General features: G+C 69.5%; 46 protein-coding genes, 2 tRNA genes and 1 other RNA gene. 18 read left to right on the top strand and 31 right to left on the bottom strand.

Translation table 11 applies throughout. The annotated features are described in order from the left end of the window. Positions 1–8: 8 nt before the first annotated feature. The gene (locus VGF64_10575; protein HEY1635192.1) at positions 9–1589 is read right to left on the bottom strand and encodes a peptidoglycan DD-metalloendopeptidase family protein; all 1581 of its coding nucleotides are present in this window, start codon (positions 1587–1589) and stop codon (positions 9–11) included. A 445-nt stretch (positions 1590–2034) separates the two neighbouring features. Then, the gene (locus VGF64_10570) at positions 2035–2697 is read right to left on the bottom strand and encodes a Type 1 glutamine amidotransferase-like domain-containing protein (protein ID HEY1635191.1); all 663 of its coding nucleotides are present in this window, start codon (positions 2695–2697) and stop codon (positions 2035–2037) included. Between the two features lie 62 nt (positions 2698–2759). Here VGF64_10570 and VGF64_10565 point away from each other — a divergent pair, with 62 nt between their 5' ends. Beyond that, the gene (locus VGF64_10565; GenBank protein HEY1635190.1) at positions 2760–3617 is read left to right on the top strand and encodes a 3-hydroxybutyryl-CoA dehydrogenase; all 858 of its coding nucleotides are present in this window, start codon (positions 2760–2762) and stop codon (positions 3615–3617) included. A gap of 22 nt (positions 3618–3639) precedes the next feature. Then, complete coding sequence (locus tag VGF64_10560; GenBank protein HEY1635189.1) at positions 3640–5619, top strand: protein meaA; 1980 nt, start codon at positions 3640–3642, stop codon at positions 5617–5619. Positions 5620–5713: 94 nt separating this feature from the next. On the opposite strand, the gene VGF64_10555 is transcribed toward VGF64_10560, so the two are convergent. From VGF64_10555 to VGF64_10545, 3 genes are read right to left on the bottom strand one after another with little or no spacing between them, the layout of a single operon-like run. Further along, positions 5714–6769: a metallophosphoesterase gene (locus tag VGF64_10555; protein HEY1635188.1), complete on the bottom strand. Its 1056-nt coding sequence runs from the start codon at positions 6767–6769 to the stop codon at positions 5714–5716. After that, positions 6766–6963, bottom strand: a complete 198-nt coding sequence (locus VGF64_10550; GenBank protein HEY1635187.1) for a hypothetical protein — start codon at positions 6961–6963, stop codon at positions 6766–6768. The genes VGF64_10555 and VGF64_10550 overlap by 4 nt, the downstream gene beginning before the upstream one ends. Positions 6964–6968: 5 nt before the next feature. After that, positions 6969–8528 carry an acyl-CoA carboxylase subunit beta gene (locus tag VGF64_10545; protein HEY1635186.1) on the bottom strand — a complete coding sequence of 520 codons (1560 nt, stop codon included), beginning with the start codon at positions 8526–8528 and terminating at the stop codon, positions 6969–6971. 31 nt (positions 8529–8559) lie between these two features. Here VGF64_10545 and aat point away from each other — a divergent pair, with 31 nt between their 5' ends. Further along, complete coding sequence (gene aat, locus VGF64_10540; protein HEY1635185.1) at positions 8560–9291, top strand: leucyl/phenylalanyl-tRNA--protein transferase; 732 nt, start codon at positions 8560–8562, stop codon at positions 9289–9291. A 1-nt stretch (position 9292) separates the two neighbouring features. On the opposite strand, the gene VGF64_10535 is transcribed toward aat, so the two are convergent. From VGF64_10535 to ccrA, 3 genes are read right to left on the bottom strand one after another with little or no spacing between them, the layout of a single operon-like run. Then, entirely contained in the window at positions 9293–10183 is an 891-nt protein-coding gene (locus tag VGF64_10535) for a 5'-3' exonuclease H3TH domain-containing protein (protein ID HEY1635184.1), read from the bottom strand. A 25-nt stretch (positions 10184–10208) separates the two neighbouring features. Continuing rightward, positions 10209–10634, bottom strand: coding sequence for a methylmalonyl-CoA epimerase (mce, locus tag VGF64_10530; protein ID HEY1635183.1), 426 nt, complete (start codon positions 10632–10634; stop codon positions 10209–10211). Next, positions 10631–11971 carry a crotonyl-CoA carboxylase/reductase gene (ccrA, locus tag VGF64_10525; protein ID HEY1635182.1) on the bottom strand — a complete coding sequence of 447 codons (1341 nt, stop codon included), beginning with the start codon at positions 11969–11971 and terminating at the stop codon, positions 10631–10633. Before ccrA ends, mce begins: the two co-directional genes overlap by 4 nt. A gap of 71 nt (positions 11972–12042) precedes the next feature. On the opposite strand from ccrA, the gene VGF64_10520 reads away from it, so the two are divergent. Continuing rightward, positions 12043–13230 carry an acetyl-CoA C-acetyltransferase gene (locus VGF64_10520; GenBank protein HEY1635181.1) on the top strand — a complete coding sequence of 396 codons (1188 nt, stop codon included), beginning with the start codon at positions 12043–12045 and terminating at the stop codon, positions 13228–13230. 25 nt (positions 13231–13255) lie between these two features. Here VGF64_10520 and recR read toward each other — a convergent pair whose 3' ends face one another. The 3 genes from recR to ffs form a co-directional block, all read right to left on the bottom strand. Beyond that, positions 13256–13855, bottom strand: a complete 600-nt coding sequence (gene recR / locus VGF64_10515) for a recombination mediator RecR (GenBank protein HEY1635180.1) — start codon at positions 13853–13855, stop codon at positions 13256–13258. 52 nt (positions 13856–13907) lie between these two features. Continuing rightward, positions 13908–15710 carry a DNA polymerase III subunit gamma/tau gene (gene dnaX / locus VGF64_10510; GenBank protein HEY1635179.1) on the bottom strand — a complete coding sequence of 601 codons (1803 nt, stop codon included), beginning with the start codon at positions 15708–15710 and terminating at the stop codon, positions 13908–13910. A 97-nt stretch (positions 15711–15807) separates the two neighbouring features. Further along, an RNA gene (ffs, locus tag VGF64_10505) (signal recognition particle sRNA small type) lies at positions 15808–15906 on the bottom strand. Positions 15907–15952: 46 nt separating this feature from the next. Between ffs and VGF64_10500 the strand changes: the two genes are divergently transcribed. The 3 genes from VGF64_10500 (at position 15953) to VGF64_10490 (ending at position 16856) form a co-directional block, all read left to right on the top strand. After that, positions 15953–16037, top strand: a tRNA-Ser gene (locus VGF64_10500). A 201-nt stretch (positions 16038–16238) separates the two neighbouring features. Then, entirely contained in the window at positions 16239–16760 is a 522-nt protein-coding gene (locus VGF64_10495; GenBank protein HEY1635178.1) for a nucleoside deaminase, read from the top strand. A gap of 10 nt (positions 16761–16770) precedes the next feature. Next, a tRNA-Ser gene (locus VGF64_10490) sits at positions 16771–16856 on the top strand. A 91-nt stretch (positions 16857–16947) separates the two neighbouring features. Here the strand turns inward: VGF64_10490 and VGF64_10485 are convergent. The 3 genes from VGF64_10485 to VGF64_10475 form a co-directional block, all read right to left on the bottom strand. After that, positions 16948–18030, bottom strand: coding sequence for a hypothetical protein (locus VGF64_10485; protein ID HEY1635177.1), 1083 nt, complete (start codon positions 18028–18030; stop codon positions 16948–16950). 6 nt (positions 18031–18036) lie between these two features. Further along, the gene (locus tag VGF64_10480; GenBank protein ID HEY1635176.1) at positions 18037–18960 is read right to left on the bottom strand and encodes a polyphosphate kinase 2 family protein; all 924 of its coding nucleotides are present in this window, start codon (positions 18958–18960) and stop codon (positions 18037–18039) included. Between the two features lie 164 nt (positions 18961–19124). Then, positions 19125–19373, bottom strand: coding sequence for a hypothetical protein (locus tag VGF64_10475; protein ID HEY1635175.1), 249 nt, complete (start codon positions 19371–19373; stop codon positions 19125–19127). 223 nt (positions 19374–19596) lie between these two features. On the opposite strand from VGF64_10475, the gene VGF64_10470 reads away from it, so the two are divergent. After that, positions 19597–20106, top strand: a complete 510-nt coding sequence (locus tag VGF64_10470; protein ID HEY1635174.1) for a GNAT family N-acetyltransferase — start codon at positions 19597–19599, stop codon at positions 20104–20106. Between the two features lie 19 nt (positions 20107–20125). On the opposite strand, the gene VGF64_10465 is transcribed toward VGF64_10470, so the two are convergent. Then, entirely contained in the window at positions 20126–20977 is an 852-nt protein-coding gene (locus VGF64_10465) for a helix-turn-helix transcriptional regulator (protein ID HEY1635173.1), read from the bottom strand. Positions 20978–21106: 129 nt separating this feature from the next. Next, entirely contained in the window at positions 21107–22729 is a 1623-nt protein-coding gene (locus VGF64_10460) for a serine/threonine-protein kinase (GenBank protein ID HEY1635172.1), read from the bottom strand. A gap of 156 nt (positions 22730–22885) precedes the next feature. Between VGF64_10460 and VGF64_10455 the strand changes: the two genes are divergently transcribed. Continuing rightward, on the top strand, positions 22886–23581 hold the full coding sequence (locus tag VGF64_10455; protein ID HEY1635171.1) for a histidine phosphatase family protein: 696 nt from the start codon (positions 22886–22888) through the stop codon (positions 23579–23581). A gap of 8 nt (positions 23582–23589) precedes the next feature. On the opposite strand, the gene VGF64_10450 is transcribed toward VGF64_10455, so the two are convergent. The 5 genes from VGF64_10450 to VGF64_10430 form a co-directional block, all read right to left on the bottom strand. Continuing rightward, the gene (locus VGF64_10450; GenBank protein HEY1635170.1) at positions 23590–25146 is read right to left on the bottom strand and encodes a nitrate/nitrite transporter; all 1557 of its coding nucleotides are present in this window, start codon (positions 25144–25146) and stop codon (positions 23590–23592) included. A gap of 130 nt (positions 25147–25276) precedes the next feature. After that, entirely contained in the window at positions 25277–25651 is a 375-nt protein-coding gene (locus tag VGF64_10445) for a plastocyanin/azurin family copper-binding protein (GenBank protein ID HEY1635169.1), read from the bottom strand. Between the two features lie 52 nt (positions 25652–25703). Continuing rightward, on the bottom strand, positions 25704–26624 hold the full coding sequence (locus VGF64_10440; GenBank protein ID HEY1635168.1) for an MBL fold metallo-hydrolase: 921 nt from the start codon (positions 26622–26624) through the stop codon (positions 25704–25706). Between the two features lie 63 nt (positions 26625–26687). Beyond that, positions 26688–28484 carry a glycoside hydrolase family 15 protein gene (locus VGF64_10435; GenBank protein HEY1635167.1) on the bottom strand — a complete coding sequence of 599 codons (1797 nt, stop codon included), beginning with the start codon at positions 28482–28484 and terminating at the stop codon, positions 26688–26690. A 62-nt stretch (positions 28485–28546) separates the two neighbouring features. Beyond that, positions 28547–29716: a MarP family serine protease gene (locus VGF64_10430; GenBank protein ID HEY1635166.1), complete on the bottom strand. Its 1170-nt coding sequence runs from the start codon at positions 29714–29716 to the stop codon at positions 28547–28549. Between the two features lie 220 nt (positions 29717–29936). Here VGF64_10430 and VGF64_10425 point away from each other — a divergent pair, with 220 nt between their 5' ends. After that, on the top strand, positions 29937–30284 hold the full coding sequence (locus tag VGF64_10425) for a metallopeptidase family protein (GenBank protein ID HEY1635165.1): 348 nt from the start codon (positions 29937–29939) through the stop codon (positions 30282–30284). A gap of 24 nt (positions 30285–30308) precedes the next feature. Here VGF64_10425 and msrA read toward each other — a convergent pair whose 3' ends face one another. Together msrA and VGF64_10415 are read right to left on the bottom strand one after the other, a co-directional pair. Then, entirely contained in the window at positions 30309–30887 is a 579-nt protein-coding gene (gene msrA, locus VGF64_10420) for a peptide-methionine (S)-S-oxide reductase MsrA (protein ID HEY1635164.1), read from the bottom strand. 208 nt (positions 30888–31095) lie between these two features. Continuing rightward, entirely contained in the window at positions 31096–32073 is a 978-nt protein-coding gene (locus VGF64_10415; protein ID HEY1635163.1) for an LLM class flavin-dependent oxidoreductase, read from the bottom strand. Between the two features lie 102 nt (positions 32074–32175). Between VGF64_10415 and VGF64_10410 the strand changes: the two genes are divergently transcribed. Beyond that, positions 32176–32640 (top strand): 2,4'-dihydroxyacetophenone dioxygenase family protein, encoded by a 465-nt coding sequence (locus VGF64_10410; protein HEY1635162.1) that lies wholly within the window; start codon positions 32176–32178, stop codon positions 32638–32640. Between the two features lie 23 nt (positions 32641–32663). Here the strand turns inward: VGF64_10410 and VGF64_10405 are convergent, their stop codons facing one another. Both VGF64_10405 and VGF64_10400 read right to left on the bottom strand, forming a co-directional pair. Continuing rightward, a complete protein-coding gene (locus VGF64_10405) occupies positions 32664–33986 on the bottom strand; it encodes a glycosyltransferase family 39 protein (GenBank protein HEY1635161.1) in 1323 nt (440 codons plus the stop codon). Then, positions 33983–34729 carry an HAD family hydrolase gene (locus VGF64_10400; protein HEY1635160.1) on the bottom strand — a complete coding sequence of 249 codons (747 nt, stop codon included), beginning with the start codon at positions 34727–34729 and terminating at the stop codon, positions 33983–33985. The genes VGF64_10405 and VGF64_10400 overlap by 4 nt, the downstream gene beginning before the upstream one ends. A gap of 117 nt (positions 34730–34846) precedes the next feature. On the opposite strand from VGF64_10400, the gene VGF64_10395 reads away from it, so the two are divergent. Continuing rightward, a complete protein-coding gene (locus VGF64_10395; protein ID HEY1635159.1) occupies positions 34847–35677 on the top strand; it encodes a zinc ribbon domain-containing protein in 831 nt (276 codons plus the stop codon). A gap of 40 nt (positions 35678–35717) precedes the next feature. Here the strand turns inward: VGF64_10395 and VGF64_10390 are convergent, their stop codons facing one another. After that, positions 35718–35963 carry a hypothetical protein gene (locus tag VGF64_10390; protein HEY1635158.1) on the bottom strand — a complete coding sequence of 82 codons (246 nt, stop codon included), beginning with the start codon at positions 35961–35963 and terminating at the stop codon, positions 35718–35720. A gap of 292 nt (positions 35964–36255) precedes the next feature. On the opposite strand from VGF64_10390, the gene VGF64_10385 reads away from it, so the two are divergent. Beyond that, positions 36256–36921: a TMEM175 family protein gene (locus tag VGF64_10385; protein HEY1635157.1), complete on the top strand. Its 666-nt coding sequence runs from the start codon at positions 36256–36258 to the stop codon at positions 36919–36921. On the opposite strand, the gene VGF64_10380 is transcribed toward VGF64_10385, so the two are convergent. The 4 genes from VGF64_10380 to nirB are packed head-to-tail and all read right to left on the bottom strand — an operon-like array spanning position 36868 to position 40605. Then, complete coding sequence (locus VGF64_10380) at positions 36868–37119, bottom strand: hypothetical protein (GenBank protein HEY1635156.1); 252 nt, start codon at positions 37117–37119, stop codon at positions 36868–36870. The two genes, VGF64_10385 and VGF64_10380, sit on opposite strands and share 54 nt — an antisense overlap. Beyond that, entirely contained in the window at positions 37116–37691 is a 576-nt protein-coding gene (locus VGF64_10375; GenBank protein ID HEY1635155.1) for a molybdopterin-dependent oxidoreductase, read from the bottom strand. Before VGF64_10375 ends, VGF64_10380 begins: the two co-directional genes overlap by 4 nt. Then, positions 37688–38026, bottom strand: a complete 339-nt coding sequence (gene nirD, locus VGF64_10370) for a nitrite reductase small subunit NirD (protein ID HEY1635154.1) — start codon at positions 38024–38026, stop codon at positions 37688–37690. The genes VGF64_10375 and nirD overlap by 4 nt, the downstream gene beginning before the upstream one ends. Then, entirely contained in the window at positions 38023–40605 is a 2583-nt protein-coding gene (gene nirB / locus VGF64_10365; protein HEY1635153.1) for a nitrite reductase large subunit NirB, read from the bottom strand. The genes nirD and nirB overlap by 4 nt, the downstream gene beginning before the upstream one ends. Positions 40606–40762: 157 nt before the next feature. Between nirB and VGF64_10360 the strand changes: the two genes are divergently transcribed. Then, positions 40763–41890, top strand: a complete 1128-nt coding sequence (locus tag VGF64_10360) for a uroporphyrinogen-III synthase (protein ID HEY1635152.1) — start codon at positions 40763–40765, stop codon at positions 41888–41890. A 3-nt stretch (positions 41891–41893) separates the two neighbouring features. Here VGF64_10360 and VGF64_10355 read toward each other — a convergent pair whose 3' ends face one another. Next, entirely contained in the window at positions 41894–42733 is an 840-nt protein-coding gene (locus tag VGF64_10355; protein ID HEY1635151.1) for a metalloregulator ArsR/SmtB family transcription factor, read from the bottom strand. A gap of 227 nt (positions 42734–42960) precedes the next feature. Here VGF64_10355 and VGF64_10350 point away from each other — a divergent pair, with 227 nt between their 5' ends. From VGF64_10350 to VGF64_10335, 4 genes are all read left to right on the top strand, one after another. Further along, positions 42961–43476: a sigma-70 family RNA polymerase sigma factor gene (locus VGF64_10350; protein HEY1635150.1), complete on the top strand. Its 516-nt coding sequence runs from the start codon at positions 42961–42963 to the stop codon at positions 43474–43476. Next, entirely contained in the window at positions 43476–43997 is a 522-nt protein-coding gene (locus tag VGF64_10345) for a VOC family protein (GenBank protein HEY1635149.1), read from the top strand. The genes VGF64_10350 and VGF64_10345 overlap by 1 nt, the downstream gene beginning before the upstream one ends. A gap of 33 nt (positions 43998–44030) precedes the next feature. Further along, the gene (locus tag VGF64_10340) at positions 44031–44441 is read left to right on the top strand and encodes a VOC family protein (protein HEY1635148.1); all 411 of its coding nucleotides are present in this window, start codon (positions 44031–44033) and stop codon (positions 44439–44441) included. A gap of 88 nt (positions 44442–44529) precedes the next feature. After that, on the top strand, positions 44530–44849 hold a 320-nt coding region (locus VGF64_10335), incomplete at its 3' end, for a hypothetical protein (protein HEY1635147.1).

The following is a 44849-nucleotide window of genomic DNA, read 5'->3' as shown; positions in this document are numbered from 1 at the left end:
CCTGACGCTCAGGAGCAGCTCGCGCTGGCCAGTCCGCTGTTGAAGTCGTAGGTGATGTCGCCGTGTTGGAAGTTGCTCTGACGGCCACCCGTGATGGCCATCTCGTCGCTCGTCGGATAGCCCAGACAGCTCGTCTCCCAGCCCATGCTGGCCCATTTGGCCCGGATGGCTCCGTGGACGGAGTTGGCGCCCGTGGTCGGGGTCCAGTAAATGGAGCCGTCGTTGGTGAAGTGGTTGAAGTGGCCGACGCCGTCGGGAGTGGTGAGGTCGTCGGTGGTGGGATAGCCGAGAATGCCGAGCTCCCAGCCCAGGCTGGCCCACTTGTCCTGGATCTGGCCTTTGATCGCGTTGGCGCCCGTGGTCGGGGTCCAGTAAATGGAGCCGTCGTTGGTGAAGTGGTTGAAGCGGCCGACGCCGTCGGGAGTCCCCGATTCATCGGTAGTGGGAAAGCCCAAGACGCTGTTCTCCCACCCCATGCTGGCCCACTTGTCCAGGATGGCGCCGTGGATGGAGTTGGCCCCGGTGGCTGGGGTCCAGTAGATGGCGCCGTTGTTGCTGAAGTAGTTGTACCGGCCGACGCCGTTGGGCGTGACGCCCTCGTCGGTGGTGGGAAAGCCCAAGACGCTGTTCTCCCACCCCATGCTGGCCCACTTGTCCAGGATGGCGCCGTGGATGGAGTTGGCGCCGGTGGGTCCGGTCCAGTAGATGGCGCCGTTGTTGCTGAAGTAGTTGTACCGGCCGACGCCGTTGGGCGTGACGCCCTCGTCGGTGGTGGGAAAGCCCAGGACGCTGTTCTCCCACCCCATGCTGGCCCACTTGTCCAGGATGGCGCCGTGGATGGACCACGCCCCCGTCGGCCCGGTCCAGTAGATGGCGCCGTTGAGGCTGAAGTAGTTGTACCGGCCGATGCCGTTGGGCGTGACGCCCTCGTCGGTGGTGGGAAAGCCCAAGACGCTGTTCTCCCACCCCATGCTGGCCCACTTGTCCAGGATGGCGCCGTGGATGGAGTTGGCGCCGGTGGGTCCGGTCCAGTAGATGGCGCCGTGGTTGGTGAAGTAGTTGAAACGTCCGATGCCATTCGGTGTCGTGGCCTCGTCGGTGGTGGGAAGGCCGAGGAAGCCCCCCGGTCCCCCGAGGGCCAGGTACTTGTCGCGGATGGCGCCGCAGACCTGATGGCTGCCGAAGCTCGTGCAGTTCGGGTTCGAGTTCCCACTCGGACCTGCCGAGTTGATGTAATTCAGCATCGCTTGGCCAGCGCCGAACGCTCCCGGCGGGTAGAAGCCGATCTCGAGGTGGGGTCCCGTCGAGATTCCCACGATGCCGTTGCCCACTGCCGTGATCTGCTGCCCGTTCGTGACGTGCGCCCCGACGGGTACGAGATCGGGTCCGGCGTGGCCGTAGTAGACGGTGCGACCGGCAAGAGGGCCGTCGTTGATCGCCAGGATTGGCGCCCAAGGCCCAAAGCCGTTGATTCCCTCCCCGATGATCGTGCCGTCTCCCATGGCGCACTCCGGCGTTCCTCCTGGGGCGGCGTAATCGACTCCCTGATCGACGCTCCCGTTCACGAGGTACTGCGCCGGAAGTGGCATTGCCCAGCCGTTTGCCGCGCCGATGGTCCCGACCCCACACGACGTTGAGACCGCGTCGAGGGTCGCGGTGATTGGCGCTGACGTTGCTGCTCGGCGCGCATCTCCATGCGGATTCCTCGACCCGGACGCGCTCGCAGGGTGTTGGGGAAAGGTGGTTGCAACCGGTCGGGCCGCAGGTTGTGTGAGGGCGAGCTCGGTCAACGTTACGCCGACGGTGCTACCCGTCAGCAAAACTATGAACGCTATTACAGCAACCGCGCCACCCCTGGCGCGAGACAAAACTCGCATCCGCCCACATATCCTTGATTGTCCGACCCATGCCGCGATGAGCAAGAAGGTCACAAGGATTTAGGGATCACCTTAAAGCAACTATCTGAGTTGGCAAGGCCCGATTTGGGCAAATACTCGGCTGGGTGACGCTCCCTAACCGCCCTCAGTGCGCCAGCTAGCCGGGGAGCGCTTGGAGACCAGCCTCGTGCTGGTCGACGAAGACGCTGACGTCGCCGGCGCCGGCGACGCGCCAGTGGCCGTCGGGGTCCCTCAGCAGGGCCGTGCGCTCTTCGATCCGAGCCACTGCGACCCCGCGGGGCGCGAGGGCGAGCGTCCGGTCCACCTTCTCGTGTGACCAGCTGGCGGCGTGGGGGATCACCGCCAGCTGCTCCACCAGGCCCAGCCCGAGGGTGAAGGCCCCACCCCTCGGGTCCACCATCGGATCGGTCAGCGCCATGGCGCCGGCCGACGAGCCGGCGATGGTCGCCCCGGCGTGCCAGGCGTCGAGCAGGGCGTCCCACACGAGGGACTCCTTCAGCACCGACCGCAGGTGCAACGGCGACCCCCCGCCCAGGTACACGAACGGGCTGGTCCGCAGGACAGCGGCGTTGGCTTCCTGCTCGGCGTCGGGTCGGCTGAGCACCATCAGGCCCTTGGCTCGACCGCCGATCGACGAGAACCAGCGCTCCGCTGTGGCCACGGCCCGGTCGGGGTGCTCGTAGGCGGCGGCCGTGGGCAGGACGAGCACCTCGCCGCCGGCGTGGGCCAGCAGCTCGGCATCGAAGTCGCATCCTTCCTGCCACTCGGCGCCACCCACGAGGGCGATCGTCCCCGCCACAGGAGCGAACGCTACTGCGCCCAATGGAGGGCGGAGGTTACCCGCCAGTAGCATGGCCCCCCATGTCGACCAAGCGGATTGGAATCGTCGGTTCGGGGATCATGGGCTCGGGCGTCGCCGAGTGCGCTGCCGTGTCCGGTCACGAGGTTGTGCTGCGGTCGCGTCAGCAAGCGACGGCAGACAAGGCGCTGGGCAGCCTGGACAAGTCGCTCTCCAGGGCGGTGTCCAAGGATCGGATGAGCGAGGCCGACAAGGCCGCCGCGCTCGCCCTCGTCACCGCCACCTCGGAGCTGGAGCGCCTGGCGGACTGTGACCTGGTGCTCGAGTCGGTCGTGGAGGACCTGGCGACAAAGAAGCACCTCTTCAGCGAGCTCGACCGCGTCTGCGGCGACTCAACCGTGCTGGCGACCAACACGTCGACCCTGGCCGTCATCGACATGGCCATGGAGACGGGGCGCCCGGACCGGGTGTGCGGGATCCACTTCTTCAACCCCGCTCCGTCGATGGCGCTGGTAGAGCTCGTCCGCCCGCTCACCGCCAGCGACACGACCATGGCTACGGCCCGCGCCTTCGCCGAGGAGTGCGGCAAGACACCGGTCGAGGTCAAGGACGAGGCGGGGTTCGTGGTGAACGCCCTCCTGTTCCCGTACCTCAACAGCGCCGTCAAGCTGTTCGAGCGGGGCGTGGCGACCAAGGAGGACATCGACGCGGCCATGAAGGGGGGCTGCGGCTTCCCGATGGGGCCGTTCGCGCTCCTCGACCTGGTCGGGCTGGACACGAGCCTGGCCATCATCGACGCCCTCTACGCCGAGCACCGGGAGCCGAGCCAGGCCGCCGCACCCCTGCTCCGCCGCATGGTCACCGCCGAGCAGCTCGGACGAAAGTCGGGCCGGGGCTTCTACGACTACCACCGGTCCTGAGCGACGGGTGACAATGGGTCCTATGGCCGACAAACCGTGGGTGATGCGGACCTACTCGGGCCATTCCAGCGCCGAGGCGTCCAACGAGCTCTACCGGACCAACCTGGCCAGGGGCCAGACCGGGCTGTCGATCGCCTTCGACCTGCCGACCCAGATCGGCTACGACCCGGACTCTCCCGAAGCGGCGGGCGAGGTGGGCAAGGTCGGGGTCCCTGTCGCCCACCTCGGGCATATGGCCCAGCTCATGGAGGGGATCCCCATGGGCGACATGAACACCTCGATGACGATCAACGCCACCGCGGCCTGGCTGCTCGGCCTCTACATCGCCAACGCCGAGCGGACCGGTGTCGACGTGAGGACGCTGGCCGGCACTACGCAGAACGACATCATCAAGGAGTACCTGTCCCGGGGCACCTTTATCTTCCCGCCCGAGGCGAGCCGCCGACTCACCGTCGACACCATCGCCTACACCGTGCGTCACGTGCCCAAGTGGAACCCGATCAACGTCTGCAGTTACCACCTCCAGGAGGCGGGCGCCACGCCCGTCCAGGAGCTCGCCTACGCCCTGGCCACCGCCGTCGGCGTCCTCGACGCGGTGCGCGACTCGGGTCAGCTGCCTGCCGATGAGTTCCCAACGGTAGTGGGCCGGATCTCGTTCTTCGTGAACTCGGGTATCCGTTTCGTCGAGGAGACCTGCAAGATGCGGGCCTTCGCCCGGCTCTGGGACGACATCTGCCGGCGCCGCTACGGCGTGGAGGACCCCAAGCTGCGGCGCCTGCGCTACGGCGTGCAGGTCAACAGCCTCGGCCTGACCGAAAGCCAGCCCGAGAACAACGTGCAGCGCATCGTCCTCGAGACCCTCGGAGTCACCCTCAGCAAGAATGCCCGCGCCCGCGCCATCCAGCTGCCGGCCTGGAACGAGGCGCTCGGGCTGCCCCGTCCGTGGGACCAGCAGTGGTCGCTCAGGATCCAGCAGGTGCTCGCCTTCGAGACCGACCTGCTGGAGCACGAGGACATCTTCGAGGGCTCCCACGTCGTCGAGGCCAAGACGGCGGAGCTCGCGGAGGCGGCCAGGGCCGAGCTCGACGAGGTCATCGGGCTGGGCGGCGCCTTCGAGGCGATCGACGAGCTCAAGGCCCGCCTGGTGCGCAGCCAGTCCGAGCGGACGCGCCGCATCGAGACCGGTGAGCTGAAGGTCATCGGCGTCAACTCCTACACCGACTCCGCCCCCTCACCGCTGAACCCCACCTCGGAGGACGAGGGGCTGGATGGCAACTTCCTCACCGTGGACCCGGCGGTCGAGGCGCGCCAGCGCCAGGACGTCGCCAGCTGGCGCCAGCAGCGTGACGGATCCGCCGTCAGCGGCGCGCTCGACGAGCTGCGCCGGGCGGCCGAGACCGGCGAGAACATCATGCCGTCCACGATCGCCCTGGCTCACGCCGGGGGCACGACCGGCGAGTGGGCCGGCGCCCTCCGCGAGGTCTTCGGCGAGTACCGGGCCCCGACGGGCGTGGGGGGAGGCGTGGGCCACCGCGGCGGCGAGATCGCCGGCGTGCAGGCGCGGGTGCGGGACCTGCCGGGCGGTCCTCCCCGACTGCTGGTAGCCAAGCCCGGCCTGGACGGGCACTCCAACGGCGCCGAGCAGATCGCCGTCGCCGCTCGCGACGCCGGCTTCGAGGTCGTGTACCAGGGCATCCGCCTCACGCCGGCCCAGATCGCGGCGGCCGCCCGCGACGAGGACGTCGACGTAATCGGGATCTCCATCCTGTCGGGCAGCCACCTCCAGCTCGTCCCCGAGATCATCGGCCTGCTCCGCGAGGAGGGAGTCGACGCGCCTGTCGTCGTCGGGGGCATCGTCCCCGCGGCCGACGTGGCCCGCCTGCGGGCCGCGGGCGTGGTCGCCATCTACACCCCGAAGGACTTCGAGATCACCCACCTCGTCGAGGAGCTCGCGGATCTGGCCGAGCGCCACCGCGCCGACCGGAGCGTCACGTCCCGCTGAGCTCCTTCTCCTACATCTGGTCGAAAGTGGGCGCCGCGCTGCTGAGTGTCGCGCCCACTTTCGACACAACGTGGAACCGCGGTCCTCGAGACGCTCAGCGACGCGGCCACACGGCGAAGCATCGATCGGACAGCTGGCCGAAGGCGTACTGGGCATAGAAGCCGCCGAACATGGCCCGGGTGCCCTCGGACCAGGCCAGGGCCTCCGGGGTGGAGATGCGGCGGTGGACCTGGAGGACGCCGCCCTCGAAGACGCGGTACTCGGCCCACGTGCCGGGGAAGTCCTTGACACAGGCCACCTCGGTGAAGGGCACGTCACCGCTGGGACCGAAGCGCCGCACCCGGTTGCGGTGGGTATGGCCGGCGAAGTAGCCGACCAGGGCCGGCCGCCGGGCAATGACCTCGATGAGGCCCTCCGAGTCGGACGGGTTGATGCCGAAGTAGGTCTCCGGGCGGACGCGCGACGACGGGTCCCAAGGGTGGTGATGACCGAACACGAGCACCAGACGGTCGGCGCGTGACCCCAGCTCGTCGAGCCACTCGAGCTGGTCCGCATCGACCCGGCCGTTGGCGCGACCCGGGATGGTGGTGTCGAGCACGGCCAGGATCACACCCGGCAGGGTCAGCTCCCGGGGCCCGGCGGCGACGACGGAGAAGTCGGCGCTGGCGTCGTGGTTGCCCCGTATGTAATGGAGCCGGTCACCGAAGGTCGGCCTATAGCAGGAGAGAAAGGCTTCGAGCTCCTCCGTCGTGCCGTGGGTCGTGAGGTCGCCTTTGGCCAGCACGAGGTCTGGCTGAATGCCGGCGATCTCCTGCACGGCCGCCCGGTTCATCGTGTCGGGGTAGGGCACCTCGCCCGGGCCGACCCGCAGCACCGGTCCCGACGTGTTCCCCTCGATCACCCCGCACTCGACCTCCCCGAAGTGGACATCGTTCACGGTCGCCACGGTGGCCAGTCGCAGGCCCGGAGGGCGGGGCAGGGTGCGGAAGGCGACCCCCTCCACCACGTGGTCCCCCTCGGGCTCGAGGCCGGTGCGCCGGATCGCCTGGGCCGGGTGACCGGGGGTTGCTGGCACATGCAGCACGACCTCGTCGTCGGCGACCGTGGTGAGCTCGACCGCCTCCACCGCCTCGCGCAGCAGGGTGGTCACGGCTCGGCCCAGGGCCGGTCCCGCCGCAGCTGGGGAGGCTTGGACCACCACCGGCCCGAGAACCGCCAGGCCGGGGTGGCCCGGGGGCGCTGCCGCGTCGGAGGCTCCGGCGCCGGGCGGGGCCAGAGGAGCTCGACGGCGGCGGCGATGGCGGCGACCACCTCCGCCTCGTCCTGGTCATCGTCGATGGCCATCCCGGTCAGAACGGCATGTTGCCGTGCTTGCGCTTGGGGAGGTCCTCGCGCTTGCTGCGCAGCAGCTCGAGGCTGTGCACCAGCACCCGCCGGGTGTCAGCCGGGTCGATCACGTCGTCCACGTACCCCCGCTCGGCCGCGATGTAGGGATTGGCGTAGCGCTCGGTGTACTCCTCGACCAGCTCGGTCCGACGCGCCGTGCGGTCCGCGGCCTCGGCCAGCTCGCGGCGGTGGACGATATCGACCGCCCCCTGCGGTCCCATGACGGCCAGCTCGGCCGACGGCCAGGCGTAGGCCAGGTCGGCGCCTATCGACTTGGAGCTCATGACCACGTAGGCGCCGCCGTAGGCCTTGCGGGTCACGATCTGGATGAGCGGCACCGTCGCCTCGCAGTACGAGTAGAGCAGCTTGGCGCCGTGGCGGATGATGCCGCCGTGCTCCTGGCCCGTCCCGGGCATGAAGCCGGGGACGTCGACGAAGGTCACGATCGGGATGTTGAAGGCGTCGCAGGTGCGGACAAAGCGACCGCCCTTGTCCGAGGAGTCGATGTCGAGCACGCCGGCCAGCACCTGGGGCTGGTTCCCCACGATGCCGACGACGTGGCCGTCGATGCGGGCGAACCCGCAGGTGATGTTCATGGCCCAGTGAGGCAGATACTCGAAGTACTCGCCCTCGTCGACGACCGCGGCGATCACCCGCTTCATGTCGTAGGGCTGGTTGGGGCTGGTGGGCATGAGCTCGGCCAGCTCGGGCGTGGCCCGGTCGGGCTCGTCGGCCGGCTCGAGGGTCGGCGGCTCCTCGAGGTTGTTCGAGGGCAGGAAGCCGAGCAGGTAGCGCACCTCGTCCAGGCATGACTTCTCGTCCGCGGTCACGAAGGTGGCGACACCGGACTTGGTGGCGTGGCTGGTGGCGCCGCCCAGCTGCTCGAGGGTGACGTCCTCTCCGGTCACCGTCTTCACCACGTCCGGGCCGGTGATGAACATGTTGCTGATCTCGCGGACCATGAAGATGAAGTCGGTCATGGCCGGGCTGTACACGGCCCCCCCGGCGCACGGGCCCAGGATGGCGCTGATCTGGGGGACGACTCCCGATGCGGCGACGTTGCGGAGGAAGATGCCACCGTAGGCGGCGAGCGACACGACCCCCTCCTGAATGCGCGCCCCGGCGCCGTCGTTCAGGCCGATCATGGGAACACCTACGGAAGCGGACAGATCCATGATCTTGTGGATCTTCTCGGCGAAGACCTCGCCCAGTGCACCGCCGAAGACCGTGAAATCCTGGCTGAACACCCCGACCCGGCGCCCGTCGATGGTGCCGAAGCCGGTGATCACCCCGTCGGTGTACGGGCGGTTGTCGTCGAGGCCCCAGCCGTGGGCCCGGTGCCGGGCCAGCATGTCGAGCTCCTGGAACGACCCCTCGTCGAGGAGGTACTCGATCCGCTCCCGCGCCGTCATCTTGCCCTGGGCGTGCTGGCGCTCCACCGCCCGGGCCGATCCAGCGTGCCTGGCTTCCTCGCGGCGGGCGGCGAGCTCCTCCAGGCGCTGGGTCATCGAATGCTCAGCCATGTCCGGCAGGCTACAAGCGCGAGTCTGGGCCGTGCCCATCGAGCCGGCCCCGTCTTCCTGGCGCTTTCCGCGCCCCGGCAGCGCGGCTGATCGTCACCGTAGGGTCGGTGGGGGCGCGCTCGTCGACGACGTCGTCGCCGTGGGCGCCGACCTGGAGCCGGGCACCCTGCTCGCGGCGTACCGAGGCGGCCTGTTCCCGATGCCCCTCGACCTTGCGGGTCGGCCGCCGGTCACGGGCTGGTGGTCACCGGATCCTCGGGCGATCCTGCCGCTCGACGGTCTGCGCATCAGCCGCTCGCTGGCCCGGTCGTGCCGACGGTTCGAGGTGCGTGTGAACACGGCCTTCGAGGCCGTGGGTCGGGCCTGCGCCAGCCCCGACCGGCCCGGCCGGTGGATCACGCCGGAGATCTCGGCGGCCTACGACCGGCTCCACCAGCTGGGCTGGGCCCACAGCGTCGAGGCCTGGCTTCCCGGTGAGGGCCCCGGCGGCGAGGACCTGCTCGCCGGCGGCCTCTACGGCGTGGCCATCGGGGGCTTCTTCGCCGGTGAGTCGATGTTCCACCACCGCAGCGACGCCTCCAAGGTGGCCCTCGTGACCCTGGTCGAGCGCCTGGTCACTGGCGGCGCCACGTTGTTGGACGTGCAGTGGCTGACGCCTCATCTCGCCAACCTGGGCGCTGTCGAGATCAGCCGGGAGCGCTACCTCGACCGGCTGATGGAGGCCACCGCCGGGCCCCTGGCCCCGGCGCTCGGGGGCCCGTAGCTCAGCGCCGCGAAGCGAGCGACTCCGCCCGCCGACGCAGGTCGTCCGCGTCCAGTCGGCTACACAGCGGCCCGAACTCCGACGTGGGCCCCCGCCAGCGGAGGCTGTCCACCCCGTCGAGCAGCGACGGGTCGACCCGCAGGGTGGCCAGGTCGCGGAACAGCAGAGCCAGGTCCCGCTGCTCCGCCAGAGTGCTGGCCAGGGCGGTGCCGCCGCGAACAGTGATGTCCCAGCGCAGCGCCAGCTCGGGCACGTCCTCGAGGTGGCTGTAGCGGGCCAGGACAGCCGCCGTGGACTTGGCGCCCCATCCCGGGAGGCCCGGGTAGCCGTCGGAGGAGTCCCCGACCAGCGCGAGATAGTCGGGGATCGAGGTCGGGGACACCCCGAACTTGGCCACGACGCCCCCCTCGTCGATCAGCAGCGGACCGGCGTCGGGCCGCCGTCGGCGGTCGAGCTGGACCACCCGCTCGCCCACCACGCACTGGGCCAGGTCCTTGTCAGGCGTACAGATGAGGGCCTGCTCGACCTCGGCGTCCGCCGCCGCTGCCGCGGCCGCCGAGGCGAGTGCGTCGTCGGCCTCGACCTCGACCATCGGCCACACGACCACCCCCAGTGCAGCCACGGCGTCCTCGAGGAGGGGGAACTGAGCCAGCAGCTCGGGCGGCATGCCGGCGCTCGACTTGTAGGTCGGCCACATGTCGTTGCGAAAGGACTCGATGACGTGATCGGTTGCCACGCCCAGGTGCGTCGCCCCGTCGGCGAGCATCGACAGCAGCGTGGCGACCACTCCCCGCGTGGCGGCCACCTCGACCCCCTTCTCGTCGAGGTGGGACGGCTGGCCGAAGTGGTGACGGAAGAGCTCGTAGGTGCCGTCCACCAGGTGGACCTTCATCGATGGACTCCGCCGGGCGAGACCGCTACTCCTCGACCAGCTCGATGAGGGTCCCGAAGGCCGTCTTGGGGTGGAGGAAGGCCACCGTCGTCCCTCGCGAACCCGGCCGGGGCTCGGTGTCGATCACCTCACCGCCGGCGTCCTTGACGGCTTGGAGGGCCACGCCGCAGTCCTCGACGCGGTAGCCGACGTGGTGGAGGCCCTCGCCCTTGCGATCGAGGAACTTCGCCACCGGAGAGTCCTCGCGGATCGGGGTCAGCAGCTGGATGTAGGAGTCGGCCACCTTGATGAGCGCCTCCTCCACGCCGTCGGACTCGATCCGCTCGCGGTGGGCCACGGTTGCCCCGAACGTCGCCTCGTAGTAGTCGATGGCCGCGCCCAGGTCGTGCACGGCAATGGCCACGTGGTCGATCTCGGTGAGCAGGGAGGCGTCGGGGCCGGGCGCGCTCACCGGCCGTGCCTGCGGAACAGCGTGATCCGGTCCTCGCCGATCCTCGCCCGCGCCTCCGGGTCGTCGATCCCGAGGCCCTCCGACGGCGCCAGGCACAGCACCCCGACCTTTCCCTCGTGGAGGTTGTGGTGCACCAGCCGGGTGGCCTCGCCGACCTCCTCGAGCGGGTACACGGTGGAGAGGATGGGTTGGACCATGCCCTTGGCGATGAGGTCGTTGGCTTCCCACGCCTCCCGGTAGTTGGCGAAGTGGCTCGACTTGATGGACTTGAGCTTCATCCACAGGTGACGGTTGTCGTACTCGATCATGTAGCCCGACGTCGCCGCGCAGGTCATGATGAGGCCGCCGCGCTTGGCCACGAAGACCGACGCGCCCATGGTCTGTCGCCCCGGGTGCTCGAAGACGATGTCGGGATCCTCACCGACGAGCCCCCGGATGTCCTTGCCCAGGCGGCGCCACTCCCGCTCGTCCTGGGTGTGCTCGTCCGCCCAGAACTTGTATGCGGCGGCCTTGCGGTCGATGACCGCCTCGCAGCCCAGCCCCTCGAGAAGCTTCACCTTGTCGGCCGAGCTCACCACGCCGACGGGTACTCCCCCACCGTTGAGGACGTACTGCACGGCGTAGCCGCCGAGTCCACCGGTGGCCCCCCAGATGAGCACCGAGTCGCCCTGCTTCATGTTGGCGCCGTGATGGCTCACCAGCATGCGGTAGGAGGTCGAGTTGCACAGGGCGTTGCAGGCCGCCTCCTCCCAGCTCAGGTGGGCGGGCTTGGGCATGAGCTGGTTCGCCTTCACGACCGTGAGATCGGCCAGCCCGCCGAAGTTGGACTCGAAGCCCCAGATGCGCTGGTTGTCGGCCAGCATGGCGTCGTCGTGGGACGAGGGGTCCTGGTCGTCGATGTAGTTGCAGTGGATGGTGACGCGGTCACCCGGCTTCCACTTCCTGACTGCCGAGCCGACGCGGACAACGACTCCAGCTCCGTCCGAGCCCACCACGTGGTAGGGGAGGTCGTGGCGGGCGCCCCACCTGCTCTCGCGGCCGAGGCGCTGCAGGAACCCGAACGTGGGAAGGGGCTCGAAGATGGAGGTCCACACGGTGTTGAAGTTGATCGAGCTGGCCATGACGGCGACGTAAGCCTCGTCGGGCGCCAGCTCGGGGACGGCCACGTCCTCCACGTGCAGCGATCGCCGGGGATCCTTGTCGGCGGAGTCCATGCCTTCGAACATGTCGGTCTCCGACTTGCGGACCACGGCAGCGCGGTAGGACTCGGGGATAGGGATCGCCCCGAGCTGCTCTCCGGGGGCTCCGGCCTGGATGGCCTCGAGGATGTCTCGCATGGGTGCCCAACTTACTCCCCGGTAGCGACGCCCTACACTGTGGCGCGGAAGCGGCCTGGGAGGTCATCTAGATGCCTGGTTCCGTAATCGTTGCTGGTGCCCGCACACCGATTGGTCGCCTTTCGGGTGCGCTGACCGGCTTCAGCGCCATGGACCTGGGCGGGTTTGCCATCGCCGCCGCCCTCGAGCGGGCGGGCGTGGCACCCGACCAGGTGGAGTACGTCCTGATGGGGCAGGTCCTGCAGGCGGGCCAGGGCCAGATCACAGCCCGGCAGGCGGCAGTGAAGGCGGGGATCCCGATGACCGTGCCGGCCATGACGGTGAACAAGGTCTGTCTCTCCGGGCTCAACTCCATCTACCTCGCCGACCAGATGATCGCCGCCGGCGACGCCGAGATCGTCGTGGCCGGAGGCATGGAGTCGATGACCAAGGCGCCCTACCTGCTGCCCGAGGCCCGTGCCGGCTACCGCATGGGAGACGCCACACTCGTTGACTCGATGATGTTCGACGGGCTGTTCTGTGCCTTCGATGTGTGCGCCATGGGAGCGGCGACCGAGCGCTACAGCAAGGCCGCCAGCATTGCCCGCGATCGGCAGGACGCCTTCGCCGCCGCATCACACGAGCGGGCTGCGGCAGCCATCAAGGACGGTCGGTTCGCCGACGAGATCGTCGCCGTGTCGGTGCCCCAGCGCAAGGGCGACCCCGTCGTGATCGACACCGACGAGGGTGTGCGCCCGGGCACGACGACCGAGTCGCTCGGCAAGCTGCGCCCCGCCTTCGAGGGCGACGGCACGATCACGGCCGGGAACGCCAGCCAGATCTCCGACGGCGGGGCTGCTGTGGTGGTGACCTCTCGGGCCAAGGCCGACGAGCTCGGTGTGCGCCCGCTGGGCGAGATCGTGAGCTACGGCATGGTGGCCGGACCCGATCCGTCGCTGTTGACCCAGCCCTCCCGGGCGACTCGCCAGGCGCTGGACCGGGCGGGGCGCCAGGTCAGCGACGTGGACGTGTTCGAGTTCAACGAGGCCTTCGCTGCAGTTGGTCTGGCGTCGATGGACGACCTGGGCATCACCGACGAGGTGACCAACGTCAACGGCGGCGCCATCGCTCTCGGCCACCCCATCGGGATGTCGGGGACCCGCCTGGCCCTGACGCTGCTGACCGAGCTGGGCCGTCGGGGTGGTGGGCTCGGCGCCGCCGCCTTGTGCGGGGGCGGCGGCCAGGGTGACGCCCTGCTGGTTCAGGCCTCCGCCAGCTGAGCCTGGCGCCCGAGGCCGGCGCCGATCAGGCCTCGACCTCGCGGCGACCTTCCAGGGCCCGCCCGAGGGTCAGCTCGTCGGCGTACTCGAGATCGCCTCCCACCGGGAGGCCACTGGCGATCCGCGTCACCCGTATGCCGAGGGGGTGGAGCAGCTTGGCCAGGTACATGGCGGTGGCCTCGCCCTCGAGGTTGGGATTGGTGCAGAGGATGGCCTCGGCGATGCCCTCCGGCTCGATCCTCGCCAGCAGCTCCCGGACGCGCAGCTGGTCGGGCCCGATCCCTTCGATCGGGTTGATGGCGCCCTGGAGGACGTGGTAGCGGCCCCGGAACTCGCCCGTCTTCTCCACGGCGACGATGTCTCTCGGATCCTCCACCACGCACACGACCGTCGCATCTCGGCGGGGGTCGGTGCAGAGGGCGCAGAGCTCCGCCTCGGCCACGTTGAAGCAACGGGTGCACAGCGAGGTGCGCTCCTTGACCTCGGAGACGGCTCGGGCGAGGCGGAATGCCTCCTCCTTGTCCACCTTGAGCAGGTGGAAGGCGATGCGCTGAGCAGACTTGGGTCCGACGCCGGGGAGTCGACCCAGCTCGTCGATCAGGTCCTGGACGGGGCCGGCGTACACAGCGGGTGGTGGTCCTGGGTGTCCTGAGTGGCCTGGCTGCCTCGGCTGCCCGTCACCTGTCCGGACCGGGCGGTGCCGCCGTCATCCCCGGCACCTCCCGGGCGCCCGGGAAGGTCTGCAACAGGCGGGCTTCCACAGATGTCGACCCCGGCGGAGCGTCGGTGAGCTCGTCCGGATCGGGGGGGTCGTCGGCGACGGTCTGCTGGGTCACGGTCTGGGAAGCGGGGACCGACGGCGATTCGTCGTCCACCACCAGCCGGAGCCTGATCGGCACCCCGAAATGGGCCCTGAGCGCCGCCTCGACATCTATCCGGCACTCCTCGCTGTACGACCGATGGATCTCGTCGGGGAGGGCGAAGGTGGCCACTCCGTCCTGGGTGGCGACGAACCGTCCCGCCCGAAACCGGGCGCGGGCCCGGCCCTTGAGGCCGGACAGCACCGAGTCTCCCCAGGCCTTCACCAGCTCGTCGCGGTCGGGCTGGGTGGCGCCGGGGCCCGGGTCGGGCGCCGGCGCGGGCTGGTGGGCCCCAGGAGCGGCCGGGGTCGTGGTCGGGCCCCCTGCCGGGTCGGGAGTCGGGTCGACAGTCGACCGAGCCTGCCGGCGCATCGCCCCGAGCGCTGCCTTGGCACCGGGGTCGCCCCGCTGGGCGCCAGGCGGCACCCCTGACCCGGACGGCTCCGGCTGGGGCTGCTGGGGTGGCGCTGCCGGGGCGGCGCCACCTGCCGGTGGTGCCGCCGGCCCGCTGCTCGACAGGCGACGTTCCAGACCCTCGATCCGCTCGAGGAGCGCCTGTGGCGAGTGATCGGCGTCCGGACGGGCGAGGCGCACCAGGGCGACCTCGAGGGTGGCGCGCGGGTCGAGGGCGTCGCGCATGTCCACCAGCGCCTGGCCGACCACCTCGACGCCCCGCACGAGGGCCGCGGGACCCAGCTGCCTGGCCTGCTCGTCGACCCGCTGGCGAGCCTCGTCGGTGAGCGGAACGAGCTTCGGAGCCATGGTGGACAGGAAGCCCCACCGCAGGTGCTCGACGAGCTCGGCGGCCAGCCGCTGGGCATCCCAACCGGCCGCGCAGGCCTCGGCCACGGCCACGAGGGCCCGCCCCGCGTCACGCTCGGTGATGGCCTGGACCAGCTCGTCGAGCACGGCAACGCCGTCCTCGACAGCACCGGCGGCGGAGATCTGATCGAGCACCGAGAGGGCGTCGCGAGCCGACCCGTTGCCGCGCCGGACGGCGAGGTCGACGGCCTCCGAGGGCAGTTCGAGACCGGCGTCGTCCTGGACGTGACGAACGAGGTCGGCCAGGGCGGCACCGCTCAGCAGACGGAACTCGAAGTGCTGGGTGCGGCTGCGGATGGTCGGCAGCACCCGCTGCGGGTCCGTCGTGGCCAGCACGAAGACCACGTGAGCCGGGGGCTCCTCGAGGGTCTTGAGCAGGGCGTTCGAGGCCGCCGTCGACAGCATGTGGACCTCGTCGACGATGTAGACCTTCCAGCGACCTGGGGTCCCCAACGCAGCCCGGGCGACGAGGTCCCGCATGGCCTCGACACCGTTGTTCGACGCCGCGTCGAGCTCGTGGACGTCGAACGACGCACCGAGGGCGACCTGCACGCACGAGTCGCAGGTCCCGCAGGGCTCGCCGTCGCGCTGGTTGGGGCAGTTGAGCACCTTGGCCAGGATGCGCGCCGTCGAGGTCTTACCGGTGCCGCGCGGCCCGCTGAACAGGTAGGCGTGGGCTACCCGGTTGTCGCGCGCCGCGTTGCGAAGAGCGAGCGTGACGTGGTCCTGGCCCTTCACCTCGCTGAAGCGCTGGGGGCGGTAGCGACGGTAGAGAGACTGATAGGACTGGTCGGCCACGGCCGCCCAGACTACCGGCGAGGCGTGCCATCCCCTCCGGTTCTCGCCGGTTCTGGGTCGCCGCACACCCGGTAGAGAACGGGCGGTCGCTCGGTGCGGCAGCCAGGCTGACTACGGCACACGAGAGGGCCCGCTGAGAGCTGCTGCCTTCCGGCCCTGACTCGGTTCACAGGATCCCGTTGCGCAGGACCCGGCCGCCGCACGGAACGACCACCTCGCAGGCCGAAGATACCCTGACGCCCGGAGGGGTGCGAGAGCGGCCGAATCGGCACGACTGGAAATCGTGTGTCGGGCAACCGACCGTGGGTTCGAATCCCATCCCCTCCGCCCAGGCAGCCATGAGGGTGCACCGGCGCGCGCGTGGCAGCGTCGAGAACGCCGTATCACACCGGCCGGACGGCCCCAGCACCGCCCGAACAGCTCAGCCCGCCCCGACCGGGGTGGGCACTCACACGTGGCTCATGAGTTCGACGGTCAGGCGGCGATTCCTTCCGGAGTGACACCCCCCAGGTGAGGGAGGAGTCCGAGGTGCCCGGTACCGTGGCCGCCGTGACCAGCGCATTCCCCCCCGCCCGGCTGCACGCCCCCCCGGGCCGGGCGGCAGACGAGGAGGCCATGGCGCTGGCCCTGGCCGAAGCCCGCAGCGCCCTCTCCCACGGCGACGTCCCCGTGGGGGCGGTGGCCGTCGAGGCCGGGCAGGTACTGAGTAGCCGGCACAACGAGCGGGAGCTCCGGGGAGACCCCACCGCCCATGCCGAGATCCTCGCCCTGCAGGATGCGGCGAGGGTCCGGGGCACGTGGCGCCTCGATTCCGTGAGCCTGGTGGTGAGCCTCGAGCCCTGCCCCATGTGCGCGGGGGCCCTGGTGGCGGCGCGCCTCGCCCGACTTGTCTTCGGCGCCGCTGACCCCAAGGCCGGGGCCTGCGGGTCTCTCTACAACCTGTGCGTCGATCCGCGGCTCAACCACGAGGTCGAGGTGGTGCCCGGCGTCCGGTCCGAAGAGAGCACAGGCCTGCTGACGTCGTTCTTCGCCGATCGGCGGAATCGCTAACCTCAGGCTCGGAGGGATGCGAGAGCGGCCGAATCGGACGGTCTCGAAAACCGTTGTGTCCTCGTGGCACCGTGGGTTCGAATCCCACTCCCTCCGCTCGTGGGATGGGTTTCCTGACCGGGGAGCTCGGCGGGGTCAGGAAGCCGTCCCCCGGCCTTCCCAACATCGACCCTGATCGAGCGCTCACTCAACCCCACCAGAACGACGCCGCGATCACGCCGTACAGCCCGACGAGGGTGACCCCCTCGAGCCAGTTCGACTTCCCGTCGAAGACGACGATGACGACCACGACGGTCGTGATGGCAAGTACGACGACGAGGACGAGCGGGAGCACGAGAGTCAGCTGCGCGCCCCCCAGCACGGGGGACAGGAGCACGAGCACGGGAATGAGGGCCAGCGCGATCTGCACCGGGCTCTGAAGGACCACCGACAGGGCATAGTCGGCGCGGTTCCGGTAGGCGAGCTGGACACCGACGACGTGCTCCACGGCGTTGCCGGCGATCGCCACGATGACCAGGCCGGCGAAGCTCTGGGAGATGTTGAGCGTCTCGAGGGCGGGGGTCAGCGCGTGGACGAACCAGTCCGACACGAGGGCAGCGGCGCCGCTCGACCCGGCCAGGAGACCGATGGCGAGCCTGAGGGGCCATCCGCTGGTCGAGCCCGCCGCTTCGGCGGCCGGCTCCCGGCGCCACTTCAGAGACGAAGGTATGGACAAGACGAAGACCACCAGCAGGATCACCGCCGCCACGTACGACAGGGCACCCTCGTGAGCGGCGGCGGGCACGTTCAGGTGAGCCGTGACCGTCGGGATGGCGAGAACAGCGACCGCCAGCGCCAGCAAGAGCACCATGTTGCGAGCCGGCTCGGCGGCAAATCGCTGGACACCGTTTCGCAGCCCACCCGCGATGAAAGCCAGCCCCAGCACGAGGAGGGCGTTGGCCAGGATGGAGCCGATGAGGGCGGACTGGACCACCGTTACCAGGCCGGCCCGCAGGGCGAAGATGGCGAAGAACAGCTCGGGGAGATTGCCGAGGGCAGCCTGGAGTGCACCGGTGGCGCCCGGGCCGAGCCGGTTACCGAGCCGGTCGACGCTGCGCGCGACCAGGCCAGCAAGGACCGCGAGAGCCAGCCCGGACACCACGAAGGGCAGCACCGACCCGCTCGCGGTGAACCGGGTCACGCCGGCGGCGACGGTGAGCGCTGCGGCGGCCGTCAGCAGCCGAAGGTCGCCGGCCGACAACGGACGGGCGCGGTCAATCTGGACAGCCATGAAGGGTCAGTGCTTCGAAGCGGCCTTCGAGCGGCGGACCTCGGCCATCAGCTCACTCCGAGCCTTACCCATCTGCTGGCGGGCGGCCGGTTCCACCTGCGGGTACTGGGGGTCGAGCTCGACCAGAGTCTGTGTCAACACTGCTGCGGTCGCCAGGCGGGCGAACCATTTGCGGTCGGCCGGCACAACGTACCAGGGAGCCCACTCGGTGCTGGTGTGGCTGAGCATGTCGCCGTAGACCTGCTGGTACTCGTCCCAGCGGCGGCGGTCGCGGAGGTCGGCAGGCGAGAACTTCCAGTGCTTCCGGGGGTCATCGATGCGCTTGAGGAACCTTTTGGCCTGCTCACCCCTTGACAGGTTGAGGAAGATCTTGACGACCCGAGTGCCGTTTTCGACGAGGTAGCGCTCCCATTCGTTGATCTCCCGGTAGCGCCGCGTCCAGATGCTCTCGTCGCCGGGGACCTCGGGGAGGCGCTGGGGGACGAGGAGCTCCGGATGGACACGCACCACGAGGACCTCCTCGTAGTAGGAGCGGTTGAAGACGCCGATCCGGCCCCGCTCGGGCAGGACCCGATGACAGCGCCACAGGAAGTCGTGGCGGAGCTCATCGTCCGACGGCTGGCCGAAGCTGCGGACGTCAACCCCCTGGGGGTTGACTCCTTTCATCACGTGCTTGATGGTGCTGTCTTTGCCGGAGGCGTCGGGCCCTTGGAGCACCACAAGGACCCCGGACGACGCCTGGGCGAAGAGCCGGTCCTGATACTCGCTCAGCAGCTCGACGCCCTGGTCCAACAGGCCGGCGGCGTCCGAGCGGGACACAGAGCCGTCGGTGGAGGCGGGGTCGAAGTCGCGGCCCAGCTCGACCGCCCCGCCGGGAGCGATCCGCAACGGTGGTGTGAGCTGCCTGATGAATCGAACACGCTCGTCCATGGAGCCACACTGTCGCGTCGCAGCCCGCCACGCACGCCCAGACGCGACATGAGCGCCGACAGCGGGGGTGGTCGCCGCCGTCCAGGCCGCGGCGAGACCCGGGCTCCCCGGCGGCTTGGCGCGCTTCTCGCCCGTCAAGCGGAGGCCAACCCGCCGACGGGTCGCTAGCCATTGGACACTTCTCCGTCGGCTTCCTCCGTGGTCGCCGATCGGGAACCCCGGAGTGACTCCAGCTGACGCTCCCACCGCAGGCGGCCGACCACCCACTGGATCATCTCTGTCATGTTCTCGGATTCCGGCACTGTGGAGACGCCGGTATCAGCGGCTCGCGCCAGCATCTCCTGGGCCGTGCGGTCTGCGGCAGCATCTGTCGATCCCGCTGCAGGTCGGCCCGGTTGGTCGGTGATGGTCACAGCTCCGATCTCCTCTTGAAGCTCAGTCCATATCGGATCTGCCACCGGCGACGTGACCGGGCGCACCCTCGCCTCTGTCCGGCTTGTCCTCACTCGAGCACCTCCCTGTTCGGAACTTCGAACACTTCGTCAACGGTGATCGCTCGCGCTGGGGCATCGCTGGGGATTCACTGGGCGGGCAAAAACGGGAGCTCCGGCGGGGGTGAGTCGCTATGTTCCCAACGTGGACGAGGACCCGGTGGAGATCAGGCCGGCCGCGATCGAGGACCTCCACCAGCTCAACGACCTCTACAACCACTACGTCCTTCGCTCCTATGTGACCTTCGACGTCCGCCCGGTGACGATGGCCGAACGCGTCGAATGGTTCCGCCACTACGGTGAGGCCGGTCGGCATCGTGTCCTCGTGGCCGTAGCCGGCGCACACGTCCTGGGTTACGCCAGCGCAAGCCCGTATCGGCCGCGGGAGGCCTACGAGACCTCGGTCGAAACCACCGTCTATCTGGCCCCGGAGGTCACAGGCAGGCGACTCGGCAGCCGCTTGTACACCGAGCTCTTTCGGGCCATCGAGGGCGAGGATCTGCACCGCGCCATCGCTGGCGTCGCCCTGCCGAACGAAGCGTCAGTGGCCCTGCACGGTCGCTTGGGTTTCGTCAAAGTGGGCCACTTCACCGAGCAGGGCCGCAAGTTCGGCCGCTATTGGGATGTCGCCTACTTCGAGAAACCACTGCCATGACCGCGGGCGCGGTGCCCGCTCATCGCCCTTGGAGGTACTCGACCGTCGCCCGGTCCGCAGGAAAGAACGACTCGATCGCCAGCTCGGAGATGGTGACGTCGACAGCGGTGCCGAAGGTGGCGATGGTGCTGAAGAAGGCGAGCTCAGCGTCACCCGCACGCAGCCGGAGACAGACGACGAGGTCGCGGGCGAGCTGGGCCCCATCGGTGACCCTCGGACGATCGGGCCGATCGCCAGGATCGCCACCGTCGGCTCCGGGGCCGTCGTCGACGTGGCCGTTGCCGCTGGCGTCCGTAGCCGGGTAGGCAGCGAGCTCGTCTCGGAGCGCCACCAGCGCGGGATCGCTGGTCGCCGCGATCTGACGGTCGAGCCGCTCGAGCAGATGGGTACGCCACTCGGTCAGGTTCACGATCCGCGGGGCCAGGCCCTTCGGGTGGAGGGCAACCCGCAGGACGTTGACCGGCTCCTCCATCAGCTCGGCGGCGACGCCCTCGGTCAGGGCGGCGAGGCCCGCGTTGGCCGCGACCATGTTCCAGTGCTGGTCGACCACCAGCGCCGGATAGGGCTCGTGGCCCCCGAGCACCAGCCCGATCGCCTCGCGCACCGGCTGCATCTCGGCGTCGTCCAGGGTCCGCTGGCTGTACACCGGCGCGTACCCGGCTGACAGCAGCAGCCGATTGCGCTCCCGCAACGGCACCTCGAGGCGCTCGGCCAGGTGAAGCACCATCTCCGGGCTCGGACGCGCCCTGCCATTCTCCACGAAGCTCACGTGGCGGGCCGAGACCCCGGCGTCGACCGCGAGCCCCAGCTGGCTGAGACGGCGCCGCTCGCGCCATTCCCGGAGCAACGGCCCGACCTGGACATCGGTCATCGCCTGAACCCTAGAGTCCGCCTCGGGCGGAGCGCACCCGGGTCGTCGGCAGGCGCTGCCTCCAGGGGAAGCCCCGGGACCAGCAGCGCCACCGATCCACCGCCCGCGGCGCCGACGACAGCCGCGGCCCTACGGCTGCTGCACGAACTGGCGCGAGGCAGGGTCGTAGTTGAAGGAGACGGCCTCCTGGTTACCGGCGGCGCAGCTCGGCGTGCAGGTGTTCGTCTGCGAGACGGGATGGCCGTCGCTGAAGTGCAGATCCTGCACCTGGTTCACGACTCCGGCGCTGGTGCGGAAGGGCACGATCTGCCACGTGCCGCTGCGGCTGCTGAGCACCGATCCCGCCGCCTGGCTCGCCTCCTCCTGCTGGATGAGGAAGTCGGGGTCGGGGCCGCCGGTGACCGTGCCCGACACGATCGGCGTACCGGCCATCAGGTTGAACCCGAGATCCTGGGAGCTGAGGACGTTCCACCGGCCGCCGGAGAACCCGTAGACCGTCGCGGTCGAGCTGACCGACGTTGTGTCGTGCGCGATCACGGCGATCAACCCCTGCGAGGAGTTGACCGGCCCCGACGTGACAGCGGTCTGCCACTGGCCGAGCAGCGGCTGCAGGGCCGCGGAGGCCGCCGATGTCGTGCTGGCCCCGGCGGTGGTGGCGGTGGTCGCAGCGGTCGTCGAGCCGGTCGTCGAGCGACCGGACGAGACCGATGTCGAACCACCGCTCCTCGAGAGGAACGTCACCGACAGGCCGACCGCGACGGCGACGACCACCGCCGCGATGAGGACGAACGCCAACCGCCGACGCCGGCCTCCGAGGGCCGCCGGCAGCCGACGACCGGGAGCAGCGGACTGGGAGATCTCCTCGGCAGCGCCGCTGTCGTCAGCCGCCTTGACGATGGTCGAGAGGGAACCGGTCGACCCGTTGTCGGCCACCCCGCCCGCGGCGAGCAGGGACCGGCTCATCTCGTCGGCCGACGAGAACCGCTGTTCGGGATCCTTCTCGAGAGCCCTGAGCACGACCGCCTCCAGGCCCGGGGGGACCTCGGGCCGTTGCTGGCGCAGCGGTGGCGGCGCCGTCTCGAGATGCTGGGCGATGACGCCGACCGGTAGCTCAGCTTCGAAGGGAGGGTGCCCGGCGAGACAGTGGTAGAGGACGCAACCGAGCGAGTACAGGTCAGTGGTTGGCGTGGCCGGTCGGCTGCCCAGCTGCTCGGGCGACGAGTACGACGGTGTTCCGATGAACGATCCGGTGGCCGTGATGCTCTGGACGTCGCTCGCCGCTCTGGCGATGCCAAAGTCCGCCAGCTTGGCCGTGCCCTCCTGTGTGATGAGGATGTTCGCCGGCTTGATGTCCCGGTGGATGATGCCCTTGGCGTGGGCGTGGGCCAGGCCGGCGAGCAGCTCCTTGCCGAGCTCGGACACCTCACGCAACGAGAGGTAGGGGGACGATTCGGTCAGCCGCGCCTGGAGCGACTCGCCCTCGACCAGCTCCATGATGATGTAGTAGGCCGCGCCCTCGCTCCCCGAGTCGTAGACGGTGACGACGTTGGGGTGCTTGAGCGACGCCACGTTGACCGCCTCGCGTTCGAAGCGGTCGCGGAAGGACTGGTTCGAGGCCAGCTGCTCGCTCAGCACCTTGATGGCCACTTCTCGGCTGAGACGCCGGTCGTGGGCTCTCCACACGGTGGCCATGGCACCCGAGCCGAGGGGCTCCAGCAGCTCGTACCGCTGGGCCAGCACCCACGCAGCCATTTGGCCAGAACCCCCCCTGTCGACGCCCGCCATGGTGGTGACAAATCGCCGACGCCGCAAGTGCCGGTCCCGATCCGGCCCGCCGCCGACCTGGCCTGCAGATGCGTCGGCTACGCTCCCCGCGCTGCGTCGCCAGGGCGAGTCGCAGGAGCGTCCGTGAGCCAGACCAACGAGTACCGCCAAAGTCGCTTCGTCCGCCCGTCAGGGGCGACCGAGCTGCTGCTCATCCGGCACGGTGAGTCCGAGCCGGCTCGCCCCGGTGAGCCGTTCGCCATGGTGGACGGCCAGGGCGATCCCGGCCTGCACCCCGAGGGCTTCGAGCAGGCCCAGCGAGTGGCGGGGCGGCTTCAGGCGGAAGACATCACCGCCATCTACGTCACGACCCTGCGCCGCACGGTCCAGACGGCGGCCCCCCTCGCCGAGCGCCTCGGGCTGTCGCCGATCGTCGAACCCGACCTGCGGGAGGTCTACCTCGGGGAATGGGAGGGCGGCGCCCTACGCCGCCACGTCGCCGAGGGACATCCCATCCTGCCGCGGGTGTTCGCCGAGCAGCGCTGGGACATCATCCCCGGCGCGGAGCCCGCTCAGGCGTTTGCCGCCAGGGTCCGGGGCGCGGTCGAGAGGATCGCCGACCGCCACCATGACCAGTGCGTCGCCGTGTTCAGCCATGGTGGGACGATCGGCCAGATCCTCGCCCAGGCGTGCGGGTCCCGGGCACTCGCCTTCACGGGGTCGGACAATGGCGCCATCTCCCACCTCGTCGTGACGGGAGAACGCTGGGTCATCCGCGGCTACAACGACGCCGCCCATCTCCGGCCCGCGTTCAGCACCACCTCCGAGCCCCTGACATAGCAACGTCGTCACACCGAGGCGTCGGCAAGGCTGCGGCTCTTCACCCGGCCGCTGCTGGGAAGCACGTACACGGCGACCGTGACCAGGGCGAAGACGGCGTAGGCACCGACGAACACCCAGAGGGCGGGGACCGACCAGTCCGAGTGGGCCGCGGCGACGGCGACCTTCGCGGCCGGCGTCTTCGCTGCCGTCACGAGAGCTGACACGTCCAGGCTGGCCTGGCGGAACGCGACCTGGATGAGCACGCCTCCGAAGGCGCCGATGGCGCCGGCGATGCCGATGACGGCCGCGGCCCGCCGCTTGAACTCGACGGCGGCATCCTTCACGTCGATGCCCTTGTCGAAGGCTTCCTTGCGGCCGAGAAGCGAGAAGATGTTCGGGATCATCTTGTACGTCGACCCGTTGCCTACACCCGCGAGCAGGAAGATCACCATGTAGGCGCCGAAGAACAGGCCGAAGCTTCGGGTTTGGACGCCGTCGATGGCGAAGATGGTGAAGACCGCCATCCCGACAAAGACGGCGAGGGTGACACGCGCCCCTCCCACCCTGTCCGACAGCCACCCGCCGATGGGCCGGGCGAGCGACCCCACGAGGGCACCCATGAACCCCAGGCCGGCGAGGTAGTTGGCGATGAAGGAATGATGGGCGAGGAACTCGGGAAACGTGTTCTTGATGACGAGCGGGAGAGCGAACGAGAATCCGATGAACGAGCCGAAGGTCCCGATGTAGAGGAACGACATGATCCACGTGTGGGGGTAGCGGAGCGACGCCACGTAGGACCTCTTGTCCGCCCTGGCTTCTCTGAGGCTGTCCATATACAGCCAGGCGCCCCCCACGGCGAGCGCGATCAGTGGAAGCCATATCAGGCCCGCGTAGGCCATGTGCACGTGGTGCTTGGTCAATTTCACGGCCGCCGCCGGGATGCCGACGATGACGACGAGCGGGACGAAGAGCTGGGCAGTGGCGACGCCCAGGTTGCCGCCGGCGGCGTTCAGACCGAGGGCCCAGCCCTTCTTGCGCTCCGGATAGAAGAACGAGATGTTGGCCATCGAAGACGAGAAGTTGCCACCACCGACACCCGCCGTCGCCGCGCACAGGAACAGCACCCACAGCTGCGTGTCGTGGGTCTGGTGCAGCAGCCAACCGCTGGGCACCACGATGGCGAGCAGCAAGGTCGGCACGAACAGGAGCGCCGCGCTCACCGTGGTCCACGCCCGCCCGCCGAAGCGCGGGATGGCGAAGGTGTAGGGGATGCGCAGCATCGAGCCGATCAGGTTCGGAACCAACGTGAGCAGGAAGAGCTCGGACACTGACAATTTGATGCCGATGTTGGCGAGGTTGAGGACGACGATCGTCCAGATCACCCATATGCTGAAGCCGAGGTGCTCGGCGAACATCGATAACGCGAGGTTCTTGCGGGCGATCTTCTCGCCACCGGTCGACCAGAACAGTTCGTCGTCCGGCCGCCAGTGATCGATCCAGCGACCTCGCCACCCGGATGCCGTCGGGCCGGCGGACGCGGGCGGCGCGGTCGGTCGCTGTCGCGAGAGGTGCGTATCGGTCATGCCAGGTACTCAAGCGGAGGCATGTTTCGGCCGGGTTACGGAGCCTTTGTATCCGCACATCAGCCTGCTCACTGCCACCCGCTCGATCGTGTGAGCAGGCGGAAATGCCCGCGTCACCTAACCCCGGTGCTCAGCTGACGACGACGGTACCGGTCATGTTGATGTGGATGGTGCAGCGGTAGCTGTAGACGCCCGGCGTGTTGAAGGTGTGGAAGTAGGTGCCGGCGACCTTGGTCGTGCTGTGGAACGTGTCGAAGGTCACGTTGTGGGGGACCTGACCGTCGTCCCACTTCCACTCGACGGTCTGGCCCGCGCTGATGGCCACGACCGCCGGCGCAAAGCTGGTGTTGACCAGCGTGACCGTCGCCGCCACCGGTCCGCCTGCGGGCGGGGAGTCTGACGACCCGGACGCCGACTGGACCGGGATGTTCTGGACCGACGAGCAGGCCGCCGTTGCCGCCAGGGCGATCGTGGCTGCGATCAGTGTCAGCCGGTGACCGTTCATCGCCTCATCCTCCCAAGCCCCATGTCCAGAGTGAATTCCGGGTCCTGCCGCCTCAGGTCGGCTGCTCCGGCTCCGGGCGGGACTCTAGCCACCGCCTCAACCCCGCCGCGTTCGAGTGAACCCCGTTGAGCGTCTCCAGCTTCTCTCGCTGGGTCGGGTCGACCGCATCGAGATCGGCGCCGAAGGCGCTGCTCAGAGCCTCCGCGATGTCATGGCCCTGGCGCCAGGCCCGCTCGGCCTCCTCCGCCCACGCTCGGAGGGTCACCTCCGCCTCGGCCAGCAGGTCCTCCGGCTCGGACAGGACGCCGTAGTGGGCCAACGCCAGCGCCGCGGGCCGACGCTCGGCGAAGCGGTGGAGCGAGCGCAGGGCCAGGTCGAGGTCGAAATCAGGAGGCGGCGCGGCTGGACGCAGCACGCCCGCGTCGGGCAGCCGCACGCCGACGGCGTCACCGGCGAACAGGATCCCGCTCTGGGAGTCGTGCAGGCCCAGATGGTGCCGGGCGTGACCGGGTGAGTCGATCGCCGTGAGGACCCGGCCGTCGCCGACCGGGATCGCCTCTCCGTCGCCAAGGACATGGATCCGCTCCGACGGAGTCGGGTCGAGGCGACCGTAGAGGGAGTCGAGGAGGTCGCCGTAGACGCGGGAGGCCGAGTCGACCAGCCGTGCCGGGTCGACCAGGTGACGAGCACCCTTCTCGTGCACGTAGACGGTCGCCCGCGGGAACGCCTTGGCCACGTCGCCGACCCCGCCGGCGTGATCGAGGTGGATGTGGGTGACAGCGACGCCGGCCAGGTCGTCCGCAGCCATCCCGAGCTCGTCCAGGGCGGCGAGGAGGACGGGGACCGAGCTCTGGCTGCCGGTCTCCACCAGCACCGGCGCCGGCCCGCCGATCAGATAGCCGGCGGTGACGTGGTCCCAGCCTCCGAGCCGGGTGTCGATCTCGGTCACCCCCGGCGCGATGGTCGTCGCCATGACCACCGACGTTAGCGTGGCGGGTGCGATGGCACGACGGGCATCGCGCTTGCCAGGTGTTCCCTACTTGGCCTTGGCGGAGTCCCGGCTGTGGACGTCCGACAGGCTCTGGGCGGCGCTCACCAGTGACATGTGGGTGAAGGCCTGGGGGAAGTTGCCCACCTGGCGGCCTGCCTTGGTGTCGTACTCCTCGGCGAAGAGGCCCAGGTCGTTGGCCAGTCCCAGCAGCCGCTCGAACAGCGCCAGACTCTCGGTCTCGCGCCCGCTGAGGGCGAGGTTCTGGGCCAGCCAGAAGGTGCAGGGAAGAAAGGCCCCTTCTCCTCCGGTCAGGCCGTCGACATGGGACGAGCTCTCCGCCTTGTAGCGCAGGACGAGGCCGTCGACCATCAGCTGGCGCGAGATCGCGTCGATCGTTCCCGACACCCGGGCGTCGGTCGCCGGAAGGAACCCCACCAGCGCCATCATGAGGAGGCTGGCGTCGAGCTCATCTCCCCCGTAGTACTGCGTAAAGGCACCCAGATCAGCGTTCCAGCCCTTGGCGCACACCTCGTCGTGGATCTCCTGGCGCAACGCCTTCCACTTGTCGACCGGACCCTCGACCCGGGGGAAGCGCTCGACGCTCTTGATGGCCCGGTCCATGGCCACCCACGCCATCATCTTGGAATGGGTGAAGTGGCGTCGCGGGCCGCGCATCTCCCAGATGCCGTCGTCGGGCTCACGCCATCCCGTCTCGAGGAACTCCATCAGCTCGAGCTGGAGATCCCACGCCGCCGGGACGGGATCGATGTCGCGCTCCCGGGCGAGGTAGAGGGCGTCCATCACCTCGCCGTAGACGTCGAGCTGGTACTGGTCGGACGCGGCGTTGCCCACCCGCACAGGACTCGCTCCCTCGTAGCCGCCCAGCCAGCTGACCTCGTACTCGTCCAGCCGGCGCTCGCCGCCCGGCCCATACATGATCTGGAGATCGGCCGGGTCGCCGGCCACGGCCCGCAGGAGCCAGTCCCGCCACGACTCCGCTTCCTCCTGGTAGCCGGCCACCATGAGCGAGTCGAGGGTGAGGGTGGCATCGCGGAGCCAGCAGTAGCGGTAGTCCCAGTTGCGTATCCCGCCCAGCTGCTCCGGCAGCGACGTGGTGGCGGCGGCCACGATGCCGCCGGTCGGCGCGTAGGTAAGCGCCTTGAGCGTGAGCAGCGAGCGGCCGACCTCCTCACCCCATCGCCCGGTGTAGTTGCAGGCGTCCGACCAGTTCTGCCAGTACTGCTCGCTCTCCAGGACGACGTAGTGCGCATCCGACGGACGGGGGGGCGACTCGTTCGAGGGGTACGAGATGAACACGAAGGGGACCCGCTGCCCCTCTCCGATCGAGAAGTCGGTGACCGTGGTGAAGTTCTCGCCTCGGGTGTGGAGAGGCGTCCACAGGGAGACCGCCTCGGGGCCGGCGGTGGCGACGAGCCGTCCGTCGACCCGTCGCACCCAGGGCAGGATGCGTCCGTAGTCGAACCTGATCACCAGCTCCATTCGCATCGCGACCCGGCCTCGGACCCCTTCCACCAGCCGGGTCACCTCGGGGTACTCCTCCCGCACCGGCATGCAGTCCACGAGGCGGACCGTCCCCTCGTCGGTGTCGAACTCGGTCTCGAGCACCAGAGAGTCGCCCCGGTAGCGGCGTCGGGTGGCGCGCACCGGCCCCGCCGGGGCGAGCCGCCAGTAGCCGTTCCCCTCGTCGCCCAGGAGCTTGGCGAAGCACGCCCCGGAGTCGAAGCGGGGAACACACAACCAGTCGATCGAGCCATCGCGCCCGACCAGCGCCGCCGTGTGGGTGTCGCCGATGATCCCGTAGTCCTCGATGCGCAGGGCCACGGGGCAACCTTACCGACGGCCTGCCCGAGCCGGTGGTACCAGCGGCGACGCCGCCGACACGCTCAGCCGGCGCAGGCGCCGGTGCCGCTCGGGGTCGTCGTGGCCTCGGCCTGGTGGACCCTCGTGCCAACTCCGGGCGAGGCGAGGGCGTAGCCGATGTTGGGATCGGAAGCCGAGCGGGAGAAGACCACGCCGATCACGGTGCCGTCCGGCTCGACCAGCGGGCCGCCGGAGTTGCCCGGCCGGACCACCGCCTGCAGCTCGTAGACCGGCCGGGTGGTGAGACCCTGTCCGTAGATGTCACGTCCGGTGGCGTCGAACTCCTGCAGCACCCCGGCCGGCTCGACGTCGAAGGGCCCACCCCCGGGGAAGCCGAGGACGGCCCCCTGGGTGCCTCGCCCCACGTTGTTGGCCATCAGGCGTAAGGGCGGGTCGTTGAGCCCGGTCGTGCGCAGCACGGCGAGGTCGAAGGCGGGGTCGAAGAGGACGGGCACGCTGCGGTGGGACCCGGCCTGGTCGTAGACCCTGGGGCTGAGAATGCCGGCGACCACGTGGGCGTTGGTGACCACCAGGTTCGGCGCCACGACGAAGCCGGAGCCCTCCTGGATCTGCCCACACCCGACGCCCTGCACCTTCACGGTGGATGGCGACGCGGCCAGCGTGGCCGCTCGCAGGGCCGGCGCCGTCGGCAAGGCGACCGGGCCCGTGGTGGCGGGCGGCAGTTGGGCGAAGACGGTGGGGAAGCCCTCGGTGTTGATGAGCTTCTGGATGCGGGCGAACACCGAGGGGGCCGGTGGCAGGACCCCGTCCAGCGCACCGAGGATCGCCGAGCCGCGGATCTCCGCGCTCAAGCGGGGGGATGGGGCGCTGACCAGGATGCTGGCCACGAGCCAGGAGGCGAGCAGGGTGGCGACGAAGGCGATCACGGCGCCCAGTCCGGCGTCGGCAGCGGCCAGCCGGGCCCGGGAGAGCAGGCGCCAGAGGCGGACGCCGAACACGCGGCCGATGCCGCCGAGGATCGCCGCCATCCCGAAGACGACCACGAGCGAGACGGTGGCCTTGGCGACCGAGCCGGACACGGCGTTGGCGATCGTCGGCGCCAGCAGCGCGCCCAGGAACAGACCCAGCCAGAAGCCGCCGAACGACAGCACCTGGATCGCAGCGCCGAGCCGAACGCCGTGGACGATCGAGGCGATCAGGAGAACCAGGAGGACGATGTCGACGAGATTCACAGGAAGGCCATGGGCGGGGTGGTGGCGGCGAGGGTAGACCGTCTCGAGGTCCTGGAGGGCATCGCCCGCCGGTGGGCCCCGCCCACCCAGGCGCGTCGTGGACGTTCCCTATATTCGCCACGCTCGCCCCTCGTTCCTCGGTTTCCCGGACCGAAACCCCCTCCCGCGGGCCTGCGCCCGCCAGGGAGCCCTACAGCAGGACTGGTGGGATGCTGGTCCCATGGTCGTGGTCTCGGACGCCCGCTTCGAGGAGCTCGTGGCCGAGGCCCTCGACGGGCTGCCGGCCGAGCTGGGCCGGGCCATGGACAACGTCTCGGTCTTCGTCGAGGAGCGGTCGCGCCGGGGCAATCTGCTCGGCCTGTACGAGGGCATCCCGCTCACTCAGCGCAGTTCGGGCTATTCCGGCATGGTCATGCCCGACCGGATCACGATCTTCCGCCAGACCATCTGCGCCGCCTTTGAGACCGAAGAGGAGGTCGTCCGGCAGGTCCGCCGCACGGTCGTGCACGAAGTGGCCCACCACTTCGGCATCGACGACGCCAGGCTCACCCAGCTGGGCTGGGGCTGAGGACTGGTCCGGGAGACGCTCAGGTCACGAGACGAGCCCGGTCGGGCAGCTGACGCCGGTTCCTCCGATGCCGCAGTAGCCATGGGGATTCTTGGCCAGGTACTGCTGGTGGTAGTCCTCGGCGTAGTAGAAGGCAGGCGCCTCTCGGATCTCGGTCGTGATCGGGCCGTGCCCGGCCGCCGTCAGCACCTCCTGGTAGGCGTCCCTGGAGCTCTCGGCCGCCTTCTGCTGGGCGGGAGAATAGGTGTAGATGGCCGAGCGGTACTGGGTGCCGACGTCATTGCCCTGGCGCATGCCCTGGGTCGGGTCATGGCCCTCCCAGAAGATCCGCAGCAGCGCCTCGTAGCTGGTGCGCTTCGGGTCGAACACGACCAGTACCACCTCGACATGGCCAGTGCGTCCCGAGCAGACCTCCTCGTAGGTCGGGTTGGGCGTGAAGCCCCCGGCGTAGCCGACGGCGGTGGTGAAGACCCCTTCGGCTTCCCAGAACTTCCGCTCCTCCCCCCAGAAGCAACCCATGCCGAACACCGCCTGCTCCAGACCCTCGGGGAACGGAGGCTCGAGCGGGTTGCCGTTGACGAAATGACGGTCGGGAACGGGCATCTGCCCCATCCTCCCGGCGAGCGCCCGGCTCTCGTCCGGCATGTCGGTCTTGTGCCGACCAAACAACATGGTTTGTTTCCCTCTCTGATGGCGACGTCCTCGCTCGGTAGAACGCCCGGGCAACCACCATCGTTCCCCGCCGCCGGCTCTACTCCCGGCGGTTTCGCCGCCCCGGGCGAGGCTCCATTCCGCCCCCGCTCGTCGGATATCAGGCGGGGGCCAGCTCCGGCATGACCTTGTCCACGACCAGCTGGAGGCTCTCCCAGCCGATCGCCGGATCGATGCCCCCGACGAGTGGGTGGAGGGTGACCGACGCATGCTCCCGGGCGAGCTTGACGCACTCATCCGGGGTCACGACCTGGTACTGGCCGCTGGCCCGGACGCCGGCGACGTCCTGGGCCTCGATGCTCCACGACGAGCGTTGGTCCGCGTACTGCCAGCTGGCGTAGGTCTGGGCGTCGTAGAGCGTGTGCGGCCCGATCTGGTGCCAGACCCGCTCCGGATCGTCGGAGACGATGACGGCGCCAGGACCCGAAGGCATCACGACGAAGGGCGACGCGAAGCCGACCCGCTCGGCCTCTTCGTAATAGGCCTGGGCAAGAGCGTTGTCAGCAAGGGGCGGCATGAACGGGAGGTGGAACCTGGCTGCACGGCGAGCGGAGATGTCCGCCGAGCCGCCGATCATCATCGTGGGATGAGGGCGGGTGACCGGCCGGGGCGTCACCCGTACCGTCCGCCCGTGGTACTCGAAGGGCTCGCCGGTCCAGGCCTGGAGCATCGTGTCCACGGCCTCCTCGACCAGCCGGCCCCGGCGGGAACGATCCTTGCCGAACATCTCGAACTCCGACTCGCGATAGCCGAGACCGATGATGAGCACGAGACGGTTGCCACCGGACAATAGGTCCAGGCAGGCCACCTCCTCGGCGAGGCGGAGCGGGTCGTGGTAGGGGACCAGCAGGGCCGCGATCGTGCAGAGGAGGTGCCTTGTCCGCCCGAGCATGCCGGCAGCCAGCGTGAGGGGCGAGCTCATGTAGCCGTCGTCCACACCGTGGTGCTCCGACAGGACGATGCCCATGAAGCCGCGCTCGTCAGCCCAGCCCACCATGTCCATGGCTTCCCGGTACAGCTGATCGTGCGTCGTGGTGGCGACTGGGGGGACCCGCAGATCGAAGCGAAGCTGGAACACCCGGACCTCCGTTCTCCGGCCTCGGGCCGGCCTCCCGGGCCGGCCGTTCTCCTCGGGCCGGCCTCCCGGGCCGGCCGTCGGACGCAAAGCTACAGTCGGGCGATGACCACCATCGACCTCCCGAGGGCCCTCCACCGGGCCGAGGACGACCTCCCCTTCGTGGATACCGGCGGAGGGGTGCACATACAGCTGCTGCAGATCGACGTGGAACAGGGCCTGTGGGTCGTCAGGTCGCGCTTCGAGCCCGGCACCACGATCCCCACGCACAAGCACACCGGACCGGTGCACGCCGTGACCCTGGCCGGGAGCTGGAAGTACCTCGAGTACCCGGAGGTCAACACCCCTGGCTCCTACCTCTACGAGCCGGCCGGGTCCATCCACACCCTCACCGTCCCGAGCGACGTGCAGGGCCTGACCGACGTGTGGTTCGCCATCCACGGCGCCAACCTCGACCTCGACGCCGAGGGCAACGTGACGTCGGTGGTCGACGCCGGCGTGATCCGCGACGGTTACTTCGCCCTGTGCGAGGTCGGCGGGCTCGGCCGCCCCGACGTCATCGGCGCCTGAGACACCCACGGCCGGACCGCCAGTCAGGGCGAGGGTCGTGAGAGCGACCGCTCCCCGGGGGGCGGAGGCTGCTCCTCCGTCACGCCTGGATCGACGGCTGGCTCCTCCACCCTGTGGCGACGTTGCCACCACCACGCGGCCAGGAGCCCGAGCCCGACGCAGTTGATCAGATCGAACGGGGCCCGCAATCGGGGCGGCGCCAGCAGGACCAGGCTGGCGGCGGTGAAGTACAGGCTCACGGCGATGAGCAGAACCGTGCTGCGCTGCCTGCGGGTCACGACCAGCCCGGCGATGCCTCCCACCGTGAAGAGGTAGAACTCCGGTAGCGCCCAGTGGCGCACGGTGATGTTGCGTCCGTCGAGACGCTCGGCCGAGTCACCGGTGGTCGGGACGAGCTCGAACCAGGCCTTGCTGTTCGAGCCGACCACGTTGAACACGTACAACGGGTTGTGCTCGAGCCCGGCGATGCCGCGGTCGGTCAGCGTCCGGCTCCACTTCACCTCGTCGAACTGCAGGAGACGCAGGTCTCGGAACCGCGGGTCGAAGACGGGATCCACGAACCCGCCGGTCTGCTGCGCCTGGGTGGAGTACATGGCAGCCAGGTTGAAGCCGTTGGACGTGAACGTCACCGGAGAGCCCAGCTGGATCTCGTTGCGGATGACCCACCCGGCGAAGAGCAGGGCGACCGCGGCCAGGAAGTAGAGCGCCCGGCGCCAACCCACCGTCCACCACAGCCACAGCACGGCGACGAGAGCGAAGCCCTGAGCGCTGGGCCGCGTGAGGATGAGCAGCCCGGAGGTCAGGCCGGCGAGCACCGGCCGTCGTTCGACGAGCAGCAGGAGAGTGCCGGCCAGCAGGACCATCGACAGCGACTCGGTGAGCAGCGTCACGTCGTCGGCCACCAGAGGCAGGTAGACAGCGACGGCCAGGCCAGCGACCACACCGGCGACGGGGCCCGCAAGGCGACGGGACAGGCGCGCGGTGAGGAGCACCGCGGCGACGCCGGTCACGACACTGAACGCCTGCCCGGCGCCGACTGATGACCCGAAGACGAAATACCAGAAGCCCAGGAGAAGCGGGTAGACGGGCGGGCGGAAGGCCGAGGGGTGAGGGGTGAGGGCGGGGAAGACCATTTCCAGGCCCTTGCCGTGGGCGACGTTCCAGGCCAGCTCCGAGTACTGGCCCGCGTCACTGATGGGGTGGTAGCCGGGGATGGCGAGCTTCCAGTACGCCACCCGGGCCGCCACCGCGACGAGCACGAGCAGCGCGGTGCATCGCCATCCGGTTATCCACGACGGGGTGGTGCGGGCGGCGGTGGTCGCCGACCTCGGGGTCGAGATCGTCACCGACCTCCCGAGGCGCCGGTATCCCCCGTCGTCGGGCGGGCCGGCGGTGATGCCATCGGGATCAGCGCTCGCGCCAGCTCGGCGAGCGAGCTCACGTGCGCATGGTCGGCGCCGGGACACCATCGGTACGGATCGAGGTGCACCGGGCTGAGCCCAGCTGCCCGTGCCCCGTTGACGTCGAAGTGGACCGTGTCGCCCACGTAGATGCAGTCGTCAGGCGGGAGGCCCAGGGCCTCGAGGGCGATACCGAAGATCGCCGGATCGGGCTTCTCCACCCCGACCACGTCCGAGTCGACCACCACCGCCACCTGGGCGGCCGAGCCACCATCCGCGGCGCAGATCTGATGGTCGGCCAGCTGCTGCTCCATGGTCCCGGTGGCGTTCGACACGACCGCCAGGGGATAGCCGGCCGCCTGCAGCTCGAGAAGCGACTCGGCTGCATCGCGGACGGGTACCCACGGAAGGCGCAGATATACCTCTTCGACGACGGACACGGCCCAGTCGAGGCGGTTCTCCGCCACCCCGGCTACCCGAGCCAGTACGCGGTCGACGACCGGCCAATCCGCTCCTCCGAGGCGATCGACCTCGCGCATGCACGCGTAGTGCGCCCGCCGGCACGTCTCGTCATCGGGCGTCCCGCCGAAGGGCGCCAGCAACCGTCGCAGCTCGGCCGGATCGGGAAGCAGGAGGACTCCGCCCGCGTCGAGCAGCACCGCCTCGATCGGGCCGTTGCTCAATCGCACGGACAGAACCTAGTGCCCGTCCCCGACCGCGTGGCCCAGGAGCCCGCCGCCGCGGACCGGTCCGGGCGTCACCCGAATGTAGTCCCCCTGGCGGGGAGTCTGACTACCCTGGTCCACGTGGGGCGATGGGCCATGTGCCTGAACGGCCACGAGGTGAGGGCGGGCAACCGGTTCTGCACCGAGTGCGGAGCGCGCCTGGCCGGTCACTGTGTGAGAGGGCACGAGGTCCATCCGGGCAACCGGTTCTGCACCGAATGCGGTGCCCGGATGCCAAGTCTGTGCGCCAACGGCCACGAGGTGGATCCGGGGAATCGCTACTGCACCTATTGCGGGTTGGCGATGCAGGCTCGGTGCGTCAATGGTCATGAGGTCCACCCCGGCAACCGCTTCTGCACCGAGTGCGGAGCCCGGATGCCAGGTCGGTGCGCCAACGGCCACGAGGTGGCTGCCGGCAACCGGTTCTGCACCCAATGTGGACTGAGCGTGCCAGCGGTCTGCCCCAACGGTCACGACGTCGACGCGGCCCACCTGTACTGCACCCAGTGCGGGGTGTCGATGCCCGGGCTCTGTCCGAACGGCCACGTGGTCCAACCTGCCCAGCGGTACTGCACGGTGTGCGGGATCGGTCTGCTCGGTTTGGCCGCCGGTCCCCTGGCGTTGCCGCGAGGCCCGGACCCGGCACCGCCTCCCAGCGAGTTCGACGACCCCACCGACGACGCCTCCCCGACGTCGGCACCGCGAGCTCCCGCCGTCAGGCCGCCCGGCTCGCACCGCCCGGGTACCGCCTCCACCCGCCCACGCCGGACCCACAGGACGTCGAGGCGCTCTCTGGCCGTCATCGCCAACCTGCTGGTCGTCGGCAGTCGGCGCTGGCGCAGCAACGGCCGCTCGGGCCCCCGTCCGGCGGTGCCCCAGGATCCGGGGCAACGGGCCGCACAGCCCGGCTAGCTCCCTTTTCGCCCGACGTCGGGCGGCGCCGGAGGCGAGATCAGACGCCGGTCGGAAGGGCCTGGGCGGCCACGGCCGCCCGAACCTCATCCATGGCCCCGGTCAGCTCATCCAGGGTCGTGAGCTCCCGGCCGACGAGGGCCGTGAGCAGCCGCTCCACCGGAACGGCGACCGAAGGATCCACCTCGGAAGCCAGGCCCCAGATCTCCAGGAGGGGGTCGATGACTCGGCTGGCCGAGATCACGGGGTCGCGCGAACTGAGGAAGTCGTCGATTCTCTGGTCCAAGAGTCGAATGATCTGGTCCACCACGGATTGACCTCCTCGCTCGTCGGGGAGCCGCCTGCACTCTCGCAGGACTCCATTGTGACTGACGCGAACCGCTTTGCGCGCGCAACGTTTCGGGATCGACTGTTCATTCCCCGACTAGTCCTTCCCCGGCGACCCGCCGATGAACCGAGCTGGACGGCGATCATCGAGTGGCGGAAGTCACAGCGGGTGCCAGATTGCCCCCCTTTGGTCCGGGTCGAGGCCGCCGCCTCCCCGAGCGAGCAGGTCCGACCAGCCATACTCTGCTTCGATGCCCGACCGCGGCGAGGCGGCCACTCCCGACTCGACCGGCTCCGCGGGCTCCGAGGCCGAGGACCCCGCCGAGCGAAGGTTCGACTACGACCGCACCGTGGCGCTCAGCGACGGGGTGTTCGCCATCGCGCTGACCCTCCTCGTGCTCAACATCGGCGTTCCCACGCTGGGGGCGGGGCACCAGGGGGTGCTCGGAAGCCGCCTGCTGGACCACGGACAGGAGTATTTCTCGTACGCCCTGGGCTTCGCCGTGATCGGGCTGCTCTGGGTCCGTCACCACATCTTCTTTCGCGGCGTCGACCACATCGACACCGCGCTCACGGTGATCAATCTCGTGTACCTCGGCCTGGTGGCGTTCCTGCCCTTCCCGACGCGGATCCTCGGGCTCTACGGACACCAGCCCGCAGCCATCATCCTGTACGCGCTGACGGTGACGATCGTCTCCATCGTCGCCAGGATCCTTGTCGTCCACGCCATCCGGGCGGGGCTGCTGTCCGACCTCGGCCGCCGTGAGGTCCGGCGTCACGAGAACTGGCTGATGGTGCCAGCAGTGTTCCTGATCTCGATCCCGATCTCCTTCTGGAGCGCGAACGCCGCCTTGTACTCATGGTCACTTCTCTTCGTCCTGCGCGCCGTCGATCGCCGCTTGGCGGCGCGGCATTGACGTCCGCTCTCTGGCGATCGCCTTGAACTGACACTGGGACCAGAACTCACCCGGTGGGTGGTAGAACTTCACGAACATCTCGTGGGCGCCGCACCATCCGTAGTTGAGGCCGTCGCCCTGGGGCTCGAGGTGTCGGCAAGTCCGGCAGTCGCGGTGACGGACCCCGCGCTGGGCGGTCAGGGCTTCGAGGCTGATCATGGCAACTCCACCTCCACAGGTACACGGCCCACCGGATCAGCCACCTTGGACTCCCAGAAGCCGGGGACGAAATGGTCCGTCGCGCCCACGCGGGCTGCCCACTTCACGCCCTTGTAGCCCCAGAAGGAGGAGGGACCGACGTAGCGCAGCGGACCGCCGGCCTCCGGTGCCAGGGGGGCACCGTCGCGGGTCCATGCGAGCACACCCTCCCGCGCGTCCACGAGCGGCAGGCACGAGGAGTAGCTGTCGGAGGCCGACTCGACGACGACATGGGTGGCGCGCTCGTCGACGCCCACTGCGTCGAGGAGCCGCGCCAACGAGATGCCATGCCACCGGGCATGGGGACGCGACCAGCCCCACACGCAGTGCACGGCGACATGGTGGTCGTCGGATCCGAGGTTCTGGAGGTCGCCAAGGTCGAACCGCCGAGGGGCCCGTACGAGCCCGCCCACGTCGAGCCCGGCCCATCCGGGGATGTCGGCCTCGAGGTGGAGCACCGGCCAGGCCTCGGGCACCCGCTGGACGCGGCGGAACCTCGCCGGCGCGGCCGAGTCCGACTCACCGTTGGTCACCACCTGAGGCCGATCTCGACGACGCCGCGGCAGACCCGCGTCCGAAAGGTGTCCACAGCCACGTCGGGGTGCTCGATGCTGCGGCCCGCCCGCAGGTCGAAATGCTGCTTGTACATTGGCGAGGCGACGACGACGGTGTCGCCGACGGAGCCGACGATGCCCCGGGCCAGGACGTTGGCTTCGCTGAACGGATCACGGTTGGCGATGGCGAGCACCTCGTCCTCCGGCATCACGCGAAACAGCGCGATCTGTCTGCCCTCGAGCAGGGCGGCAACGCCCCGCTGTGGTACGAGGTCGTCCAGCTCGCAGACGGCCACCCATCGCAGGTCACTCATCCCTCCCCATTCGAGCGGCGACCGGAGATGCCGACCAGGACGGGATCGGGCCCGGATCGGTCGCCTGCGTCGTCCGAGTCGTGCGGGGGTCGGGGCCGGGGCTGACCCCGCTCACGCTCGAACACGATGTCGCGATCGGACTCGTCGCTGTTGACGAAGGTGCGGAACCTCCGCCGGCGGTTCGGATCGTCGAGCGTCTCCTGCCACTCACACCGGTACTCGGCGACGTGTCGTTCGATCTCCGACTCGAGTTCCTCGCCGACCCCAAGGGAGTCATCGACGATCACGCTGCGGAGATAGTCGACGCCGCCGTCGAGCTTGTTCAGCCAGGGCGCAGTGCGCTCGAGCCGATCCGCGGTGCGGATGTAGTACATCAGAAAGCGGTCCAGGTAACGGATCAGCGTTTCGGTGTCGAGATCCTCCGCGAAGAGGACAGCGTGCTGCGGCCGCGCTCCCCCGTTGCCACAGACGTAGAGATTCCAACCCCGCTCCGTGGCGATGACCCCGAAATCCTTGCCCTGGGCCTCGGCACACTCGCGGACACAGCCCGACACTGCGGCCTTGATCTTGTGCGGGGCACGGAGGCCGCGGTAGCGAAGCTCGAGCTGGATCGCCAGCCCCGTCGAGTCCTGCACGCCGTAGCGGCACCACGTATGGCCGACGCAAGATTTCACCGTCCGAAGCGCCTTGCCGTAGGCGTGGCCGGACTCCAGGCCAGCATCGATCAGTCGCTCCCAGATTCGGGGAAGGTGCTCCACCCTGGCGCCGAACATGTCGATGCGTTGGGCTCCCGTGATCTTCGTGTAGAGGTCGAACTCCTGGGCGACCTCGCCGATGGTCACGAGTTGGCGCGGCGTGATCTCGCCTCCGGGCACGCGAGGCACGACCGAGTAGGTGCCGTTGCGTTGGAGATTGGCCAGGAAGTGGTCGTTGGTGTCCTGCAGCGACGCCTGCTCGCCGTCGAGGAGGTGGCCGCTGCCCAGCGAGGCGAGCATCGAGGCCACCGCGGGCTTGCAGATGTCGCAACCCCGCCCCCGACCGTGCGTCGCCAGCAGCCCGGCGAACGATCGCACCCGCGCGATCCGGACGATGTCGAACAGCTCCTGGCGGCTGAGCGGAAAGTGCTCGCACAGGTGGTCGTCGACGGCGACGCCCGCCTTCACGAGCTCGTCCTTCAGGATGTCGGTGACGAGCGGGACGCAGCCGCCGCAGCCCGTGCCGGCCCTCGTGGCCGCCTTCACCTGCCCGACGGCGGTGAGCCCGTCCGACACGATGGCGTCGCAGATGACCCCCTTGCTCACGTTGTTGCAGCTGCACACCCGCGCCGTTCGTGCCAGGTCGCCGACTCCCGGAGCGGATCCACGCCCTTCCCGACCGGGTCCGAGCAGGTCCTGCGGGTGCGCCGGGGTGGGCAGGTCGCCCCGCGCCATCTGGGACAGCACCTGGTGCGGCGATATGTCGCCGACGAGGACCCCGCCGAGCACCCGCCGACCCCTGTCGCCCACCACGAGCCGCTGGTACACGTTGTCGACCGCGTCGGCGTACACGATCGACTCCGCACCCGGGGTGGTCCCGAAGGCGTCGCCGAAGCTGGCCACATCCACACCGAGAAGCTTGAGCTTCGTCGAGCAGTCGGCGCCGGTGAACTCGCCCGGCTCGCCCATCAGCCGGTCGGCCACGACCCGGGCCATCTCGTAGCCGGGTCCGACCAGACCCCAGATCCGGCCGACGGCGAGGGCGCACTCCCCGATGGCGTAGATGCGCGGATCGGAGGTGCGACACCCGTCGTCGACGACGATCCCACCGCGACCACCCACCTCGAGCCCGGCGGCCAGGCCGAGCTCGTCTCGGGGCCGGATCCCCGCGGAGAACACGACCAGGTCCGTACCGAGGTCGGGCCCCTCGCCGAAGCGCAGGGCACTGACGGCGCCCTGGTCGTTCGGTACGACCTCGATCGCCTGGCTGGCGGTGCGGACGGTCACCCCGAGGTCTTCGATGCGCCGCCGGAGCGCGCCGGCGCCACCGTCGTCCACCTGGGTCGGCATGAGGCGGGGCCCAGACTCGACGACGTGCGTCGCCAAGCCCAGACTGCGCAGGGCGTTGGCGGCTTCGAGACCCAGCAGTCCACCCCCGACGACCGCTCCGGTAGCGACCGAGCCGGCCCACGCCCGGATTGCCGCCAGGTCCTCGAGGGTGCGGTACACGAAGCAACCCGGCAGCTCCCGGCCGAGCACCGGAGGGACAAAGGGAACCGAGCCGGTCGCCAACACCAGCGCGTCGTAGCTGCAGGCCCGCCCCGAGGCGCTGGTGACAGTGCTGCTCCCGGTGTCGACGCCGGTGATGGGGTCGCCGAGATGGAAGGTGAGGCCGGCGGTGGCGACGAGTTCGGGCGGAGCCAGCGCCAGATCCGCCTCGGTCGCGCCGGCGAAGTAGCTGCTCAGGTTCACCCGGTCGTAGGCGGGGCGGGGCTCCTCGGCGAAGACGACGATCTCCCAATCGCTCGTCGCTCCTCGCTCGACCAAGGTCTCGATCAGCTTGTGGCCGACCATGCCATAGCCGGCGACGACCAAGCGGCGCATGACTCCACTACACCGAGCCCACGTGTTCGAGCTGTTTCGAGCACGCGAACAGCCCGTCACGGGGCGCTCACCCGCAGAAATATGTGGTCGAGAGAGTCTGGAAACGTGGCGGACACAATGTTGCACCGCCCGTGACTTCTGGTATGACTTGGGTCTCATGACCCTTCTTCCGCTCCAAGGGTTCACCGTCGGAATCACTGCCGACCGCCGGTGGAAGGAGCAGGCTGAGCTGCTCCAGCGACGCGGTGCCATCGTCAGGCACGGGCCGACCATCTCGACTCACTATCTCGCCTCTGACGCTGCACTCCGCGAGGCGACGCTCGAGGTGATCAGACGTCGGCCGAGTTATGTCGTGGCCACGACCGGCATCGGCGTGCGCGCCTGGTTCGAGGCCGCGCAGTCGTGGGGACTCGGCGACGAGCTGCTCGCCACGCTCGTCCAAGCGCGGGCGGTCGCCCGCGGCCCCAAGGCTGCCGCCGCCTTGCATGTTGCCGGGGTCGAGACGTGGAAGGCCGTCGCCAGCGAGCGTGTCGACGAGGCGATCGGTCTCCTCACCGCACAATCCTTGGGGGGAGCGGTCGTGGCATTTCAGCAATACGGCGACCCGAACAAGGGCGCCATTGAGACACTGAGAAGGGCCGGTGCCGACGTCATCGAGGTCCCGGTGTATCGGTGGCGCCTACCCGACGAGGACCAGCCCGCCTTGCGGCTGACGGAGGCAGCTTGCACCGGACAGCTCGACGCAGTGACGTTCACGAGCGCGCCGGCCGCCGTCAACCTTGTGACGATCGCCGACCGCCACGGTCTCGGTGACGATCTGCGATCGGCCTTCAACGACCGCGGCGTCGTGGCCGCCTGTGTCGGGCCCGTGTGTGCCGAAGGAGCCGAAGCGACCGGCATCGGCAACATCGTGGCGCCGCCTGTGGGGCGCCTCGGGCTGCTGGTTCGCGCTCTCAGTGACACCCTCTTCCAGCGTCGGCGGGAGCTGCGTCACGAACGAGGCCAGCTCGTGGTGCAGGGGCGAGCCGTCCTGATCGAGGGGTCGGTCGTGAACCTCTCGCCCCGCGAGCACGCCGTCCTCGCCCGGCTGCTGCGGCGAGCGGGCGCGGTGGTGCCGAAGGAAGCGCTCCTCCGCCAGGGCCGGCGCGACGTCGCCGTCGACGCCCACGCGGTGGAGACCACCGTGGCAAGGCTGCGGCGGCGTCTAGGCCCCGCGGGCGAAGCGCTCTGCGCGGTGCCCGGTCGGGGCTACCGGATGGCCGTCGACGAGATCCCCACCCCATGAGGGTCAGCCGTCACGCATGACCGCGTGCGCCTCGTGGTCGACGGTCATCTCGGACGGGAGCGGCAACGTCTCGTTGGTCTCCAACAGCGTCTTGAGGTTCGACAAGATCGCAGGCCAGCCGCCGCGCACGCCCTTCAGCATCTCGCTGTCGGGTTCGAAGTCGTCGTGGGTGACCGTGAGCTTGACCGTCCCGCCGACCGGCTCGATGTCGAACGTCACCTTCGACAACGGCTCCTTCACCAGCTCGGCGAAGGTCTCCTCCGACCAGCCGAAGATCGGGGCGTGCTCGCGCTGGTAGTTGTGCCAGCGGTACGACAAGCGCCGGTAGGGCTCGGACTCGAGGACCACCTGCTCGCCCTCGTGGATCTTCTCGCCAGGTCCCCACTGCACCCTGATCGGTGACCCGACCTTCCAGTCCGAGTACATCCCCATGCCCCAGTAGCGCAGGGTAAAGCTCGGGTCGGTCAGTGCGCGCCACAGCTTCTCTGGCGTCGCGTTGATCAAGGTCACGTAGACGAACTCGGTCTGCCCCATGTGCTGATCCTCCAGTGCCTGCTTGAGCTCCGCGAGTGCACGCACCCGCTGACGGTCGTATCGGTGAATCCACCGCTCAGCGATGTCGTTGATGGGCGCCGGGTTGAGGTAGTGCAGCTTCTCGCGACCCCGCCGAACGGTCGTGACCAGGTTGGCGGCCTCCAGGATGGCGAGGTGCTTCGTCACTGACTGGCGAGCCATGTCCAGCTCGGAGCACAACTCCCGCAACGTCTGGCCGTTGCGCTCGTTGAGCCGGTCGAGCAGCCGTCGGCGGCTGGGGTCGGCGAGAGACCGAAATATCGCGTCCATCTTCCATCGCAGTTTAGGCAGCCCCACGGCTGCATGACCCATTATGCAGCCTTTAAGCTGCCTGTCAAGCCACCTCGTCCGGGATCGGGTCGGTGGACCTCGGCACCTTCTCCCTGTTGCCCATCAGGTCGAAACGCGGCACCGCGTCGACCAAGCCCCGAACCACGGAACTTTGAACGGTGCCTCGCTCATGTTCGGATCGGCGGGTCGCCCAGCGATGATGTGGTGTGAGCGCTCGGTCCGAGCCCGATGAGGTCGACCCGGTGGTGGCGATCTACCAGCACGCCCTCCCCCAGGTCCACGGGTACCTGCTGCCTCGCTGCGGGAGCGCCTCGGTCGCGGAGGACTTGACCGCCGAGACGTTCATGGCCGCCGTCGCCGCCCAGCGGCGCGAGAGCCCGCCGGTGCTCACCGTGGCCTGGCTGATCGGCGTGGCCCGTCACAAGCTGGTCGACCACTGGCGTCGGGTGGGCCGCGAGGAGCGCGGCGTCGCCGTCGCCGAGGCGGGCTGCGACCGGATGGATGATCCGTGGCCACAGCATCTGGACACGGAGGCGGCCTACGCGGCGCTCTCCCGACTGTCCGTTCACCAGCGAGCTGCGCTCACCCTGCGCTACCTGGATGGCCTGCCCGTCGCCGAGGTCGCCGCCGTCCTGGATCGAACCGTCCACGCCACCGAGACGCTCCTCATGAGGGCGAAGGCGGCGCTGCGACGCGTCTACCGGGAAGGAGAGGAGAGGTGATGTCCGATCCACTCGACCCACTCGACCACCTTCGCCTACCGGTCATCCCCGTCGAACCCCGCGCCGAGTTCGCCGCCGCGCTGCTGCGGCGGATCGAGCAGGAGGACGAGCCACCGTCGGGGCGGGGCGCAACCGTGCGGTACTTCGTCGACGACCTCGACAACGCCGTCGACTTCTACCGGGACCTGCTCGGCTTCGAGGAGGAACTGCGTCCCTCACCGACGTTCGCCATGCTCTACCGGGGCGACCTCCGTCTGCTGCTGAGCGTCCCCGGCGAGCCGCACGCCATGCCGGATGGGACGCTCCCCGAGCCTGGTGGTTGGAACCGGATCTCCCTGCAGGTCGTCGAGCTCGACGCCACCGTCGCTGTCCTCCGGGAGCGGGGGGTTCGCCTCCGCAACGACATCAGCGTGGGCGTCGCCGTTCGACAGGTCCTGGTCCTCGACCCCGCAGGGAACCTGATCGAGCTGTTCGACGCCCTCCCCGGCTATCACGAGCGGGCGGGCAGCGCCGTTCGCTAGCCCGAGAACCCGCAACCAGAAAGGAAAGATCTCATGGCCACTACCACCGTGCGGTACTTCGTCGACGACCTCGACAAGGCCGTCGACTTCTACCAGGACCTCCTCGGCTTCGACGTGGAACTTCGTCCCTCACCGGCGTTCGCCATGCTCTACAGCGGCGACCTCCGCCTGCTTCTCAGCGTCCCCGGCAGCGGTGGCGGCGGCGCGGTCCTGCCGGATGGGACCCAGCCGGAGCCGGGTGGTTGGAACCGCTTCGCCCTGCAGGTCCCCGACCTCGACGCCGCCGTCGAGGAACTACGTCGCCGAGGAGCCAGTTTTCGCAATGACATCGTCACTGGTGCCGGAGTCAAGCAGATACTCCTCCAAGACCCGGCCGGGAACCTGATCGAGCTGTTCCAACCGCTCGCCGCCTACCACGAGCGCCCGCAGCAGACCACGAGCTGATTCCGGCGGCGCAGGCGCGTCGTGCGCCGGATGGCCCGCCGAGCCACACTAAGGGAGCGCGACTCATCTACAGGCGGGAGGAGAAGCCATGACCACGAAAGCTGACTTCACGGCGGAGGAATGGGGGCTCGTGCTCGAGGCGCCTCCGAGCGCTGGCATCATCGTCGTCACCGCGCAGCGCGGCGGCACCCTCCGTGAGACCGTGGCCATGGCGAAGACGTATGCCGAAGCGCGCCGCCTGCACGGCGAGAGCCAGCTGCTCGACGAGATCACCGCAGCCAAGCCCGAACGCGACCACTCGCACTACCACTCGGCCGAGGAGCTGAGGCAGCATGGGCTGCAGCATCTTCGCGACGCCATCAGCCTCCTGGAGCAGAAGGCGTCCCCGCAGGAGGTCGAGGACTACCG

It is taken from the genome of Acidimicrobiales bacterium (assembly GCA_036491125.1).
Classification (GTDB): domain Bacteria; phylum Actinomycetota; class Acidimicrobiia; order Acidimicrobiales; family AC-9; genus AC-9.
This window is presented reverse-complemented; position numbering and strand designations above follow the sequence as displayed.

Bases quoted from the DNA above. Each gene is read 5' to 3' on its own strand.
- VGF64_10575 (HEY1635192.1), bottom strand. From the start codon at position 1,589: ATGCCACTTCCGGCGCAGTACCTCGTGAACGGGAGCGTCGATCAGGGA.
- VGF64_10565 (HEY1635190.1), top strand. From the start codon at position 2,760: ATGTCGACCAAGCGGATTGGAATCGTCGGTTCGGGGATCATGGGCTCG.
- VGF64_10560 (HEY1635189.1), top strand. From the start codon at position 3,640: ATGGCCGACAAACCGTGGGTGATGCGGACCTACTCGGGCCATTCCAGC.
- VGF64_10550 (HEY1635187.1), bottom strand. From the start codon at position 6,963: ATGGCCATCGACGATGACCAGGACGAGGCGGAGGTGGTCGCCGCCATC.
- VGF64_10545 (HEY1635186.1), bottom strand. From the start codon at position 8,528: ATGGCTGAGCATTCGATGACCCAGCGCCTGGAGGAGCTCGCCGCCCGC.
- VGF64_10535 (HEY1635184.1), bottom strand. From the start codon at position 10,183: ATGAAGGTCCACCTGGTGGACGGCACCTACGAGCTCTTCCGTCACCAC.
- ccrA (HEY1635182.1), bottom strand. From the start codon at position 11,971: ATGCGAGACATCCTCGAGGCCATCCAGGCCGGAGCCCCCGGAGAGCAG.
- VGF64_10520 (HEY1635181.1), top strand. From the start codon at position 12,043: ATGCCTGGTTCCGTAATCGTTGCTGGTGCCCGCACACCGATTGGTCGC.
- VGF64_10485 (HEY1635177.1), bottom strand. From the start codon at position 18,030: ATGGCTGTCCAGATTGACCGCGCCCGTCCGTTGTCGGCCGGCGACCTT.
- VGF64_10480 (HEY1635176.1), bottom strand. From the start codon at position 18,960: ATGGACGAGCGTGTTCGATTCATCAGGCAGCTCACACCACCGTTGCGG.
- VGF64_10465 (HEY1635173.1), bottom strand. From the start codon at position 20,977: ATGACCGATGTCCAGGTCGGGCCGTTGCTCCGGGAATGGCGCGAGCGG.
- VGF64_10460 (HEY1635172.1), bottom strand. From the start codon at position 22,729: ATGGCTGCGTGGGTGCTGGCCCAGCGGTACGAGCTGCTGGAGCCCCTC.
- VGF64_10450 (HEY1635170.1), bottom strand. From the start codon at position 25,146: ATGACCGATACGCACCTCTCGCGACAGCGACCGACCGCGCCGCCCGCG.
- VGF64_10445 (HEY1635169.1), bottom strand. From the start codon at position 25,651: ATGAACGGTCACCGGCTGACACTGATCGCAGCCACGATCGCCCTGGCG.
- VGF64_10440 (HEY1635168.1), bottom strand. From the start codon at position 26,624: ATGGCGACGACCATCGCGCCGGGGGTGACCGAGATCGACACCCGGCTC.
- VGF64_10425 (HEY1635165.1), top strand. From the start codon at position 29,937: ATGGTCGTGGTCTCGGACGCCCGCTTCGAGGAGCTCGTGGCCGAGGCC.
- msrA (HEY1635164.1), bottom strand. From the start codon at position 30,887: ATGCCCGTTCCCGACCGTCATTTCGTCAACGGCAACCCGCTCGAGCCT.
- VGF64_10410 (HEY1635162.1), top strand. From the start codon at position 32,176: ATGACCACCATCGACCTCCCGAGGGCCCTCCACCGGGCCGAGGACGAC.
- VGF64_10385 (HEY1635157.1), top strand. From the start codon at position 36,256: ATGCCCGACCGCGGCGAGGCGGCCACTCCCGACTCGACCGGCTCCGCG.
- VGF64_10380 (HEY1635156.1), bottom strand. From the start codon at position 37,119: ATGATCAGCCTCGAAGCCCTGACCGCCCAGCGCGGGGTCCGTCACCGC.
- nirD (HEY1635154.1), bottom strand. From the start codon at position 38,026: ATGAGTGACCTGCGATGGGTGGCCGTCTGCGAGCTGGACGACCTCGTA.
- nirB (HEY1635153.1), bottom strand. From the start codon at position 40,605: ATGCGCCGCTTGGTCGTCGCCGGCTATGGCATGGTCGGCCACAAGCTG.
- VGF64_10360 (HEY1635152.1), top strand. From the start codon at position 40,763: ATGACCCTTCTTCCGCTCCAAGGGTTCACCGTCGGAATCACTGCCGAC.
- VGF64_10355 (HEY1635151.1), bottom strand. From the start codon at position 42,733: ATGGACGCGATATTTCGGTCTCTCGCCGACCCCAGCCGCCGACGGCTG.
- VGF64_10345 (HEY1635149.1), top strand. From the start codon at position 43,476: ATGTCCGATCCACTCGACCCACTCGACCACCTTCGCCTACCGGTCATC.
- VGF64_10340 (HEY1635148.1), top strand. From the start codon at position 44,031: ATGGCCACTACCACCGTGCGGTACTTCGTCGACGACCTCGACAAGGCC.